The organism is Prevotella sp. E15-22 (assembly GCF_023204875.1).
Taxonomy (GTDB): domain Bacteria; phylum Bacteroidota; class Bacteroidia; order Bacteroidales; family Bacteroidaceae; genus Prevotella.
In genome coordinates this window covers 57,672-115,342 of sequence record NZ_CP096247.1, presented here as the reverse complement: position 1 = coordinate 115,342, position 57,671 = coordinate 57,672, and the positions used below count along the sequence as shown (strand labels likewise).

40 protein-coding genes and 1 tRNA gene (1 of these 41 only partly in view) are annotated in these 57,671 nt (G+C 51.4%); 22 read left to right on the top strand and 19 right to left on the bottom strand.

Going from position 1 to position 57,671, the window contains the following annotated elements; genetic code table 11:
- Positions 1-96: 96 nt before the first annotated feature.
- Positions 97-1,353, top strand: coding sequence for an MFS transporter (locus M1D30_RS00430; protein WP_248505085.1), 1,257 nt, complete (start codon positions 97-99; stop codon positions 1,351-1,353).
- On the opposite strand, the gene M1D30_RS00425 is transcribed toward M1D30_RS00430, so the two are convergent.
- The 9 genes from M1D30_RS00425 to M1D30_RS00385 form a co-directional block, all read right to left on the bottom strand.
- Positions 1,350-1,766: a hypothetical protein gene (locus M1D30_RS00425; RefSeq protein ID WP_248505083.1), complete on the bottom strand. Its 417-nt coding sequence runs from the start codon at positions 1,764-1,766 to the stop codon at positions 1,350-1,352. The two genes, M1D30_RS00430 and M1D30_RS00425, sit on opposite strands and share 4 nt — an antisense overlap.
- Before the next feature lie 5 nt (positions 1,767-1,771).
- Positions 1,772-2,260, bottom strand: a complete 489-nt coding sequence (locus tag M1D30_RS00420) for an RNA polymerase sigma factor (RefSeq protein WP_248505081.1) — start codon at positions 2,258-2,260, stop codon at positions 1,772-1,774.
- 3 nt (positions 2,261-2,263) lie between these two features.
- Complete coding sequence (locus M1D30_RS00415) at positions 2,264-2,710, bottom strand: hypothetical protein (protein ID WP_248505079.1); 447 nt, start codon at positions 2,708-2,710, stop codon at positions 2,264-2,266.
- A gap of 121 nt (positions 2,711-2,831) precedes the next feature.
- Complete coding sequence (locus M1D30_RS00410) at positions 2,832-3,788, bottom strand: phosphatase PAP2 family protein (protein ID WP_248505077.1); 957 nt, start codon at positions 3,786-3,788, stop codon at positions 2,832-2,834.
- Complete coding sequence (locus tag M1D30_RS00405) at positions 3,779-4,780, bottom strand: NAD(P)-dependent oxidoreductase (RefSeq protein ID WP_248505075.1); 1,002 nt, start codon at positions 4,778-4,780, stop codon at positions 3,779-3,781. Before M1D30_RS00405 ends, M1D30_RS00410 begins: the two co-directional genes overlap by 10 nt.
- 259 nt (positions 4,781-5,039) lie before the next feature.
- Positions 5,040-5,510, bottom strand: a complete 471-nt coding sequence (locus M1D30_RS00400; RefSeq protein ID WP_248505073.1) for a hypothetical protein — start codon at positions 5,508-5,510, stop codon at positions 5,040-5,042.
- A complete protein-coding gene (locus M1D30_RS00395; protein ID WP_248505071.1) occupies positions 5,507-5,968 on the bottom strand; it encodes a hypothetical protein in 462 nt (153 codons plus the stop codon). The genes M1D30_RS00400 and M1D30_RS00395 overlap by 4 nt, the downstream gene beginning before the upstream one ends.
- A gap of 869 nt (positions 5,969-6,837) precedes the next feature.
- Entirely contained in the window at positions 6,838-8,382 is a 1,545-nt protein-coding gene (locus M1D30_RS00390; protein ID WP_248505070.1) for a sodium:solute symporter, read from the bottom strand.
- 32 nt (positions 8,383-8,414) lie between these two features.
- Positions 8,415-9,503 (bottom strand): OprO/OprP family phosphate-selective porin, encoded by a 1,089-nt coding sequence (locus tag M1D30_RS00385; protein WP_248505068.1) that lies wholly within the window; start codon positions 9,501-9,503, stop codon positions 8,415-8,417.
- A gap of 134 nt (positions 9,504-9,637) precedes the next feature.
- Here M1D30_RS00385 and M1D30_RS00380 point away from each other — a divergent pair, with 134 nt between their 5' ends.
- Positions 9,638-10,912 carry a DUF2264 domain-containing protein gene (locus M1D30_RS00380; RefSeq protein ID WP_248505066.1) on the top strand — a complete coding sequence of 425 codons (1,275 nt, stop codon included), beginning with the start codon at positions 9,638-9,640 and terminating at the stop codon, positions 10,910-10,912.
- 77 nt (positions 10,913-10,989) lie between these two features.
- Here the strand turns inward: M1D30_RS00380 and M1D30_RS00375 are convergent, their stop codons facing one another.
- The 4 genes from M1D30_RS00375 to M1D30_RS00360 all read right to left on the bottom strand — a co-directional run bounded on the left by M1D30_RS00375 (position 10,990) and on the right by M1D30_RS00360 (position 18,194).
- Complete coding sequence (locus M1D30_RS00375) at positions 10,990-11,538, bottom strand: DUF3332 domain-containing protein (protein WP_248505064.1); 549 nt, start codon at positions 11,536-11,538, stop codon at positions 10,990-10,992.
- Between the two features lie 63 nt (positions 11,539-11,601).
- A complete protein-coding gene (locus M1D30_RS00370) occupies positions 11,602-14,829 on the bottom strand; it encodes a DEAD/DEAH box helicase (protein ID WP_248505062.1) in 3,228 nt (1,075 codons plus the stop codon).
- Positions 14,793-16,670 carry an AAA domain-containing protein gene (locus M1D30_RS00365; RefSeq protein ID WP_248505060.1) on the bottom strand — a complete coding sequence of 626 codons (1,878 nt, stop codon included), beginning with the start codon at positions 16,668-16,670 and terminating at the stop codon, positions 14,793-14,795. Before M1D30_RS00365 ends, M1D30_RS00370 begins: the two co-directional genes overlap by 37 nt.
- A gap of 6 nt (positions 16,671-16,676) precedes the next feature.
- Positions 16,677-18,194 carry a pseudouridine synthase gene (locus M1D30_RS00360; RefSeq protein ID WP_248505059.1) on the bottom strand — a complete coding sequence of 506 codons (1,518 nt, stop codon included), beginning with the start codon at positions 18,192-18,194 and terminating at the stop codon, positions 16,677-16,679.
- A 424-nt stretch (positions 18,195-18,618) separates the two neighbouring features.
- On the opposite strand from M1D30_RS00360, the gene M1D30_RS00355 reads away from it, so the two are divergent.
- The 14 genes from M1D30_RS00355 to M1D30_RS00290 all read left to right on the top strand — a co-directional run bounded on the left by M1D30_RS00355 (position 18,619) and on the right by M1D30_RS00290 (position 43,509).
- On the top strand, positions 18,619-19,956 hold the full coding sequence (locus tag M1D30_RS00355) for a DUF3575 domain-containing protein (RefSeq protein ID WP_248505057.1): 1,338 nt from the start codon (positions 18,619-18,621) through the stop codon (positions 19,954-19,956).
- Entirely contained in the window at positions 19,953-21,119 is a 1,167-nt protein-coding gene (locus M1D30_RS00350) for a hypothetical protein (protein ID WP_248505055.1), read from the top strand. The genes M1D30_RS00355 and M1D30_RS00350 overlap by 4 nt, the downstream gene beginning before the upstream one ends.
- A gap of 42 nt (positions 21,120-21,161) precedes the next feature.
- Positions 21,162-22,544, top strand: coding sequence for a fimbrillin family protein (locus tag M1D30_RS00345; protein WP_248505053.1), 1,383 nt, complete (start codon positions 21,162-21,164; stop codon positions 22,542-22,544).
- Entirely contained in the window at positions 22,528-23,745 is a 1,218-nt protein-coding gene (locus M1D30_RS00340; RefSeq protein ID WP_248505051.1) for a fimbrillin family protein, read from the top strand. The genes M1D30_RS00345 and M1D30_RS00340 overlap by 17 nt, the downstream gene beginning before the upstream one ends.
- A gap of 18 nt (positions 23,746-23,763) precedes the next feature.
- Complete coding sequence (locus M1D30_RS00335) at positions 23,764-26,103, top strand: fimbrillin family protein (RefSeq protein WP_248505049.1); 2,340 nt, start codon at positions 23,764-23,766, stop codon at positions 26,101-26,103.
- A gap of 70 nt (positions 26,104-26,173) precedes the next feature.
- Positions 26,174-28,417, top strand: coding sequence for a fimbrillin family protein (locus M1D30_RS00330; RefSeq protein ID WP_248505047.1), 2,244 nt, complete (start codon positions 26,174-26,176; stop codon positions 28,415-28,417).
- An 8-nt stretch (positions 28,418-28,425) separates the two neighbouring features.
- Positions 28,426-30,345, top strand: coding sequence for a fimbrillin family protein (locus M1D30_RS00325; RefSeq protein WP_248505044.1), 1,920 nt, complete (start codon positions 28,426-28,428; stop codon positions 30,343-30,345).
- A 12-nt stretch (positions 30,346-30,357) separates the two neighbouring features.
- Positions 30,358-32,184 (top strand): fimbrillin family protein, encoded by a 1,827-nt coding sequence (locus M1D30_RS00320; protein ID WP_248505042.1) that lies wholly within the window; start codon positions 30,358-30,360, stop codon positions 32,182-32,184.
- A gap of 57 nt (positions 32,185-32,241) precedes the next feature.
- A complete protein-coding gene (locus tag M1D30_RS00315; protein WP_248505040.1) occupies positions 32,242-33,423 on the top strand; it encodes a fimbrillin family protein in 1,182 nt (393 codons plus the stop codon).
- Positions 33,407-36,217 (top strand): fimbrillin family protein, encoded by a 2,811-nt coding sequence (locus M1D30_RS00310; protein ID WP_248505038.1) that lies wholly within the window; start codon positions 33,407-33,409, stop codon positions 36,215-36,217. Before M1D30_RS00315 ends, M1D30_RS00310 begins: the two co-directional genes overlap by 17 nt.
- Before the next feature lie 6 nt (positions 36,218-36,223).
- The gene (locus tag M1D30_RS00305; RefSeq protein WP_248505036.1) at positions 36,224-37,912 is read left to right on the top strand and encodes a hypothetical protein; all 1,689 of its coding nucleotides are present in this window, start codon (positions 36,224-36,226) and stop codon (positions 37,910-37,912) included.
- A gap of 2 nt (positions 37,913-37,914) precedes the next feature.
- Positions 37,915-40,512, top strand: coding sequence for a hypothetical protein (locus M1D30_RS00300; protein WP_248505034.1), 2,598 nt, complete (start codon positions 37,915-37,917; stop codon positions 40,510-40,512).
- 13 nt (positions 40,513-40,525) lie between these two features.
- Positions 40,526-41,569, top strand: coding sequence for a fimbrillin family protein (locus tag M1D30_RS00295; protein ID WP_248505032.1), 1,044 nt, complete (start codon positions 40,526-40,528; stop codon positions 41,567-41,569).
- Entirely contained in the window at positions 41,566-43,509 is a 1,944-nt protein-coding gene (locus M1D30_RS00290) for a fimbrillin family protein (protein ID WP_248505029.1), read from the top strand. Before M1D30_RS00295 ends, M1D30_RS00290 begins: the two co-directional genes overlap by 4 nt.
- 381 nt (positions 43,510-43,890) lie before the next feature.
- On the opposite strand, the gene gluQRS is transcribed toward M1D30_RS00290, so the two are convergent.
- Entirely contained in the window at positions 43,891-44,799 is a 909-nt protein-coding gene (gene gluQRS / locus M1D30_RS00285) for a tRNA glutamyl-Q(34) synthetase GluQRS (RefSeq protein ID WP_248505027.1), read from the bottom strand.
- Between the two features lie 112 nt (positions 44,800-44,911).
- Between gluQRS and M1D30_RS00280 the strand changes: the two genes are divergently transcribed.
- Positions 44,912-47,251, top strand: a complete 2,340-nt coding sequence (locus M1D30_RS00280; RefSeq protein WP_248505025.1) for a glycoside hydrolase family 3 C-terminal domain-containing protein — start codon at positions 44,912-44,914, stop codon at positions 47,249-47,251.
- Between the two features lie 27 nt (positions 47,252-47,278).
- Positions 47,279-48,235, top strand: a complete 957-nt coding sequence (locus tag M1D30_RS00275) for an alpha/beta hydrolase (protein ID WP_248505023.1) — start codon at positions 47,279-47,281, stop codon at positions 48,233-48,235.
- Positions 48,236-48,302: 67 nt separating this feature from the next.
- Here the strand turns inward: M1D30_RS00275 and M1D30_RS00270 are convergent.
- A tRNA-Leu gene (locus M1D30_RS00270) sits at positions 48,303-48,384 on the bottom strand.
- A 138-nt stretch (positions 48,385-48,522) separates the two neighbouring features.
- Here M1D30_RS00270 and M1D30_RS00265 point away from each other — a divergent pair.
- Positions 48,523-49,614, top strand: a complete 1,092-nt coding sequence (locus tag M1D30_RS00265) for a mannose-1-phosphate guanylyltransferase (protein ID WP_248505021.1) — start codon at positions 48,523-48,525, stop codon at positions 49,612-49,614.
- A gap of 103 nt (positions 49,615-49,717) precedes the next feature.
- Here M1D30_RS00265 and M1D30_RS00260 read toward each other — a convergent pair whose 3' ends face one another.
- Positions 49,718-50,113: an HIT family protein gene (locus M1D30_RS00260; RefSeq protein WP_248505019.1), complete on the bottom strand. Its 396-nt coding sequence runs from the start codon at positions 50,111-50,113 to the stop codon at positions 49,718-49,720.
- A gap of 21 nt (positions 50,114-50,134) precedes the next feature.
- Entirely contained in the window at positions 50,135-50,602 is a 468-nt protein-coding gene (greA, locus tag M1D30_RS00255) for a transcription elongation factor GreA (RefSeq protein WP_248505017.1), read from the bottom strand.
- A 219-nt stretch (positions 50,603-50,821) separates the two neighbouring features.
- On the opposite strand from greA, the gene M1D30_RS00250 reads away from it, so the two are divergent.
- Complete coding sequence (locus M1D30_RS00250) at positions 50,822-52,606, top strand: glycoside hydrolase family 43 protein (RefSeq protein WP_248505015.1); 1,785 nt, start codon at positions 50,822-50,824, stop codon at positions 52,604-52,606.
- A gap of 20 nt (positions 52,607-52,626) precedes the next feature.
- Here the strand turns inward: M1D30_RS00250 and M1D30_RS00245 are convergent, their stop codons facing one another.
- Complete coding sequence (locus M1D30_RS00245; protein ID WP_256466173.1) at positions 52,627-53,439, bottom strand: pyridoxamine kinase; 813 nt, start codon at positions 53,437-53,439, stop codon at positions 52,627-52,629.
- 28 nt (positions 53,440-53,467) lie between these two features.
- Positions 53,468-54,415, bottom strand: coding sequence for an aldo/keto reductase (locus M1D30_RS00240; RefSeq protein ID WP_248505013.1), 948 nt, complete (start codon positions 54,413-54,415; stop codon positions 53,468-53,470).
- A gap of 109 nt (positions 54,416-54,524) precedes the next feature.
- Here M1D30_RS00240 and M1D30_RS00235 point away from each other — a divergent pair, with 109 nt between their 5' ends.
- Together M1D30_RS00235 and M1D30_RS00230 are read left to right on the top strand one after the other, a co-directional pair.
- Positions 54,525-56,039 carry a GH3 auxin-responsive promoter family protein gene (locus M1D30_RS00235; protein WP_248505011.1) on the top strand — a complete coding sequence of 505 codons (1,515 nt, stop codon included), beginning with the start codon at positions 54,525-54,527 and terminating at the stop codon, positions 56,037-56,039.
- Between the two features lie 157 nt (positions 56,040-56,196).
- On the top strand, positions 56,197-57,671 hold the 5' portion of the coding sequence (locus tag M1D30_RS00230) for an Ig-like domain-containing protein (protein ID WP_248505008.1). 403 nt of this gene lie beyond the right edge of the window; only the first 1,475 of its 1,878 coding nucleotides appear in the window; it begins with the start codon at positions 56,197-56,199; its stop codon lies off the right edge, out of view.

Sequence of the window (57,671 nt, the reverse complement as noted above, 5' to 3'; positions counted from 1 at the left end):
TTGTTATCGCTGTTTTTGTTTGCGAGTGCAAAGGTACTACTTTTTTGCGAATAATGAATTACGAATTATGTTTTTTTTCGTAATTTTGCACCCAACATGACACAAGACAAACTTTGGAACCGCAACTACTGCAAGGTGATGGCAGCCAACTTCTCGTTGTTCTTCGCCTTCTATGTGCTGACACCACTGCTGCCACTCTACCTGAGTGAGCACTTCGGTGCTACCAAGGACGTGATAGGCCTGGTACTTTCTGGCTATACCATCACGGCGCTGGTGGTGCGCCCGTTCAGTGGCTATGTGGTCGACACCTTTCCTCGCAAGACTGTGCTGATGGTGTGCTTCTCGGCCTTCGCCATCTTCTTTGCTGGCTATCTGGCAGCCTCGTCGCTCCTTCTGTTCACCATCGTGAGAACACTGCATGGCGGGCCCTTCGGAGCACTGACAGTGGCCAACTCAACCGTGGCCATCGACGTACTGCCCAGCAGCAGACGAACGGAGGGCATCGGCTATTATGGATTGTCGAACAACCTGGCAATGGCCATCGCACCCACGGTGGGCATCTTCATCTATAAGTTCACTAACAGCTTTGAGTTGATCTTCTGGCTGGCGCTGGCTGTGGCCTGTGCCGGTTGGCTCACTGATGCCACGGTGAAGACCAAACAGCCGACATCCAATCGACAGAAGGACGACTGCAATGCTAAGAACAAGCCGCAGACCCTTTCATGGGACCGCTTCTTTCTGCTGCGTGGCTGGCTTCTGGGTCTGAACATGGTGGCCTTTGGCTTCAGCTTTGGTGTACTGAGCAACTATCTGGCTATCTATGGCAAGGAGGTGATGGGCATTACTGGCGGCACAGGTACCTACTTCATGCTGTGCAGTGTGGGACTGATCCTTTCGCGCCTGCAGGGAGGAAAGGCCTTGCGACAGGGACGTCTGACGTTTAATGCTGGTAGCGGCATGGTGATTTCTTTAGTGGGCTATACCTTATTTATACTGATGCCCACGCTCAACCAACTGTCATTGGTCAGTTATCAATGGTCCATTATCATTGGCTACTATGGCTCGGCACTGCTCATTGGCCTGGGTAATGGTCATATGTGGCCTGCCTTCCAGAACATGACCATCTGCGTGGCCAGCAACAACCAGCGAGGCACTGCCAACAGCACCATCCTCATCTCGTGGGACATCGGCATGGGACTGGGCATCCTTTTGGGTGGTGTCATCTCAGAGTTGATGAGCTATTCTGCCGCCTTCTGGACGGTTGTGCTGATCAACGCATCAGGTGTGGCCCTGTTCTTCATGGCCACCAAGAGTTTCTTCTTGAAGAGAAACCTGAACGCCTCAGTGCATTAACAGCACGTCATATCCATCTTTATCCGACTGCGCATCCGCTGAATATCCTGCACGTTGCCAATGATGCTGATGGTGCCTATCGTCATCAGCAGAGCAATGGCTGTGGCAACGATAAGGCGCGAGTTCTCGGCAACCCACAATAGGAACGCACTCTGTATGCTGAAGGTAAAGAGGGGCTCGGCAGGCGAAGAGAGGACAAGGGCAATGGCAAGGGCACCACTGATGATGCCCACGACGAATGCGGCCACCATCACCATCTTATAGCGACGGATGGTTGCCTCCTGATGCTGCTTGATAAACTCTACGGCATCCAGACGCTTGGTGAGCGCCGCCATGAAGTCGGCATTGTCTGTGAATTGCGGCTTCTGGGCGAAGAACAGTTCCTCAAGGGCTTTATCTTTTGTCATATCCATTGTCTTTATTTTCCATGATTCATTTTCAACTGCGCCTGCAACTTGTCGCGTCCTCGCGAGAGTTGCTTCTTGACGGCATCCTCCGAGGCTTCTGTGATGGCGGCTATCTCCTTGATGTTATAGCCAGTGAGATAGAACAAGGTGATGGCCGAGCGTTCCTTGGGTGGCAGGGTGCGCAAAGCCAGATAGAGGGATTGGTAGGCAAAACCTGAGTCGGATGTGGCATTACTGACAAGCAGGCGTGCCTCGTCAATACTCTCCGTGGAGCGCAGGCTGGCCTTATGATTAAGGAAGGTGTTGTGGGCAATCTTGAAGAGCCAAGAGCGAAAGCGCCCTTTGTCCTGATAGCCTGCCGACGAGAGGTAGGCCTTCACCAGCGTGTCCTGCGCCAGGTCGTCAGCCTCGCCTTTATTGCCACAACAGAGGGCGAGCAAGAAACTTCGAAGGGCCTCTTGCTCACGCTCCACATGTGCTATAAAAACTTCGCGAGTCACGAATCAAGCCTCTTCCAACAACTTCCTTTGCTCTGCTTCCATCTCTTTGACCAGCATCTTCTTTCCTACGATATAATTAAGAAGGAAAGCAGCACCGATGCCCAGGAGAACAGCTCCTGAAATATAAAGCATGACGAGGTCGTCAGTACACATGCCACCTTTATAATCCTGGAAGATGGCCGAACCAAGGAAACCAATGCCAAGGAATGCGCAGATACTTCCTGAGAGCAACTTCGATAGCAGTTTCTCTTTCAGCAGTTTCTTCTTAGGCGATATCTTGCTCATCAACTCCTCAATGTCCATATCGGGGTTCTTCTCGATGGCTGCCAACACAATCTGTGTGCGATTCTTCGATGCCTGCATACTCTGACGAACGCCCATCCATATGGCAAAGATGGGGAGTACGCATCCACATGCGATGGGTACTAAAATACCTGCTAAATGATCCATATCTTTTTTCTGTTTTTAATTGTTATACTTCTGTTCTTTCGACCACGGTCATTGATATAACAAGTCAGAAAGACAAAAGGTGACATCCATATCGCTATTTTTTGTCACAAGGTATTAACAACTAAAGACGGCAGGCGTTGTATGCCCACTTCAGACTAAAGTAGAAGAAGGTGCCGAAGAAGATACCTGCAATGGCATCAATAGCATAATGGGCCATGATATAGAACGTGCCGAAGAACAACAGGACAGCAAAGGGCAGGCAAATATAAAAGACCTTGCGGTTCTTACACTCCCACGCCAGCCACATCACCACCGTAGCGATGCCCACATGACTGCTGGGGAAGGCCGCCGTGGGGCGCTCACCTGCATCGTGAGTCATAATCAGAGCCTTGTACATCAAGCCATCCTCCCAACCAGGGATAGGCGTGATAAAGTCACGGTTGTGCACGTCAAACTGTATCTTGTTGAAATAGTCACCGATATTCGGAAAGATACCCTGCGCAATCTGGTCGACACCCACTGCCTTGAAATAGAACTGCGGACCAGCCACAGGCACAAAGATAAAAATGAGATAAAAGAGGAAGAACGAGGTCATAATGATGAAGACCGTACGTTCAAAATACTCGTAACGACAGAAGAAATAATAGATGGTGATGCCCACGAACAATGGGAAGTAGCAGACATAGCCCATGGACAGGAGTTCACTGAAGATGGGGTGCGAAAACACCTGACTGAACGACAGCGACGGCTGAAAGCCGAAGAGCGATTGCTCATAACCCGCGAACACATGGTCGAGGTTCATGAAGATGCGGTTCATCTCGTAGGTATCGGAATACCACCACGACAGCAACAGCAACTGACCCGTGACACGGAAGAGCATGGTGAGCTTACTGGGACAGAGACGATAGACGCCCCACAACGCCAGTGTCAATACCACCGCCTGTGCCCTGAGCATCAGCATGTCGCCAGGGTTGGTCAGTCTGACATAAGTTACTAAAATAAAAATCGTTGTAAACAGCGTATAGGCCATCGTTGCCCATTCCGCCGCCATCAGTCCGCGTTTAGTCTTTACAGCCATCCGTTCTCTTGATACCATTTAATGGTCAGGGGCACGCCCTGCTCCAGTGTGTACTTAGGTTCATAGCCCAACTCACGTCGGGCAGGTTCTATGTCGCAACGCCAGTTGCGCTGCTTCAGGATATGATACTTATCGTTGTTCAATGCCGATATCTTGCCTGTGAGGTGTCCCCACTTATCGCCCAGGAAGGTGATGATGCGCAACAGCCATATAGGCGCCGTAATGCGAATCCACCAAGGGTTGCCCAACTCCTTACGGATGAGGTTTGAGAAGGTGGCCGACTGATACACCTCGCCATCGCTGAGGAAGTACTTTCGTCCTGTCTGACCCTTCTCGCAAGCCAGAAAGACAGCCTGCACCACGTCGAGCACATAGACAAAGGTGATGTCCTGCTGTTTAAAGCCCACAGCAAAGTCAGAGTGCTGCTTAATACTCTTCGCCATCAGGAAATAGTCGCGCTCACGTGGACCATAGACACCTGTGGGGCGCAGGATGACATAAGGGAATTCCGACTCCTCTTCGAGCGAGTCAAGCCACTGCTCGGCCTCCAGCTTACTCTTGCCATACTCCGTGTTGGGGCGTGGGGTATCGTTCTCTCGAATCTCCTTATAGGGTTGCTTTTCGTGGATAGCGCCAAAGATGCTGAGCGAGCTCAAATAGACAAAGCGCTTCAAGGGCATCTTCAGACTAATCAGCGCACGCACCAGGTTCTTCGTTCCCTCCGTATTGATGCGATAGAAGTCGGCCGTATTCAGACATTTCGTCACGCCAGCGGCATGCACCACATAGTCAAACTGATGGTCCTTCAACTGCTCTTCCAACTGTACCTGGTTACTCAGGTTTAATTCAATGAAATGGATGCGCTCGTCCTGCAGGAAGTCCTTCTTGCTACTCCCTCTGACGGCCGCCCACGTCTCCATTCCCTGACGAAGAGCCTCCTCCACAATAAACGAGCCAATGAATCCACTGGCTCCCGTAATGAGTATTTTCATGGGTGCAAAGGTACGATATTTATTTTAAATAAACAAAAGAATGGCAAACAGATACGTTTGCCATTCTTTTTATTAAAAGATTCTCTTGGACTAGCCAAGAGCCTGCTTCATATGCTTATCGCACCACCACCATGCGACATCGCATGACGGATTCCCTTTTGACCTTGACTTCGCTCGTTCATAGACATGGAGATTTATACACCTTTAAGAAAAGAGTATTTGTTAGATTGTCCCGCTGACTTGTTCCTAATTAGAAGGACTAATAGTTTCCTGAGGGACGTACATATTTATATTCAAACAGCCAGTCATGGAAGTCTCTCTTTGTCACTACCTGCCTATCATAGAGTTTCTTCGCACGAATATCATCTATAGAATATTTTCTGGCTACACTATACTTAACAGCATAAATGTAGCAAGAATCAAACAGCTGCAATATACATGGATCCATGGTTATCATAGAGTCAGGTAAAACCAGGCTACCGGCAACGGCTAAATGAAATGCATCATCGAATACTCTTGTATCATATTGTGACATAGGGTGTGCATCTTCAATGGGCCAAAATTGCCAATCAACAAGAGTATCTGTCCTAGTTACTTTTATTAGTAAGGAGTCTTTTGTACAGTTCTTCACATAAATATTTATCTGCTTATCCATAATACAAGAGACTGATGTACTTAAAACCATTAATACAAATAACGATAGTCCTACTATTTTCTTTGTTCTTTTCATAATGATCTTCTTGACTTGCGAACAATACTTATCGTATCTGAAATGACAGGCTTATCACCACACAGGATAAAATTGGACGGGAAAAGTTTTATTACTCCCACATTACCCCAATGCAAAGGCATCTTGGCAGAGATTCTAATTTTCAACTGTTCCCTACCGCAAACAGAAAAGGAATGATTCTTGTCTATCAGATTGTCATTAAGATAAAAATACATTTTTAAGTCCGAATCAGAACTATAAGAATGTGACAACCTTAAAGAATCTGGAAAAACTACGAAGTTCCCGTCTATATCCATTTCAACCCAATCGCTTAAAGCTGAAGTACCATATATATCAACAACACCACAATCTTCTGATAAATTATACTTTGACCTGCCTTCAACAAGAAGAGGGTATGAAGCATCACAAGATAAGAGGTTTAGCAGTATTATTAAATATACTATAAGTTTTTTTTTCATCGCCAACATTTTTACCTTTTCATATGTTTGAATCAAATATATGTGCATGCAGATATTTTCTCATAAATGGTTGAAGTTTAATATCGTTGCAAATATACAACTAATTTTTGTTCGTTAGTCATCCATGACAAGTCTTTTATACTTAATTAACGAATAATCTTAACAATAGCGCCTCTGAGATTTAAAAATTCTGAGCCAAAAATTTTTTCTGTGCGTACAGGCGAAATATGAGAGAGTTCGTAAACGACTGAAAATGAGAGAGTTGCGAAATTAGCTCGAAAAGTGTAAAGATTTAGAACGCAATCGAATATTCGTTTAGGTTGTAACGGAGCCTGAGTTACACTGCAACGGAGCCTGTTTTGCATGGTAAAACAGCATGAGTTGCATCGTAAAACAGCCTCCGTTGCATCCTAAAATCGATAGGGGTCCTCCGAAAGGTCGTTTTTGCCCCATTTTTCCGTTCTAGTTTGCATTTTTTCAGAACCCTGTTTTTCGGCAGTATTTCTTTACAATGTACAATGAACAATGTACAATGAACAATGTACAATGAACAATGTACAATGAACAATGTACAATGAACAAACGCGAGGCGGACGTCGCGCTAGCCGAAAAAAACGCATCCTTGACCCTTTGATGGGTCAAGGATACCAAAACCCTGACGAAGGGCGGCCGCTGCCCGTAGTCGGTTGGAGCCCTCCCTGGAGAGGGAGGGGGCCGGGGGTGGGTTGCCTCGGCGCTTGCGACGCTTGCCACCGAAGGGACGCAAGAAACCCTTCTTAAAGGTAAGAAGGGGTTGGGGTTGTTTTTGAAAAGAGGATAAGGAGGGTTGGGTGGTTGTGAAAAAGAAAATTATGTTTGAAAGAATAGAGTTACTTCTTATAGCACAAGAAAATCTGATTCACATCCTTCTGTGGCAACTTTGGAGTGAGCAAGCTCACAAGGAACACCACAGGGAAGCCCCCAAGCATAGCAATGGCACCACAGTTGATGGGGTTGATGGGATTGCCAATGAGCATGTTGACCACTGTGAGGCCCACACCCCAGGCAAAGCAAGCCCAGACAGAGGCCGTGGTGACACCACGCCAATAGAGTCCCAACATGAACGGAGCCAGGAAGGCACCAGCCAGCGCACCCCATGAGATGCCCATGAGTTGGGCAATGAACGTGGGCGGATTGAGGGCGATGAGCAGTGAGATGGCGATGAAGAAAACGATGAGCACACGCATGATGACCACCTTGCGACGCTCGATCTTTTCGGCCACCACATCGTCAATGGCACCCTCCTCCACCTCGCCGTCGAGCGACTTCTTATCGCGATAGATAAGGTCGAGAGTCATCGTTGACGAAGAGGTGAGCACCAGCGAGGCCAGCGTCGACATAGAGGCACTCAGCACCAGCAGTACCACCAGGGCGATGAGCACATCGGGCAGGGTGACCAGCATGGCAGGCACGATAGAGTCGAAAGCAATCTTGCCATTGGCCCCAATCACAGGGTCGTAGAGTCGGCCGAAGCCACCCAGGAAATAACAGCCGCCAGCCACGATGAAGGCAAAGACGGTGGAGATGATAGTGCCACGCTTGATGGCGCTCTCGTCTGTGATGGAATAGAACTTACCCACCATCTGGGGCAAGCCCATGGTGCCCAGCGATGTCAGGACCACCACGCCCAATAAGCCCCAAGGGTCAGGACCAAACCACGAGGCAAAGACACCTTCCATGTTTGCGGCGACACTGTCGCCGCCTACAGGGGCATCGGCAGGCACGGCGGCCAACTTTGACACGGCCTCAACAAAGCCACCATTGTTCACCAACACAGCCACGATGACAGCCACGATGCCAAAGAGCATGATGATGCCCTGAATAAAGTCGTTCATGGCTGTGGCCTTATAGCCACCCAGGATAACGTAGACAGCAGTGAGGATGGCCATGATGACCACACAATACTCGTAAGGAATGCCAAAGCCCATCTCGAACAGTGTGGAGATGCCTTTATAGACACCTGCCGTATAGGGAATCAGAAAGACGAAGGCGATGACGGAAGCCACCACACGCAGTCCCTGACTCTGAAAACGCGTGCCGAAGAAGTCGGGCATGGTGCGACTCTCGATATGCTGGGTCATCAGCTTGGTACGCCGTCCCAGTAGTATCCATGCCAGGAGCGAGCCAATGACGGCATTACCCACACCTATCCAGGTGCTCGACAGGCCGTACTTCCAGCCAAACTGACCAGCATAGCCCACAAAGACCACGGCCGAGAAATAACTGGTGCCAAAGGCGAAGGCCGTGAGCCATGGGCCCACTGAACGGCCGCCCAGCACAAAACCATCCACACTGCTGGCCTGCTTGCGCGAGTAGAGTCCCACACCCACCATCACAACCAGGAATATTATCGTTAAAAGAACTTTTATGATCATAACGCTTCAACTTTCACTTTTTCAACTTTCAATTAAAAGGCCACCTGCACCTGCGCCTGCAGCCAGTTGTAATCCTTTGATGATATCTGTTCGCCACAGAGGCAGCGCGTATACTGCAGCTGCACACGGCATTTCTTATAGAACCAATACTGCAGTCCTAAGGTGAGGTTGGTCTGGTCCCAGCCTGCCACCTTGGTGTTGCGATCGAAGGTCTCGCCAGAGGCCACCACATCGAGGGCATCATAGACAGGGATGCACGTGGTGACATAGCCGCCACGACTGTTCACATCGCCATCCTTACCACCCAGCCACTCAGCACGGATGCTGGCAGGACGGGCCTCCTTGTATTGTCCTGGGCAGTAGGCGCTGGTCTTATACTCAGCACCCACGCTATAGCGATTGCGCTTGTAGTTCTGTCCCTTTCTGATGGTGTTCCAGGCGGCCGAGTCGACAGCATTGCCTGTGCCCAGATAGCCTGAGCCCACAACGCGCAGGCCGTCGATGGGACGGAGCTCCAGTTTCGCAATAAGATCTTTCTGATTGTTCTGGTCCTTGCGATTGATGCCCTGGCCACTCATCAGCGCCAGCTCATAGTGCAAGGTGTTTTTAAAGAGGTCGCCAAAGACCATCAGGCCCTGGTCGCGACCATAGTTCACACCATTCAACGGGTCAGGACCCTCGCCAGCCAGATAGAGCACGGCCTGCGAATAGACATCAATCAGTTCGAGTTGAGTGGGTGACATTGGGTTTTCCATGGTGTAGGAGTGCTTAAACTGTCCGAAGCGGACGGTCAGCGCGTTGTTCTTGGTCACGCGGTAGTCAGTATAGAATTCCTGCGGAACGCTCGAGAAGTCGTGCATAAAGAGGAACGACCATCGGTCTGTGATGCGGGCCTTGGCCCAGAGTAGTGTTCGTTTCAGGTTGTAGGAGTTGGTCTTCTGTCCACTGGGGTCTTGGTACGACCAGCCTGCTTGCGCATAGCCATTCAGTGTGATGCGACTGGTAAAGTCCTTCATCCAGTCGATGTCTGCATCCGACCTTTGTTGTCCCATTGCGGCAGTACTACTAAATACTGCCATCGCCACGGCCAGCGTTGCCGTCATCCATGTTTGTTTTTTCATACCGCGTAATACAATAGTTTTAGTTAAAATTTATGAAAATATCGATGCAAAGGTAGTGATTATTTTCATTCTAACAAAGAAATGGGTAACAATTTCGTAACTTTGCACCAACAAAACTAATCAAATCTATCAAAATGAAACGCATTTTACTACTTTTAATTACTTTTTGCGCACTTTCGGCCATGATGCCTGTAAATGCGAAAAAGAAAACCACCAAACAGCTGTCAGACCGCGAATACTGGTGCCAGGAGGCGTGGAAGATGGCTCAGCCCGTATTGGAGAACATGGCCAAGGGCGAGTTGCAGAAGAACATGAAGACGGAGTTCTCGCCCTCGTTCGACAGTCGCAACCGCAAGGTGGTTTATATGGAAACCTTCGGCCGACTGATGGCTGGCATCGCGCCCTGGCTGGCACTGCCCGAGGACAATACCGCTGAGGGACAGCAGCGCCGCCAACTGAAGGAATGGGCCCTGGCCTCGTATAAGAACAGCGTGGACCCAGAGAGTGCCGACTACCTGTGCTGGGGTGCGGCTGGTCAGAACCTGGTGGATGCCGCCTATATCGCTGAGTCGTTTATCCGTGGCTACGATGCCCTGTGGATGCCCCTGGACCAGGTGACCAAGGACCGCTATATCAACGAGTTCAAGAAGTTGCGCAGCATTGAGCCGCCCTACACCAACTGGCTCCTGTTCTCGAGCGTCATCGAGAGCTTCATTGCCAAGGCCGCTGGACTGAAAGAGTACGACGACTTCCGTGTGATGATGACCATCCGCAAGATGGAGGAATGGTATGTGGGCGACGGCTGGTATGCCGATGGTCCTCACTTCGCCTTCGACTACTATTCGAGCTATGTGTTCCACTCGATGTACCTGGAGACCCTGCAAAATATGATTGACGCCAAGGCCAACACACGACTGGAATACAAGAAATACTACGAGCGTGCCCTGAAGCGTGCGCAGAAACTCAGCATCGTGCTCGAGCGCTTCATCTCGCCTGAGGGCACCTTCCCTGTGTTCGGCCGCTCTATCCCCTATCGCATGGCTGCCCTACAGCCCCTGGCGCTGACGGCATGGTACCAGAAACTGCCCAAGGAACTGAGCAACGGACAGGTGCGCGCTGCCCTGACACAGACGATGCATCGCATGTACGACCAGCAGAAGAACTACAACGACGCAGGCTTCCTCACCATCGGCTTCTGCGGCCATCAGCCTGAGGTGGCCGACTGGTATACGAACAACGGCTCGCTGTATCTCACCTCGCTGTCGCTGATGCCCCTGGGACTGCCTGCCGACCACGACTTCTGGACCTGCAAGGCTGAGCCCTGGACACAGGTGAAGGCCTGGAACGGCCAGCCCTTCCCCAAGGACCACCGTTGGGCCGACGATATCCAGACCAAGGACCGCTGGTAAGAAAGAAAAGACCATAAAATAAGATGGAGGGCAAACTGTTTGCTCTCCATCTTTATTTGTTATGTTAATACGATAGCTTAGCGCATAGCGTAGCAGTTCTCGTTGTAAACAGCCTCGCGAACCTGCATCACGCCAGCCTCGTCGTTGCTCACGTTGAGCTTCTCGCCGTTCTGCAGAGTGGCCTGGATGGTGCCGTCGGCATTGAAACGGATGATCTCCTTGGTTACACCGTTCTGGGTCATTGACCAAGAGTCGTTATTGGCGTTATGGATGAAGAGGGTCTTCTCGCCAGTGGGCGACTTCACCTCGTAACCGTTCTTCAGGGTCTTGATGGCATAGTAGCGGCCGTCCTGTCCCATCACGGTCTTCACCTGGTTAGCAGCCAGAGGATTGCTACCTGTCCAGAACTCGATGGTGTTCAGAACTACAGCGTCAACAGTAAGGCAGATACCACCTACGATAGGCTGAAGAATCAGACCTACGATACCATTGACATACTTGTTACTGGTCATGTTGCACTGCCACTTCTCGTAACCGTTGAAGAGGCTGAATGAACCAATACACGAACTGCACAGGAAACTACCTGCCAGCAGCACACATGCTGCCTTTAAACTTACTTTTTTCATACTCTTTTAGTTTATTAAAAGGTTTAATTTGCGGACAAATTTACGCATTTTCCTGGAAAACGCCTACAGTTTTGTCGAAAAATTGTTGATTAGCTGACGTAATAGGGGGTTGTGGGACAATATGTGTGCGTTGCCCACCATCAGCATCTGCCTGCGGGCACGCGTCAAAGCCACGTTGAGCTTACGGTCTACCACCTGCCCTTGGTCGTCAACGAAGGTGCTGGCGGTGAGGAAGTCGAGCTGGAAAAGGCGGCTGACACCAAAGTCGTAGATAATCACATCGCGCTGCGAGCCCTGATAGCGCTCCACCGTGTCGATGCTGACACCCGGCACGGCATCGCGGATGGCTGCAATCTGCTTGCGATAGGTGACGATGATGCCCAGGGTCTTGTCTGGATTGAAACGGTCGCCATAGAAACGACGGATGCGCTGCGCCAGTGTGATGACCATCGAGGTGTCACCCTCGAAGAAGGCCATGCGACGGGTCTTCAGCATCTCATCAATAATATCCTGGGCAGGCAGGGTGTAGTTGAGTGTGGTCTCCTGCTGATGGGGCAGAGGCACTGGCGTGAGCCACGAGCCATAGAAATGCTGACCTGCAAACTGGGCCACCTCAGGATGCATGCGTCCCTGGTGGGTGAGGGTGCCAATGAACTGACTGCGCCCTTGCGCGCACTCCCAGTTATAAAGGCGCTGGAAGAGTGACTGGCGGCAGTCGGAAAGGCCGATGGCCTGCAGCAGGGGTTCTTCTACGCGTGTCTCCTCTGGGTTCTGCTGCACCACGGCAGGCAGTTGCTTGTGGTCGCCAATAAGTACGAAACGGTCTATCTGCTCATGACTCAGCAAGCCGATAAGTCCTGGCTCCAGCACCTGCGAGGCCTCGTCGACAATGGCCAGCGAGAAATGGCGGCCCGACAGCAGGAAGGGACGTGCCTGCATCATCGAGGTGGTGCCCACCAGGATGCGCTCGTCGTTGGCCAGTCCTGCTTCGTCGAGCATTGAGCGTATCTCGTCGACAGCCCTATTGGTGTAGGCCATCAGGAGGATGGAGGGCCGAGGAGTGTGGGATGAGGGGTGAGAGGACAGTTCTTCCTCGACAATGAAACGGAGGGCCATAGAGGTTTTGCCTGTGCCTGGAGGACCCACCAGGAGGAAGTAGTCGCGTGCCTGCTTCACCTTGAGCACGATGTCGTCGTAATGGGGATGATAAGCTCTTGTGAGGGTGAGCGAGGTATCGGCCTCAGGTGCACGCTGACCTAAGAGCAGGTCTTTCTGGCGCTGCTTGGCCAGGATGAACTGGTGCAGACTGCGGATATTACTGTTCGTACCCACATCGCTGCCACCATGCTCAACGGCCCACAGACGGTCGGATGCGCAGAAGATGTCTGGGTTCTGCTGTCCGTCGTTCAGCAGGATGATGACCTTGCCATCCTGGAAATCGTCAATAGAACCCTTATAGAGAATGCTCTTCCTGACATCGGGGGTGTCCGTATACTGATACAGATAGACCATATCGCCTGGACGGAAGTTCAGGGGTGAGGGGGTGGAGGTGAGAGGTGAGTGGACCTTCAGGGTGATACGGTCAAAGCCACCATCGGGGTCGGTCTTCTCTTGCTTCACAATGGTGAGGGGCATGATGATATTGCCCTGTTCCTGCTTCTCGCTGAGGGGCTGCAGCCACAGGTCGCTGCCACAGCCGCCAGCATGATGCAAGGTCTGCTCGCTGCTGCCCAACTTCTGGGCGCGCTGCTCGCGATAGACGAAGGTCATCATGCGCTCGTAGTAAGCGCGCTCAAGGGGAGTGAGCGAGGTGAGTTGGGCGTTGAGGGTATCTATATCGGGCTGGATATATTGATGGAAATAGCCATCGCGAGTCACATCACGATAGATGACATCGGCCGTGAGCAATGGCAGGATGCGACCAAAGCCATCGCGAGCGATGAGGAGTTCTGTGGCTACAATCTGATTTCTGAGTTTGATGGCTTCGCGAAACAGGGTGCGATAGTAGTTGACGGCCACCAAACCCTTATCTGGGGCATAGCGCGAATAGAGCAGGCGGGTGTCCACCTGACTGTCGCTCTTGTCGAAGTTATAGCGCAGGACGCCGTAGTAGAGCAGCAGCTGCACATAGTGGTTCTCCAACTGCAGGCCGTGGGCATCGTGACTCAGGTATTCTATCTTCTGGTTCTTGCCCGACTTCTGTTCTACCAGCAGTCCCATGTCGGCTGTCATCAGGTCGACACGTCCCTGCAGTCCCAGCTTCTCGCAAACGAAAGAGGGCTCGAGGAGATAGGAACGATAGGCTGGCGCCAGCAACTTGATGGCCTGACGGATGTTTTCCATCTGCTCGGCTGCCATCTGCTCGAACCGTTCCTGGTTGAAGTCGTCGCAGGCGGCAAAGCGGTCGGCCTGCTCGCGATAGGAGCGCTGGAGCGACTGCTGGAGGGTGGCTTCAGGATGGTGGATGATATCGTCGAGGGCCGTGCCTGCGAAGTTTCCCAATAACACAGCCTGCGTGTTGGGTTTGGGCTTCAGACGGTTCACAGTATAGAGCAACGGATGATGGCCATAGGCCGTGAAGCAGGCGGCCAGCGACGAGATGTCGAGCATGAAGTCGGGCTCGACAACGATGATGCCTGGGATGATAGAGGGGTGAGAGCTGAGGGGTGAGGGCTGAGAGGAGGACTGATGGCAGTCCAGAAGGTTGAGTTGCATGCCCTCGCGCAGTACCTTCTGCAGATAGGCAAAGTCGCGCCCACCCTCCGTATTTCCATAGTCAACAAGGATCTCGCCATCTTCTGTGTCGGCTGTTATCGTGGTGACATCGAACGAGCGCACGATACAACGGACATAGCGCTTATTGATGCTGAGCTGAGAGGGCTGGGGCTGCAGGTTAACAGGCAGCAGTTGCAGCAGACTGCCAGGCACATCCTCGTGGAAGACGGCAGAGATGAGCAGGGTGACGGCTCGCAGATCATAGTGCCAGTCGTCAAGAGAATAAGGGGAAATGGCATTGGACAAGGCGTGAGCAGAGCGTCGGCGGGCCTGTTGGATGGCCCATTTCTGGTGCGACTTTAGTCCATTATGCTTGCACACGAAGTCAATCTGCGAAAAGAGGTTTCCAAAAGTGCCACCCTGCGAGCGACAGCCCTCGGCAGCCGTCAGCGAGAGGACCTCGTGCAACTGTCGGAGATTCTGGGTTGAGGGCTCGTCTATGGCCAGCTCCTGAATGATATCGTATAGTTCCTTTGCCGTCATGTGGTTTGTTTCAGTGATTCTACATAGTCCCATAGCTTGCGATAGAACGGATGACGGGTCAGCGTCTGACGGTCGCCCAGGATGATGAGTTTCATGCGGGCACGGGTAATGGCAACGTTCATGCGGCGCAGGTCGCGAAGGAAGCCTATCTGTCCGTCGTCGTTAGAACGCACCAGCGAGATGATGATGATGTCGCGCTCCTGTCCCTGGAAGCCGTCGACGGTGTTGACGCTGATGCGTGTACGGAAGGGCTTCAGCCACTCCTTCTTGCGTATCTGTGAACGTAGATACTGCACCTGGGCACGATAGGGCGAGATGATGCCCACATCGAGGCGCTCATCGAGGATGCGCTGCTTGCCAATGAGTTCGAAGTAGGCCTGCAGCGAGAGGAGCGTGAGCTCGGCCTCGGTCTTGTTGACACGTCCGAACGACTCGCCCACAAACTCTTCCTTACCCTCGTACAACGAGGTGTCAATCCACGTCATGGGCAGGTCGAGGTCGAGGATGCTGCGATGCTGTACCTCTGGAGCGGCCACCATCTGGTTGTGATAGAACCAGTTGCTGGAGAAGCGCATGATGTCTTCGTGCATGCGATACTGGATGCGGAGCAGGGTGACCACCTCTGGCTTCTGCTCGGCAATACGCTCCATCAACGTGCGTCCCAGGCCACCCTTCATGGCTTCGTAGCACTTCACCGTGGGGGGCAACTGACAGTGGTCGCCAGCCAGGATGACGCGACCAGCACGGCGGATGGGGATCCAGCAGGCAGCCTCAAGGGCCTGAGCGGCCTCGTCGATGAAGAGGGTGCCAAACTTCATGCCGTCGAGCAGTCGGTTGGCGGAGCCCACCAGTGTGCAGGCAATGACACGCGCCTCGCCAAAGAGTTCGGCATTAATGCGTATCTCGAGCTCTGTGGCACGACTCTTCAGGCGGTCCATCTTCTGGTGCCAGTTGTCTGTGCGCTTGCGCTGACTGCGCAACTCACGTATGTTCTTGCGGATGGCCCACAGCTGGGGATAGTCGGGATGGGCCTCGAAACGGCGCTCATAGGTGAACGACAGCATCTTGTCGTCGACACGCACAGGATTACCTATACGCAGGACGTTAAGACCACGGTCAACGAGTTTTTCACTGATCCAGTCGACAGCCATATTACTCTGGGCGCACACCAGCACCTGACTCTCGCGACGGAGGGTCTCGTAGATGGCCTCAACAAGGGTGGTGGTCTTACCTGTGCCTGGAGGACCATGGACGATGGCCACATCCTTGGCGCGCAGCACCTCGTTGACAGCATGTTGCTGGGTGGCGTTCAGATAGGAAAAACCCATATCGGGAAACGAGAAGGTCTCAGCTTTCTGATGGGAATAGAAGAGGTCGCGCAGATAGGCCAGGCGCCCCTTGGCACGCATCGTGCGGTCGAGGGCGTCGAACATCAAGCGATAGGAGGTCTCGTCGAAGAAGAGTTGCACGCCCAGCAGACCGTCTGTGATCTGGAGGTCGGCCACGGAAAAGCTATCGGGCACGGCAATGACCATGCGGTCGCCATCGACATAGCTCACCGTGCCAGTGGCGGCAAAGAAGCGGATGGCCTGTTCGTGCTGGACAAAGAACTGCACAGGACGGCCAAACTCGAAATTATGGTCGGTATCATCATCGGACTGGCGAAACACCTCGACGCAGTATTGGTTCAGCGAGTTGAAATACGACTTGCCCACACGCAGGGGCATCCAGGCGTCGCCACGCTTCACGCGACGCAACATGCCAAGAGCCTCAGTTTGTTGCTGGAAAGCGCGTTTCTCTTCGTCGTACTCCATCTGGAGCAGGGTGCGCTGTCGCTGTAGTTCTAAGATGGGTGATGATATCTCTTTACTCATAATGCTTTAAAAGGGAGAAGGATAATGAAAAGTGAGTCGTTCGCCTGTCTCAGGGTCGTCGAACGACAGCTGCTCGGCATGCAGATACAGACGGTCGGCCTTTTCGCGGCCATAGAGGGGGTCGCCCTTGATGGGGTTATGAAGACCTTGCTCGTGGGCGCAATGCACACGCAACTGATGGGTGCGACCGGTATGGGGGATGAGTTGGACACGGCGATTTACCAAGGACTGATACGCTGTCAGGGCCGACTTGCCATGCTCTGCATCCACCACCTGACGGGGACGGTCCAGAGGGTCAGGGCGTAGGGGCAGGTCTATCGTTCCGCTGCCTTCCACATCGTGTTCTAACACAGCCACATAGCGCTTCTGAACCGTGCGCGCCAGGAACTGACGCTGCAGGTGATGATAGGCGTCAGGCGTCAAGGCCACCACCAGGAGGCCTGAGGTGTCCATATCCAGTCGGTGCACCATATAGACCTCTGGATACTGCTGCTTAAGGATGCCTTCAACAGAGGGGGCATCGCTGAGGCCAGGCACAGAGAGCAGTCCTGCTGGCTTATAGACAACGAGGAAGGTCGCTGCCTTGTGGATAATCGTGGGAAGAATCTTTTTTCCTGGCTTTTCTAAGGTCATCGGCAGCATCCACCCAAGGATGGGTTTGCACTTGCCGCGGCAGGCAGGATAGAACTGATTATGATGGCGGATTTCCATGCGAGGGGAACGACCCTGCCAGAACTCGGCCATGCTGAGTGGTCGCAGATGATGAAGGAAGGCATACTGCAACAGTTTAGGCGCGCAACACTCGCCAGAACCTGATGGGGGCACACCTTGTGGGGTGTCGACAAAGATATCGGTGAGCGAGCGGTATTGCCCTTGAGCATTGGCCATTAGGAAATGGTCGAAGAGCCAGCGTTGCAGGGCATCTGAACGCTGTTTGCGCTCCTGTTTCAGTTGCGTAAGCTCGTCGTCAAAGGGTTTTAAGCATGCCTCGGCCTGAGCCACCTGTTCGTTCCAACGGGTCTTGAGACGACGCAACTCGGCTTTCTGAAACTGACTCTCGCGAATCATCGCCTCGTCTTCGCCTGCTGTCTTACGCTGTGCATCGCGACGTTCTTTAGCTTGCTGCATCATCACTCTGTAGGCTTCCACCTCCATTGAGGCCTGTTGGCGCAGACGGGTGACATCCTGCTGAATACTGATACGCTGGGGGGTCGTCTCTACCTGCTTCACGCGCTGGTTGAGGGCTGAGATACGGGCTTCTTCTTGCTTGAAATAGCCATCAGGCTGCAGGTAGTCGAAAACGGCAGGCACGAACCATGGCCAGTCTTCACGACCACCTATCTGTCCGCTATAGGCTGCCAGGAAACCCAGCTGTTCTGAGGCGTCCTCACAGACCAGCACGCCAAACATTTTGCCACTAGCCACCTCGTCAGTCCAATCCTGACGTGTATTCAGGTAGGCACGCACCTCATCGGCCGCCAACAAACAAAGGGGATGGGGCTCATAGTCCAACGGATTGTTCATCCGCTGAGGCCAGGGTATCGAGGTGTGTAATGGGTGGAATGCCGTCATGCTGAGTGCAAAGTTACGAATTAGTGGGCATACTACAAAAGGAATAGGACGATTTCTTTAGGTTTGAACGTCAATGTGTCAAATAATCTTATACAAATAAAAGTGTACAAATATTCTATACAAATGAGCCAAAAAGGGACTGCCTGGAACAAATTTGTGGACTTTTTTACAACAGTTTCGTTAATAATTGTAAAATATACATTTATAATTATGTGTCATAAAAAAATGTTGTTAACTTTGCAAACGAATACAAAATAAAGATTCTATTGAATAACTTAAACTAAGAAATTTCAAAAGAAAAGTGCGACGACTAGACAAAGGTATACTACAAAATATCTTAGGTATCTTATGCATTTTATGGAGCCATTCATCGGCATTGGCTCAGAAACCCGACTCACTGCTATACAAACAGTTAGCAGATTACCCCTTTGTTTTTGTTTCCGACTCCATCGTCACCTCGCCACCTGTGATCACCGACTCGCTGTTCGACATGATTGCACGTGGTATTCGTTTTCAGGTGAATCGCACAGAGCTTCAGAAGGGCGACCCATTTATTACGCTTTACAACGACAGTCTGGTTCCCTGGCTCAAGGAGAACAACCTGATTCTGCGCGAGATATTCGTGAAGGGTGCCGCCTCGCCTGAAGGTCCTTACGACAACAACGTACGTTTGAGTCGTGAGCGTACCAAGCGACTCATAGAGTTTTTGAGCAGTAACCTGGACCAGCCCATTGCCGATCGTCCCACCAACTCGAAATTCGTGACGGAGGACTATGCCTATCTGGTGAAACTGATGGAACTGGCTGGCGATGCGGAATACAGAAAGGTGAAGGCTATCTGGGATGCTTGCAAGGGCAACGAGCGACTATGCAAGAAGAAGCTGATGGCACTGAATGGAGGTAAAACCTGGAAGCGCCTGTTGAAGGTGTACTTCCCCACCCTGCGTCAGAGTCGCGTGGTGCTGTGGTTTGTGGTCAGTCCGAAGCACATGCCCATACCCAAGTATCACTTCACGGCAAAGACCGAGATGCTGGCCATCCCTACCCTCCCCTCATTCTTGCCTGTGCCCACAACGCCTGACACCACAGCGGACAAGGCCTATGCACGCCGACACATGATTGCCGCAAGAACCAACCTGATACACGATTTCCTTTATGTGCCGCAGTTCGGTTTTGCGCCTGGCGGCAATATCCAGCTGGAATACTATCCGCTGTCTGGTCACTACACGTTTAATGCAGGATTCACATTCCATAACCATCGTCATTGGAACAGTCATAAGTTCTTCCAGGTGCGCGATGCTCAGTTAGAGGTGCGTCGCTACTTCAAGGGCGGCGGCGAGTTTCTGGGCACTTACCTGGGAGCCTATGCCGAGGGAACGAAATATGGCATCGGCTTCAGCGCCACGAAAGGCTGGGAAGGCGAAGGCGGCGGTGCTGGCTTGAGCATTGGCCACACATGTAAGCTCAACAAGAAGGGTAGCTTAAGACTGGAACTGAGCATGAGCGTTGGTGCGTTCGTAACGGTTTACGACCCCTATGTATGGGGTAACCCCATCAATGGCGCCATCGACGGACTCTACTACTACGACTATCACGGCAGTACCAGTAAGTTTAAGGAGCGTAACCACCGCTTTATGTGGTTTGGTCCTACCAATGCTGGTATTCACCTGACATACGACATCATCTATAGAAAGAAGAAGGAGGTGACACGATGAAACGCTTACACATTATATATATAATAGCATTGGTGCTGAGTATGACCTCGTGTATTGAGCCACCTTTGCACCTGCCTGGACAGGACCTGGAGGTGATTCCGCCACAGGTCGAGACCGACTTGACCATCATCTGGGACCACGAAGTGGACCTGCAGAATGACTGGTACTATGGCTGGGACCTGCAGGATGACTCTATCTGGGGCAGCATCGGCTATCCCACTCCCACACGCTATGAGGTGCGCCGATATTTCAAGGGCGACGACATGTTTGCGAAGCACGACAATGTGGATGCGTTTACAACGAACACCACAAGATTCCGCCGCTACTTCCAGTTTGGCTACTACGACATGTTGTTCTATAGTGACATCGACTCGAAAGACGGTACGCAGGTGCTGGTAATGAACGAGACGCTCGACTCAATCACGGCCACTACAACAGGTACACGTGGCATCTCGCGAAGCATCCTGGATATGAGTCGCTCAAATAGTAATGACTCGACAGGAGCCATCGGCCTGCTCAACCAGCCTGAGATTTTCTATGGTGCCTATCCAGAGAACATCTACATCTCGCACGACCTGAGCGACTATGAGTACGACCCCGTTGAAAACATCTACATCAAACACCTTGAGGCGAAGCTGCGCCCACTGGTGTATATCTACCTGGTGCAGTTCATTCTCTATAACAACGAGGATGGCAAGATTAAGGGCATAAATGGTAATGCAGCTCTTTCGTCAATGGCCAGCGGCACGAACGTGAACACGGGTCATACAAGTTACAAGCCGGCCTTGGTATACTTCAACACCCGCATGAAGAAAGACCTGATGGTGGAGGGGAAGCACTGCGATGTGATTGGCGGCAAGCTCACCACCTTCGGACTCTGTGACAACGAGCCGTTTACTCGCTCAGGAGCCCTCTATGCAGGAACGCGCAGCAACCTAAAGAACTACTTGTATTACGACCTGGTGTGGAACAACAACTTGGTGAAGACCTATGAGTTTGATGTAACCGACCAGTGTCTGGCACAGGCTCACGGCGGCGTCCTCACCGTATGGATCGACTGCTCAAAGCTGACACCACCCGACCCCAACCAGACGGGCAGCGGAAGTCTGTTCATTCCCACCGTGGAGGACTATGACGAAGTATTCTGGGAGGTAGAGATTTAAACAAGAAAATAGTAATAACAACATAATCAACATTTACTACAAATGAAAAAAACAGTATTTTTAGCACTCGCTACTGTGGCACTGGCCAGCTGTAGCAGTGATGAGCTAATCAGCAATTCGTCTGCTGATGAAGCAGGCAGCAAGGCACCCATTGCCTTCAGCGTAGAGAAGCAGAATATCACACGCGCTGAGCAGTCACTTGAAAGCACGAAGCACTACAACTTCGGTGTATGGGCCTACAAGGTGAAAGGTGATAACAATCAGTTGGTGATGGGTAACTACCTGGTGGGTTATTCTGATGACAATGGCTTAGGCTATGCCAACGATGGTGCCACCACATGGGCAACTGCAGCGGGTACTCTTGACGACCACAAGTCACCCTGGTTCTATGAGAAACTGGGTACTGACGAGTACGGAAATACAGACGCAACAAAGGGTTATGTCAAGACCGAGAGCGACTTTATGTCTGCCAACAAGAACCAGTACCTGCGTTACTGGGACTTGGCTTTCGACAACACCTACTTCTATGCTTATGCACCTTACCGTAGTGCAGACGTGACCTTTGACTACACGACAAAGAAGATCACCGTTGATCAGGCTGCACAGACCGCTGCCTACGACAATCCCACCCTTCACGAGTTTATGTATGCTGGCGCAACAGCCAAGAACGCTGACCTGAAGGATGTGACGCTGAAGTTCAAGCACCTGGGTGCTCAGGTGAACCTGCGCTTCTATGAGGATGTGCGTGGCTATAAGGTACAGATTATCGACGTTGTTTCTGAGAAGGACAACTCAGGTATTCAGGCAACACCTGCAACCGTGAAAGAGAGCGGTACCCCCGTCACTAAGACTTACACCAAGGCGGACTATTACACCAGCTGTGGTGCCACTATCGACTTCAGCACCATTACCACTCCCTCAGCTTCTGTTAACCACACGGGCGCTGCAACAACGCAGGATAACCTGACGTTCGTGATTCCAGGAAAGGACAATCATCTGACTGACTTCAAGTCAAAGAGAGACGTCGACTACAGCATCATTCCTGAGAAGGTTTCTACTGGTACACAGAATTTCGCAGAGTCTCCCACTGTGTATTACCCTGTGGCTCAGCCCGAAAGCAGCGAGGTTGGTTTCACCTTCCACGTGTCATACAAGCTGATTGCTGAGGATAATGGCGAGGAGATCACCGTTAAGAATGCACGCGTATATGTGCCTGCAAAGAGCGGTTCTGACTTCATCGCTGCTTGGCAGCCTAACACCAAGTACACCTATACATTCAAGATTACAGAGAACTCAACAGGTTCAACAGATCCCACCAATCCTAACATCGACGAACCAGATGTTCCTGCTAACCCCACTGTATACCCTATCGTATTCGACGGTGCTACCATCGAAGATTATACTCCTAATGCACAAGATTATTAATAACTATACCCAAGCATGCTGGTGGATTGGTGCACTTCTGTGTGCCAATCTCACTGCATGTTCTTCTGACTCAACGATTCAAGAGGAGGATGTCTATGACAACCACACACCAATGGCGTTTGGTTCCTCTCTCTCATCGTCTGAGCCAGCTTTCACCCGTGGTGTCACATCGTTAGAGGCCGACTTTAAGGTGGGCACCTGGAAAAACTTCAATCAATCTGGCGAGCAACAGGTGATGGATGGCTACAAGGTAGACTATACCGCCGATGCCACCCCCTATCGCTGGAACTACAATGGCGTAAACGGACAGGTGCTTCGCTACTGGGATCTTTCGGCCTATCCTTATGAGTTCCGTGCCGTGTCTCCTTACTTCAAAGGCGCCACCATCCTGAACACGGGCATCAACCTGGACCTTTCTGACCGTCCATTCCTGTCACAGACCTATCTGAACGAGGTGTATAACATAACCAACCAACAGGGAGAACCCTGTGTAATAGCCCAGGTCTGCCGTCGGAAGAACGGTGCAGTCTATGAAGACCGTGACGAAATAAAGAATGTGGAGATTAACACCAATGAAAAGGCAAATGCAGTACGTGAAGTGCATATGCCCTTTCATCATCTGATAACGAAAGTGGGATTCCGCATCTTCATTGACGACCCCCAACCTTCATCGCCCAACTATCGTGTAGCGTTGAAAAGCGTGAAGATATCTGTTGTCAACGCTGACAACAACTTTGTGATTAGCAGTAAGTCATATACTGCCACAAACCAACAGGGACTGGACCATGGCACCTTCGCGGACAACACCACTGCCACAGGCGAGTACACCATGCTGCAGCATGGTGAATATGTGGGAAAGAACCTGCGCGAAAACCTGAATCGCGAAACGGCTCTCGACCTCTGTCCGTTATATCTTCAGCAGATACCCCAAAAGGATGTGCAAATCCACGTAGAGGTAGAGATGCAGACCGACCACCTAACCAATGGAGTGGTGGATGCCTCTAACGCGTTTACCTATGACAGTGTGCTCAGTCTGGACAAGACCAGCACCACAGGTGACCGCTTTACCTGGGAGCCCGACACCCGCTATGTGTATTTCCTTCATATCCCCAACCTGCACAAGCATACCATCTTCCTCGATACCTGCGAGATTCTTCCATGGGACGAGGTAAAGTCATCAGATATTTCCATCGAATTATAACAAAAATAGAATATAAAAATGAAAAAGATTTTCAAGTACACTCTGCCTGTGGTTGCCCTCTGTGCCACCCTGGCATCATGTTCTGACGAGACCACAGGAGTTGGTATCGAGAATTACAACAATGGAAAGGAGCTTATTGCACTTTCTGGTAATGACAATGGCGTAACACGTGCTGCCCTGACCCGTGGTGGATTCAGTGCTGAGACCAAGGTAGAAATGCGCATCAAGGCTATCAACAAAAATGACGCGAGCGCAAAGGCTCGTTACGCAGAGGCCACTGCTACAGCTTCTGCTGCAACTGGCAGCGATCTTTCTAATCTTTCTTATAAGTCAGGTCTGGAGCGCTATTGGGACGACGCCTTTGGTCGTGAGTCTCAGTTGACCATCTATGCTTTCGCTATCCCTGGTCAGACATCAGCTAAACTTCCTGAGTGGAGCAAGACCGGCTGGAAACCTGTTGATTCGCAGACCAACCCTAACTGGTTCACCTCTACTGCTGATGACACACAGGTAAGTTGGTCTGTTGCTACTGAGCAGACTTCAGAAACGATGACTGCTCAGGACCTTACTTACAGTAACAATATCAGTGAAAATGGTAAGGGAGGACGCTACAGCAACGAATATGATGCTGCAAATAGTAAGTGGAAAACCAAAGATTTCCTAGACGGACAGTTGGTTTGGATTGCCAAAGAAGCAGGCTCTACCACAGGTAAATTCGATAAGGGTCACTTGGTCTTCAATCACGCTTTGTCTTGGATTGAGATCAACCTGAAGGAAGGTGACGGATTCAATAACTCTGCTAACACCGACTTCACTTGGACAAAGAGTCAAGCATCAGCAACCCAGAACATCACACTGGTAGGATTTAACACCACCGGTACCTTTGATGTCGCAAAAGGTGAATGGTCTAATCAGACACAGACCAACATCACTCAGATGGTTGAGAAAACCAGTACTCCCGAAGGAAAGACCACTCGTCAGCTCTATGCCTACGTGTTGCCCGGTACCAACCTCTATAGCACAACAACAAATGTCGTAGAGTTCGAGATCGACAATGCCAAGTACTATGTTTCTGGTCAGAAGATTGCAGAGGCTATTCGTAATTATTATACAACCGGTGCTGGTAAGAATGATGCAAAGGCAGCATCTTATCGGAGTTTCACCACCATCGAGGCTGGCAAGCATTATGTTATCAACCTCAGCGTATCAAAGAAGAGCGTCGACCGCATCACTGCAGCCATCATTGACTGGGAAACTGTTAACTCTGAGGATGCTGTTGCCGAGAATACCTATCCCGAATTTACGTTGGCCGATCGCGGTACTAAACTCACTGATACCAACAAGAATCAGTTCGCCCTCTATCGTGCAGCAAAGACCGCTTCCGACTACATCACTGGCGCAACAGAAGCGAACTATGACTGGAAATCAGGTTATGGTGTTGCTGCTACTAAGCAGTATGACAACACCAATAGTCTTTGGAAGACAACCGATTGGTTCTGGGAGAACAACCTGACCTACTATCACTTCCGCGCTGCTGGTTATACTGAAAACAGTTCTGAAACAGGTGTTACAATCAGCCAAGACGCAACAAATGGTGATTACTTCGCTATTAAGTCTGGTGCCCTTTCTAACTCTGACTATAAGGACTATGTTTGGGGTGCTCCCTTCAAAGCAGCAGCATCTGATAAGTTGACTTATTCTACAACTGACGGTTTTGATAATGCCAGCGGTACCACTCATCAGATTTCTCAAGCCATCGGTACTACAGCCAGCACCATCAACATGCTGCTGTTCCACATGACCAGTCAGATTACGGTAAATGTCAGAACCACTACTGATGCTAGCAAGGTAACGCTGAAGGACGGAACCAATACTGAGTTACCAATCACCAAGGTTGAGATTCTCAACTTCCTGCCAGACGGCAAGGTGCTGATGGGTAATGGTCTGGTATCTACTACCTCAACTACCAGAACTCCTGCTGCAGCTATGACATACGGTACATTTGCAGCTGCTACTGGTACAGACCCCGACCGTATAAACGACTACACCTATGGTATCGTTCCTCAGTCTCTGGCCTATGATGGTGGCACCATCGGTCTGCGTATCACTACTCCCGATGGTAACCAGTATGTTGTGAAAGACCTAAGCACTTGCACCGCAACTGTATCTTCTAATAATATCGCAAATCCATATACTCAAGTTCCCGGCGGCAACTACACCATCAATGCATGGTATCCAGGCTTTAAGTACAACTACACCATCACCATCAAGAAGACAGGTGTTGAGCGTATCACAGCTGCCGTTGTTGGTTGGGAAACCGTAACTGGTGACCTTGGTACCATCGATTTGGAGAACTAATATTTGTATCATACCAAAGTAACAATGCTTGGTATGCACTATACAAACAAAAGATTCATAAAACAACAAGATGCTTAAAAAGGCGGAAAAATATATAGCACTCGCACTGAGTTGCATGCTCACAGCAGCATGCAACTCAGACGATGCGCTGTCTATTCCCGACAATCAGGGTAAAACCCCTATAGAACTGACAGCGGGTGTGTTGAACGACAGTCCTGCCATTCATCGTGCCGTGACACGCTCGGTGACAACCACCAACGAGAATGCTGCCAAGCCGTTCGCCTCAGGTACCAGTGTTTATCTGGTATTAAAGAGTGAAAAGGACAACGCCGGCGCAGTTTACACACGTACCATAGGCTATCTGCAGGGCACCTCAGCAGCAAAAGCCAATGCCGTGCACTTTGCCAGCGATTTCGGACGTTTCTGGGAGGATAGCTATTCGCGCAACTCTCAGCTGTCGGCCTATGCTGCCTGTGTACCTGGCTATTATTTAGAGGAGTCTGTCAACGAAACACTGGAAGGCACCCCCAATGGGACGAAAGATGCAACGACTTGGGCCATCGCTGATTCCTATCAATACGATAACATTTGGGACAGGGATAATGGCGCCACCACCCTGACGTGGCCATTGCGTAAAAAGGGAGTTAGCAATCAGAATCAAGATAACTTTATCGCCAGTCAGGACCTCTGCTTCAGCAACAATGTGGCGAAGTTAAGCGAAACTGACGACAAACGCGTGATGTTCAGTTCTGAGCACAAAAAATTCGGTAGCGGAAAACTGGTCTTTTACCACGCACTGACCCGCATCACCTTTAAAATAAAGAAAGGTGAGGGTTTTACAGACAAAGATGCGTTTGCCTTTACCGAGGCAAACGAGAACATTGTGCTCAAGGGTTTCAACACCAGCGGCACTTTTAACATCACCGAAGGCGAGTTCCAGACAACGCCAGGCACTGAGACCATCAGTCAACTGGCAGTGACCGAGGATAATCGCAGTACCAATGGCACCTATGCCTATGTGCTGGACGGACTTATGGTGCCTGGTACAGACCTAAGTAGCATTGATGCTGACGAGATTTACTTCACCATCGATTACAACCTCTATCATATGAGTAAGTCGATGCTGATGACGGCATTGGCTGGCAAAACACTGAGCGACGGCACAACACCGGCCCTTGACGGCAACAAGATGCGCCCCGGTGTGCATTACGAGTTTACCATGAGTGTGGGCAAAAAGAAAATGGACAACTTTACGGCTGCCGTCGTTGACTGGGAAACGGTGGAAGCCGACGAGATGGAACCCACCAACGCCCGCATCCTGGTGTCTCTGCTTGAGAACAACAACAAGAAGACCGGAGAGGCCGACTTCGACCTGTTCAGGGCCAGCAACATCTCGGATACCATCGACGATGCATTCGAGAGTTATGAGTGGAACACAGGCTACAGTCTTACCGACAGTAAAGCACAGCTGGTGGAGGCATCGCAGAACTCAGGTATCTATGCCGCACAGGACGCCTCGGCCACAAACACCGCCTGGTATTGGCCCGACAACAAGACGTTCTACCACTTCCGCACAGTAATGCCTAAGACGGATGACAGCTGGAAGGTAAATGCTGACAGTGAACATGGCGACTATGTCACATTGAGGGCGGATTTCGGTGATACTTATAAAGACGTATGCTGGGGCGCACCCTTTGCATCAACATCAGGTAAGTTGACCTATGACCACGATGTGAACGGCTTTGATGCCAGCAGCACCAGTCATCAGATTTTCAAGGCTATCGGTCCTACCGAGGGTTCCATCACCATGGTATTGTTCCACATGATGAGCGATGTCAACATCAAGTTGACTACCACCGAAGACGACGATAAGGTAGACCTGACTAATGCCAAGATGGAATTGAGTAATATCCACGCCACAGGTAAGGTACTGATGGGTAATGGACTCGTAATTCCCGACAATGGTACTGCGACCGTGAACAACGAGAAGACGACAGGCAACAACCAAACTCCATGGCACTACGGCTTCATTCCACAGTCGCTCGACGATGTGATGCTCACCATCACCACGGCCGACAACAACCAGTATATCGTAACGATGAAGGATGTTGTGGCCACAACAGTTGGAAATAACCTTATTGCCAATCCATACCCTCAAAATGGCAACGGGAAATACGTCATTAATCGTTGGTTACCCAACTACAAGTACACCTACACTTTCAAACTCACCAAGGCCGGCATTGCCAAGCTCTCTGCAACACTGGCCAACTGGGAAGACGTGGAGGCTGGCGATGACAATGTTCAAATCAGATAAGAAAGAGAATGAGACTTAAACATTATTTATATATCACGACTCTGGTGTTGCTCACTGCTTGCAACAATAGCGACGAGCTGACCGACGGCACACCTCGTGCCAACGATGCCATCCAGTTGTCTGCCGGCATTGTGAAAGGCAGTCATGCTGTGATGACGCGTGCTGCCGGCGATACCTATCAGGCATTGACCAAGGGAACAGCCATCGCCCTGCAGGTGAGCGGCACATGGACAGGACACACGCAAGAGGAAGTGGTGAAAACCACAACGGCAGAAGCCGAACTATCGACAAACACAAGCAATGGTCTGTCGCTCACACCCGTCCTCTATTGGGACGACTATGGTATGGCCGACCCTGCTAATGCCACAACCGGCCGTACCACCGGTCTTACCATCTATGGTGCAGCCGTTAATGGTCTGACAACGGTGCCGGCGATTTCCGACTATACCGCACTGGTGTGGGATGTCAATGCCGACCAAACCACTGGTTGGAGCGAGAAAGATCTGCTGATATCAAATAATGTAAAAGCTGATAATACTTATAAGTTTGATGCACGTGGCACTGGCAAGCAATTGGAGTTTCGCCATGCCTTGAGTAAGGTGACCGTAAGCCTCAAGGCTGGAGAGGGATTTGCTGATAGCAAGTTTGTCAATGATCCCACGGTGACGCTGCTCGACTGGGCACATACTAACGGCACGGTAAACGTGACTGATGGTACCGTCACATTAGGTAACAATACGGGCGTCACCATGTATCAGGCTGCCACTGCCGCCACCGGTTACAACGTGACCAAAGAAGCACTGGTGATGCCAGGCAGCGCTTTCATAAAAGGTGCTGACATCATCAGAATCAATGCCGACGACAACATCTACTATGTGTCTTCCGAAAAGATTCGTGCGGTTATCAATGCTGCAGACCATGATACTGATGACCTCACCAAGGCGGGCAAGAACTATATCATCAAGGTGACGGTCAACAAGACCGACATTCAGGTATCTGCCACCGTGGTGGACTGGACAACCGTAGAGGCAGCAGAGGAACATCCCAAGATTCTCGTGAACAATGCCTATGGCGACAAGGGAAAGAGTTTCGACAAAGCCTTCGATTTCTATCGCAGTACATCGCTCAACAATGGCTATTCTAAGGATGCCGAGATGAGCTATGCAACTGCCACAGGCTGGACGATGACGCCTCAGCTCTATTGGCCCGACCACCTGACGCACTATCAGTTCCGTGGTGTATGGCCTACGACAGCAAAGGTTGTTGATGGCGAAGATGCAACCATGGACATGCAGATTATTAAGGTCAATAATGTGGCTTATCAAGAAGGAACATTCCCTTCTGACCTGCTGATTGCTCGTCCGGAGATTGCCGAGGATGCAGTATGCACCAACAAGGAACCAGGTCACACCACCACCAAACTCTTTGAGGGTGGTATCTGCGCCACCGAAGGTAACATCAACCTGAACTTCCGCTATATGATGGCACAGGTGGAAGTGAACCTCATCACGGCATCATCAGGTGATAATCAAGTGAATCTGACAGGAGCCAAGGTGGAACTGGTAAATGTGAAAAATACTGGAGACGTGACACTGGGCACACGCGAGGTTGTTCCTACGGGTGTGGCAGGCGAATATGTACTTGACGAAGATGCCAACGATGCCAACAAACGTCTGAGTGCCATCGTGCCTCAGGATTTGAGTGACATGAAGTTCCGCATCACCATCACAAACGGAACAGATGAGACCGATGTCTATTACGCTGACGTGGCTTCGATTGTGGATCAAACCTCTAATGAGAAGATCACCGCATGGAAGTCGGGCGAGCACTATGTTTATGCGCTGAACCTGCAGAAAACAAAGCTCAAGGTCTCAGCCACACTGACTGATTGGAAAAAGGTAAATGCCAGTGAGAATGTTTGGTTCTAAGCAACAATGCACATGATGAAGAAAAGAAACATATTATATATTGGTATAGCGCTGATGCTGACAGGATGTGCCAGCGATGAAAACATGAACGACACCCTGTCGGGCAATGGGAAGACACCCCTGCTGTTGGAAACCAGTCTGAACTCACAGCGCCTCGTGACAAGAGCAGTCAACGGCAGCTTTGCTGATGATGACCAGCTGCTGGTATATATCCGTCATACCACAGGAGGCGAGAAAGGCACCTATACCACTGTGGTTACAGACCAAGCTCCGAAACTTGTTACATTCAAGGCTTCTGTACCGCCCGTACTCTATTGGGATGATTTCAGTAACTCAAGTGCTAAGACCACGGATCTGCGCACAGAGGGCCATGCACTGCAGACCTATTATGGCTATTGCTATAATGGTGGAGCACCTACAACCACTTTGGAAGAAACGACTGGCAAACTGGGTTGGACCATCAGTAAAGAGCAGACATCTGCCGAGGTTGTGCAGCATGCCGACCTACTGTGGTCGGCCGAACAGGCTGCCGTAACCTATAAGCACGCAAAGACCCAACTTGGTAAACTGACAGTACCATTCACCCACGCCATGAGTGAGGTGACGGTCACCATCAAGACAGATAAAACCTTTGGTACGACACCGATGAAAGACACCCAGTTGATGCTGAACCAGATGCTGACAGTGTCAGAGGTGAATGCGCCGGAAGGAACAATCACCAGTACGACAGCAGCGAACATCCAGATGTATGGCGAACCTTACACATCGGGCGCCACTCGTACCTTCACCGCTATTGTGGCCCCCGGCACACCGCTCAACGTGGGCGACAAACTACTAAACATTGTTGACGTGGAGGGCAATAACTACACACTTACCATCACCGATGATATGCTGAAGGCTACGGCATGGGCCAAAGAGGGCTATGATGCTAATCAGACCGCTATCGCGACTCAGTCGGGCGTCAATTATCATCTTGATGTAAACGTCAGCAAAACCGCAATAACGGTGGAAGCCTCTCTGAAAGACTGGACCACGGTGACTGCCGAGGGCAATGGCGACATCGCCTTTGATCATGACATTGTCAACGTGACTGTTGAAGATGCCGGTAAAGCCTTTAAGGATGGGGCTTCATTCCGCCTGTTCTGGAAGAAGGCTTCTTCCACCAATGAATACGCATTGGCCACCACTTCCACTCTTAACTCTGGCGAGTGGACTAACTCTCCTGCCATCTACTGGCCCAACGGCACGGACCAGTTCTTCTTCCGTGCACTGAGTGGTAACGAAAACAATCTCGAGGTAAAACAGAATGAGGATGTCCTTTGGGGAACCACTGCCAAGCATAACAACATTGATGCTGGTGCGGCCATCGCACCCCGTACGGGTAATGTGCCCCTGATTTTTGAGCATGCCATGAGTAAGGTCGTTTTCAAGCTGGAGACCACCACCGGTGCCGATGCCGTGGATTTTGAAAAAGCTACGATTGCCGTCAGCAACCTTATTACCGCTGGTACTATCTACATGGAGGATGGAGCCATCACGGGTATTACTTCTGCAACCGATGCTATCAGCAGACTGGGTAAGGACGAAACAGTCATCGTGCTGCCGCAGGCCATCACCAACGATGCTTTCATCACTGTCACCCTGGCCGATGGCACAAAGTATAAGTTGCAGTTGAACCTGTGCAAAGACAAAGATAATGCAGGCATTACCACCTGGGTACGTGGCAAGAGTTATACCTACACCATCACATTAAAAAAAGAAGAGATTCAGTTCCGTGCTTTAGTGAAGGACTGGATAGAAGAGACTGGTAGCGGTAATGCCACGCTCGATTGGGACTAGAGATGTGCGGCGTTGCCGCAAGTTGAGAAGTGAGAATTGAAAATTGAGAGTTTAGACGTGAAATTCTGGATTAACATATATATCATCATGGCCTTGGTATTGTCAGGATGTACTGCCGAACAGGAGACATTTGACGAAGGACTACAGCAGATAGAGCGCATGCCTGTGCTCTTCTCCGCCGGTAATACCGAGGCAACCGTTACCCGTGCAACCGCATCCTATATGCCTAAGAACAGTCGCTTTGTCTGTTCCATGTTCTTCCATGCTGGTGCTAACGATACCAACGAATCTAAGTTTAGCGCTCCAGTATCCGATGTCAACATGACCACGGCCTGGCTGAAGATCAGCAACACCACGGGTAATGCCGTCTATTGGAATCAGACATACTCAGAAGTCAAAAAAGACAGTTTGGATGACTATGGTTTCGACATGAACTCCAAGTGTTTCTATTGGCAGAACCGCTTGAACCATATCTTCCTGGCGCTGACAGACAATCATGATCTTGATGGGAGCATTAGCAATGGTTCCCTGAAAATCTATCCGGATGTCACCGATAAATATAAGGACCAGTATATGCTGGCCTACGACCTGACAAGAGGCCAGAAGACATCAATGTCAGAGCAGCCAGACCCCATCCTCGCTTTAGAGACAGCACGTCCTTCGGGCGGCACCCCTGAGGCCAACCGCGTAAAACTGTTCTTTAAGCATCAGTTTGCACAGATACAGGTCAACCTGAAAAGCTCGTTGGACGAATCGGCGGTCATCAAGGACGAATGGATTGAAAGTGTAGAACTGCTGGGCGTGGCCGAGACGGGTTATGTGCCCTACTGCATCCTGCCAGACGGCACGCTGCCTGCTGTCACCTCCCTTCCCATCAATGTTGACGCCGATAAGTATCAGAAAACCATAAAAGACAATCCTTATGGTTCCTCTTTCAACATGTTCCAGCGCTCAACACCCGTAGGCGGCTATCTTAGGTCGTTCGAGTGTATCGCCTTCGGCACCCTGCAGGGCATCCGCATCACTTGGAGAGAGTCTGATGCCACCGATGCTGTCAAGCACGTGGCCACCTATAAAGGCGTGAAGAACCTGACGCTGAAGAGTGGCACCAAGTACATCTACAACATGGAGTTGCGTCGTAGTCTGATAGCAGAGGTCACTGCCAAGATCAAGCCTTGGGAGATGGACACATCGAGCTATTCGACTAATGGCACGATTAAAGATGATGATCAGAACTAAGAAAGACATGAAAAGAAACTATCTATATAAACTATCACAGCTGGTGCTCATGGCGACCTTCATCCTTGGGATGACAGGTTGTAATGAAACCCTTGACAGTCTTTTCTCTGAGGATATCTCCGAGGGCGAGGAAGTGATGTTCACCACCTCGCTGCCCAGTGCCCCTGCCACACGTGGTACTGCTCAAGAGGATTATGAGAAAGAGATGAATGCATATCAGGCCGTCAACAAGGCTTATGAGTTTACAATTGACATGTATCAGAAAGATGGCAACAGTGATAAACTCATAGGCACTAGCACCTATTGCCCTGCACCAACTGTAACCACAGACGAAGAAGGAGATACTGTATCGATCAAATATGATGGCATTGGTTCTCTAAAAAGCGATAAACCATTATATTGGCCCAGCACCACCGTGCCCTATGCCTTTAAGGCTGTGGCAGGCACAGATGACATCTCACCTATTCAGAACACCCCGAAAGACTGGCTACAGCAAGACCGTCTGGAGGGCTATGGCTATGTGCAGTTGTGGGACGCAGACAACGACAAACCCACAGACGACCTAGATGCCCTGAATTATCACACAGCCAAGGATTGGAAGAAACTGAACTATAATTCCAAGATGGTGAGCGACAATAACGACTTAAAGAAGATACCACTCTATCTGCAGCACAAACGTTCACTCATCAGCATCATCCTGAAGGCAGGCGAGGGTGTGAGTCGTAAGGCCCTGGCCTTTGACGTGGCCGAGAACGACTTGAGTGCCAACATCTATTCATATACCGATGGCGCCGCTAAGCCATTGGAGATTACGCCATTGGCCAAGGAAGAAAAGATTCATTACGATAAAGATAAGAACGGTGGAATTGAGGATAATGTGAGTACCACGCGCTATGATGCCATTGTGCAGCCCTACGACTATTCCGCCAAGCCCTCTACCGACCTCATTGCCAAGATTAGTCTTTCTGGTCAGCATTACTCATTCAAAGCAGAGAACGATTCAAAATTCAATGCCTCTGAAAATCCCAGCAATGCTAAATACAACCTGGAGCCTGGCAAGCATCTGGTCATCACCGTCACCCTGAGTCGTGACAGTCGTAAGATTCTGATGTCGGCCTATGTCGAGGATTGGACAGAAGAGGTGACCAATACCATCTGTGACGATTATGGTAATGCAGGCGAGCCCATCAAGATCAGTAATCGTGACGAGCTCATCGAATTCCTGAAATCAGACGAGAAGAACAAAGCAGGAAATGTGGCGCTGCTTACAGCTAATATTAACCTGGAGGAAACATCTGCCAACTATTCAGAAGATTGGTCAGTCTATAACGCTAGCTCCCTGAACTGTACGCTGAACCTGGGTGGCAAGTCGATTATCAGTAGCCATCGCTTTCTCTCAACCCTTGAGGATGCTGCCACCCTGCAGAACGGCACCATCCAGATTGGTGGTGTTGTTGATGCCGCTGTAGCTAAAACCAACAAGGGCGCCATCGAGGATGTCCGCGTGACGACAAAAGATGCAACGGCCCATGCCACTGCCGCAGGTGTGGTGGTCAACAACACTGGCACCATCTCGAAATGTCATTCCGCCTTGAGAGTGTCAGATGGTACTGTCGATTACGTGGGTGGTATTGCCGCTACTTCCCTTTCCGCAGAAAGTAAGATTGCCATCATCGATGGTTGCACCGTGACCAATCGTGTGGATGGTGGCAAACAGAAGGGTGGCGGCATCGTTGGTATGGCCAATGGCTACATCAACAACAACACCTTTGAATATGGCATCACCCTGAATCAGGACAAGACGCAATTCAAGAATATCGTGGGCGAAAGAAACAACAATCATGCCACCTTCAATGTTGAGAACAACGCCTGGCCAACAGTTGATGATAATTCCTTTGGTGAGAACCGTCCTAACACCAATGCCTTTGAGAATCCCTACTCAGGCATCATCGATTGTAAGGATGAGTTGGAAGCCTCAACAGGCCATCCATACAACGATGATAAAAAGCGTTATCGCCTGGCAAAGGATATCACCGTTCAGGAAACCACTGGCGACGTGAAATACGAACTGGATGGTAACGGCAAGACCATCACCACCAAGGCCATGATCTTTGATGAGGTCACAGGTATCATACACAACTTAACGGTTGATGTAATTGCCGATTTGACAGCCACTCAGGATGCGACACAAGCTACAGATGGTATCGCACCTTTGGCCTTTGCTGTTCACGGCGATGGTGCCGAGATCAGTAATATCAAGGTGAAGACCCTCAACAATACGGTCATCAAAGCCTCGAACCCAGCAGGTGTGGTGGTATGGGCTTACGACAATGCCACTGTCAAGAACTGCGAAGTACTGGTGAATCTCTATGCCAATGTGAGTACATCTGTCACGCAGGGACGTAAGTTTACAGGTGGTATTGTCTCTACAGCATCAAAGACTACAGTTACCCAATGCATCATCCATTCTGGCAGTAAGTTTGATGGCACTGGCGCTTCGGTCATCTATTGCGGTGGTATCGTGGGTGGTATAGAGAACAAATCAAATTCAAATAACACACCAGAACTGACCATCACCGACTGTACCAGCTTCATCATCTTGACACAGGATGAAAAGCACGGAGGAATCTTAGGCAGTGCTAATGTGGGCGCAAGTAATGTGACTGCCACCTCAAAGACCTGTCAGGGCAACTGGTGGCAGGACAACTGCAATGGTGTGGGCACACCAACAGGTAGTGATGAGTCGCTGATTGGTAAGCGCAATGCCATCACCCCAATGGAAAAGGATTTTTAAGCGAATATGATGAAGAAAATAAAAAGATATATCCCACTGGCTTTGGGTTTCATGCTCTTAACGGCATGCAACTCGCAGGATGAGGTGCTATCCTCCGAAGATGATAGCAACATCATTCATGTGGGCGGCGTGAGTACCAGCGATATGGTCACCACGGCTGTCGCAACGCGTGCCGACGTAGCCATCCAAACTCCCAATTGGCTGAAAGATAACTTGAGTGCAAAAGGTATGACCATCTACTATTATCAGGATGCCGATGCCAAGCAAGAGGCCAAGCTGAAACTTGCAAACGATCTTTATAGCTTGACGAACAGCAACGACAAGCACGCTAAGTGGTTGGGCAACGGTGCCCATTTCTTCGAGGGCGTTTTTATCCCTGAAGACTTGGAGGACAGTAAGACGCGTAACTACAATGCCTTAAGTCAGTATACCGCTGTTCCCCCCTCTACCAAGATTGCCGCTACCGTTGGTCGTATCACCATTCCCCTGCAGCATCGTCTGGCGCGTGTGGTGGCCTATGTATTGATAGACAAGACCATGAATGCCACCCTGAAGGGTTTTGATACAGAGAACGACAAGAACAACGAGAACGTGGAGAACACCATGCTGCGTTTCTGTAATGTCCGGACCCTTGATCATGTCGAGAATGGAAAGCCTGTCTGGAAAAAGGAACGCAAAGCCATCCCACATTATCTGGGTCAGGAAGAGGTGACACTGTATCAGGAGAATAAAACAGGCAAACTCATCTTCCCCATTGACGAGAACTACGAGGATGCCAAAAACGACACACAGGGCAACTACACCAGTCTGAACTATGGCAAGTGTCCCTACTACGACCTCATTGTCCGTCCCACCTATACAGAGAACAAGGAGAAACCCAATGTGATGTTCGATGAGACAGAACAGACTGCCAATTACAATAACAACATTGACTTCGAACTCACGCTGAGCAACGACCTGGAGTACGAGAAGTCCTTTACCTTCGACCTCAACGCCAACGACGAAACAGTAGTCTATCTGCGTGTTAATCCTGAGCGCATCGACTATAACAGTGCTGGCTCGCGCTTGTGGAAGGAAACCGTTTATCCAGATGACTATTATGGCGTGAACAACCAGAACGGCAACAACTTGTCAGTAGCAGGTAGCAGTTGGCAGCGTGCCTACACCAACAGTACCCTAAGCGCTGGCGTCACCGATGGTCATTTCTATGATGCCGACAGCGAGAACAATTCAGTGCAGTATGTGAGCGATGCCAGATGGATATACATGCTCCTGCAGGCTTATCAGGGTGGCGCGCATCATGGTGACTACTTCATTCTGCAGAAGGATATCACCATTGATACAGATACTTGTCATTTCCCTAAAGACTTTACCTTCACCGGCCACCTCGACGCCCTCGACCACAAGATTACCATCACAGGCAAACGAGCTTATCTGTTCGATGGCTTGAATGGCGAGTATACCACTACCCAGGAGACTGACAAGAACGCCACATGGGAGGCGAATGTCCATCTGGAGGGCACTACATGGGTTCCCACCTTGGGCTGGCGTGCTGAGGTGGTCAACACCATCATCACTGGTGCAAAGCTGTTTAAGGATAAGGATAACATCTCTGGCTACGTGAATAACTGTAAGTATATCAACGGCACAGATACTACGTATTATAGTCATACCCCCAAACTTCCAACCTATTAAGAATGATGAAGTTTAAACATATCATATATCTATTCGCAGCCATGGTGCTGACAGCCTGCACAGCCGACGACGATATGTTGCTCAACGACGAGCAACAGTCGCTGATGGGCCGTGCCGTGAACTTCAGTGCTACCATGGCCGACCCCTTCGCCACGCGTGCCACCTATCACCATGACGGTTCCTTCAACGAGGGCGACCAGATGCGCATCTTCCGTCAGTATGCTGAACAAGGTTCCAGCACCACATTCGAGGATGCCACCATCTTTCGCACCTATTATCTGAAGATGAACTATGCTGCTGGCACCTCCGTGTCGCTCAACGACGACTGGGTGCCCATGCCAGGTAAGTTGAAGTCGGATGCAAAAGGAAGCACAGCCGATCAGGACAAGGGCGACTCGCTGACATGGGAGAACGGTCGTATCGTGCGCTTCCGTGCCTGGGGACGCAGTAACCTGGCTGGTGTGCTGAATGCAAACAGCAAGGGCAGTTACTATCCTGACTATACCGTGTCCGACTGGGTCACCGTGTCTGGACCCACCAAGAGCATCCCCCTCACCATGCGCCATATCACCTGTCGTATCGGTTTGACCTGCAAGGCAGGCAATGAGTTTGGCAGTGCCACCATCTGTACAGACCTGGAGGACTATCGCCGCCAGGACAATGCCGACACCAAAGCGAATGATGAGGCAGAGAGCAACAAGAGCAAGGAGCAGGCCCAAAAAGAGCTCGACTCTGTGCTGGCCGTCTATAACAAAATGTGTATGCCTGCTGGTGTCGATGACGAGACCTTCCTCCTGACGGCTATGACCAAGGAACGTTATGACACCACCCAATACTTCAACGTCTTCGAGAAATCTGTCAAAGGCATCGTGAAGATAGGCGAGATGGGTGCTGATGCCATCCGTACGGACGTGCAGCGCCCAGTGTTCAATCATAACGACGGTCGCCTCTATATGATGTCGATTCCCTTTGATATGAGCGACAAGCAGAAGGGTCACGAGTTGGTGCTGCCTGCCTGCACCCGTTTCAAGGTGTGGCTCTACGATGTGAACAACGGCGACAGACACGCCACCGATGGCTCTACAGGCAGCGAGAGCAACTATCACATCTTCGCGCTGAGTGACATCAAGAAGGGTGAGAAGGCCGCATATCCCAATGGCTTGACGCTGAAGGCCGGCTATAGCTATCTGTTCAACGTGGGCTATCACTACGACAAACTCACCATCACGCCTGTCGACCAGTTCTCGTGGGACGAGCAGGACCAGAAAGAACAAAACGGCCAGAACGAGGCGCAAGCCAAAGAAAAACTCGACTTCGACTGGTGGACCACGGCCTATCGCGAGGCTGCCAAAACAGCTCTTAAAGGTGGTGCCTTCCTGCCTTCGTTCAGCATCAAGAACCAGACGGAGTTTCGCACATTTATCCATCTTGTCAACGGCACAGCTGCTACAAGGATGAATGGACTGAAACGTGGTGAGGTGCGTCTTGGCGAGAAGAACGACACCATCAAGGATGAAGACGGCTTCGAGACCTATTGGTGGATACTGGACAACGGCGACCAGATTACGATGGAAGAGGCCGAGGCAATGGGTTATGTGTTCTATCCCCATTTCTATCCCACCGTCTCAACCCAGAAGGCCTATGTCATCGAGGACTATGTCACTGGTCCCATGGACTTCTACGATACCGACTTTGACAACCGCTATGAGGTGAACCTGACGAACGACCTCGATCTCTACGACTGGGAGTTGCCCAGCATCGGCGAGAAGGAGAAGTACCCCTTCAGAGGCTACTTCAAAGGCAACGGACATACGCTCACCAATCTGAACATGACGAAGAAGTACCTCTTCGACCACGTGAAGGATGGTGCCATCACCAACCTGCGCATAGAGAGTACCCACGATGTCAGTCTGCTCAACACAGCCGTATCCAGTGGCAAATCGGGCTGGGGCTGTTATATCGCAGGCATCTCGCTGCTATGCAACAGTAGCGAGTGCGCCATTGCCAACAGTCTGACGGGCGCCAGCTATGTGGTTGGCTGCATCCACGTGGGCAATGCCAGTGGTGCACTGGTGGGCAAGGCCGACAACCTCACCATGCAGGGCTGCATGCAGGCTGCCGCTGGCATTCCTCAAAACACAGGCGCACTGCTGGGCGCCTATGCAGGCACCACCAAATTCTTTGCCCCTCAGTCGAGGAACAACGTGACGTGGGGTTCGTTCATGTGCAACTACTACGACATAGAAAAGTCGCCCAAGACCAATGCCGTGGGCAACATCACCGACAGCTATCCCTATCAGCAGTATATCCGTGGCAGGAAGTCGCACATCCTGAAAGCCAAGAACGACTATCTGATTGGCAACAATGTGGACTACTACACGCTGCCTGACAATATGAAGCCAGAGATGTACGGCTTGGCCCCCTGGAAGGCCATGAACTATGCCATCTGGAAGTACAACAGCTCTACTATTGGCACCAAGTACCCCTGTCAGATGCACTATCAGTCGTCAACGGTTGGCTACACCCACCTCTACCCCACACTGGAAGCAGGTGTGCCTGCAGTAGAGGACAGTTGGAACCCACTGATACAGAACAACTAAATCACGCAAGTCAATGAATATCAACAAGATACTTTTCTTTGGAATGGCCATACTACTGACTGCCTGTACTGCCGATGATGCAGAGCAGGCGCAGCAGTCGTCTGGCATCCTGTCGTTCTCGACCTCTATCGACCACTTCGAGGGCGAGGACGTTACGCGTACCAACTTCGAGGGCAATGCCTTCGAGGATGGCGACAAGATTAAGCTGAAGATTATCTGCCCCTTCTCAGCGCATACTGAGTTTGGCGAGACCACCTATGGCAACAGCTTTGACGCCTTCTGGCTTTTGAAATGGAACACTAATCAGTGGGCAACGATCGTGGCAAATGATGGCTATGATATCAACGGCGACTACACATCATCAAACTCGCCCAATATCTACGATCGCTACGAAGCCCAGCAGACACCCTATGTCTATACAGCCCAGACCTGGAGCGAGGAGCAGATCTTTATCGCTGGCAACGGCACGCGTGTGGAGCAATACAGTAACGTGTTCCATGCCAACCAGACCAAGGAGGCCAACTATAAGGCCAGCGACCTGATGTGGGCACAGACCATCCAGCAGACGGGCTCGTACAACGTGCATCTGAGTTTTAAGCATGTGATGGCGGCCCTGCTCGTTACTGTTAATGACAGTACTAATATTGGTATCACTGACAATGCCGTGCTCACCCTCGAGGGCATGCCCGATATCGATCAGGCAGAGGTGATCGTGGGCGACTATTATGCTGCCAAGAGTAAGGTGAACTCCAACAGCTATGGCTACCAGAGCAAGCACAGTTGCACCCAGGCTCAAAACGGCACTGTGATAGGTGTGGCTGTGGTGGACGACAACCAGAACAAGTCATATACGAAGGTCATCAGCGACATCTCGCAGGATGGCATCTATACGGCCTACAATGCTGGCAGCAAGACCTATCGACTGATTGTGCCTCCCTGCACACTTTCAAAGAATCCCACCTTCTGGCTGCGCGATGGCGAGAAGCGCTACAGCATGCAGTTGAACCAGACCACCTTCGAAGCAGGCAAACTCTATAAAGTAAAGATGACGATATGATGAAACGACATAAGATACTGTTCCTGGCCCTGACGGCCCTCCTTGCTGCCTGCAGCACTGACGAGGAAGTGTTCTCTGCGAACGATGAAGTCCTGGAGATGAAAGGCATACAGGTGGCCATCGCTGGCGAGGAGGCCCTCATCACGCGTGCTGCTACCATCGACCCCCTGAAGGTCAGCGTGGGGCGCACTAAGTTCGTGGACGACGACGAGATTGTATTCACCACCATCAAGCGTACGAAGAGTCCGCTGGATGCTTTCACCTATAGCAACATCCATTATCAGTATAATGGCACAAACTGGGAGCGCACGCCTAACGGCACCAACGACGATCCAGAGAAGATCTACTGGACCGATGGTCATAGCAATCACACCTTCATTGCCTATAACCTGCCTAAAGGCTATCAGTGGGAGACGGAGACGAATTCTGTGGGCAACAGTACCTACGACACCTATGCTGGCGAGTTGGGCAAAGGCAAAGATGTTATCGTTTACTCGCGCAATGAGGACATCGAGAAGGAGGATCCGCTGATTCTCTTCAGCGACACCACGAAGGCCGACAATGGCGGCTTGACCACCACCGTCTATTTCACCCATGCCTTGAGTAATGTGCGCGCCATTGTGAACATCAAGGACTTCGCTGCCAGTGCCACAGCTGTGGATACGTTGGTCAAGGTCAGCAACATGGTGCTCTATAATCAGCCCTGCAAATACACATGGGGTGGCAACAAGAAGGATGATGTCACAGCGCTCGATTTCAATAACGAGCAGCAGGTCTGCAAGAATATCACCCTTTGGTGTGCCAAGCCTGAAGGCGAGGGAAAGGCGCAGAGTAAGACGTTTACGTTTTATGGTCTGACCACGCCTCAGAACGCCACGTTCCATGGTCTTTCAAACAACAAAGAGCCGTTGAAGTTCTCGTTCGAGGTGGAATATCCTGATGCGATGGATCCCACCCAGACCGTCAAAAAGACCTATCAGGGCGAGTTTGGCGATACGGTCCACTTCAATCCTGGCGTGTGCACCACACTGAACATCTCGCTGAACCACCAGAACGAACGGATGTACGTGGATGTGACGTATAGCGACTGGAACTTCGTGGCTACGCCCGACCTGGGTGCCTTGCGCAAGAAGTCGACCTTCATGGATATCAACAGCGCTGTGACCATCCACAGCGATGCCAATGCCAACGTCGACGATGCCACATGGCTCTATCTGAAGGAGGGAAAACTCCTGGATATCTATGGCAACGAAGGCACAAGAGAAAACCCTTATCGCATCACGTCGGCCTCACAACTGTTGTCGTTTGCCAAGGAGGTGAAAGCTGGCGAGAGCTTTTCTGGTAAGTTCGTCCGACTGGATGCCGACATCACCATGCAGAGCAGCACAGCGAAGACGAATGTGGAGAGTGAGACATCTAATGTAAACCCTGTCGCATGGATAGGCATTGGCGAGGATGGCAAGTCGTTCGACGGCACCTTCCTTGGTGGCGACCGCTATATCAACCGACTCTATGGCAGTCCGCTATTCGTCAGTCTGGGCGAGCATGCCTGCATCGAGCAGTTGCACATCACCTCTATCGGCACCATCGCTGGCAGTGGCGCCTTGGCCAACACGAACGATGGCACCATTGGTGGCTGTAAGGTTATCGACGATGTGAACACCACGGATGGCGCACTGGTGGGAACGAACTACGGCCTCATCTATGCCTCCTACTGCACTGGCGAGACGGGCACCACCACCCTTATTGGCAGCAACAGTGGTCAGGTCGTCGGCTGCTATCAGTCCACCGACCTTACAGCCTTGGATGAAGCGAGTCTTGAGGCGAAGGTGAAGACGCTGAATAACGAATTGGGCGACTTATACAAAAACAATACGTCGCTCACCCAGTATGAGTACATCTATTCGCCAGGAAACTATCCTTCAGTGAAGAAGAAATAATCGCCTTGTTAAGTTTTATTGCCAAAAAACAGGGTTCTGAAAAAATGCAAACTAGAACGCAAAAAAGGGGCTTTTGGCCCCTTTTTTCATACCCCTATCGATTTCACCATGCAACGGAGGCTGTTTTACGATGCAACTCATGCTGTTTTACCATGCAAAACAGCCTCCGTTGCAGTGTAACTCAGGCTCCGTTACAACCTAAACGAATATTCGATTGCGTTCTAAATCTTTACACTTTTCGAGTCAATTTCGCAACTCTCTCATTTTCAGCATTTTACGAACATGCTCATATTTCGCCTGTACGCACAGAAAAAATTTTTGGCTCAGAATTTTTAAATCTCAGAGGCGCTATTGTAAAATGTTTTCGTTTCTTCACTCTGTTTAAAGCGTGGGCAGGTCGCTTTCCTTAACTGGCGGAAGAACGGTAGGGATGCGATTCCACGAGAAGGTGGGGAGGAGTTCTTCTGGGGTGATGGGAGCTGGCGAAGACTGCAGGCCGGCAAGGTGGGCCAGCAGACCAATGATCTCTGGGGCCGTGTGGTGCTGACGAAGCGCACCCATGTCGAGACCGCCATCGCGCTTGGACAGTCGCTGTCCCTGCTCGTTGCATAACAAGGGCAGGTGGATGAACTGTGGCGGCGTGAAACCAAGACACTGCGCCACGTACATCTGCTGTGGCGACGAGAGCAGTAGGTCGCAGCCACGCACCACCTCTGTGACACCCATCAGGGCATCGTCGATGACCACCACCAGCTGGTAGGCCCAGGCCCCATCCTTTCGGCGGATGATGAAGTCGCCCACATGATGGGCCAGGTTGACCGACTGCGTACCATAGTGCCCATCGACAAAGGTGATGTCCCTATCGGGCACGATGAGACGCGTGGCGGCAGGCTTGTTGGGCTGCTCCTTCAAGTGACGGCAGGTGCCAGGATAGACCACGCGTCCATCACTCTCGTGAGGCGCCTGCGTGGCCAGTAGGTCGGCACGTGTGCAATAGCAGGGATAGGTGATGCCCTGCGCCCTGAGCATCTCAAAGTAATGCTCGTAGATCTCTGAGCGCTCACTCTGATAGACGGGCTTGCCGTCCCACGTCAGTCCCAGCCATTCGAGGTCGTCCATCAGTTGGTCGGCAAAGCATTGGCGCGAACGCCCTGGGTCGATATCCTCGATGCGCAAGAGCCACTGTCCGCCCTTGCTCTTGGCCGACAGCCACGACAACAGCGCACTGAACACATTGCCCAGATGCATACGGCCTGTTGGCGAGGGTGCGAAACGTCCTGTTGGTGTCATCTTCATATGAAAAACGGATGCAAAGGTAGTAAAAAACGGCAAATTCCTTTTGGTTTTCTCACCTTTTTATTACCTTTGCAGGCGAATCGACTATAAATATCGACTAACAAGGATGAAGAAACTTCTTATGACGATGCAATTGGCTGCCGTATTACTGACGGCCTGCACCAGCAACAACGATATGGAACAGCAGATTGATGAGCTATACAACAGCATGACGCAGGAGGAGCGCATTGCCCAACTGTGCAGCATGTATATGGACGACCTCTTCGACGACGAGGGGCAGTTGGACACCACCAAGTGTCGCCAACTGATTCCCAACGGCATGGGTCATTTCTCGCAATATGCCAGTCAGAAGCCACGCGAGCCGGAGGACCTGCGCAACCGTGTGGCCCAACTTCAGACGTGGCTCAAAGAAAAAACTCCTCACGGCATACCAGCCCTTTTTCACGAGGAGGTACTTTCAGGCATCAATACCCGTGGTGCCACCATCTATCCCCAGCAGATTGGTCAGGCCTGCTCGTTCAACCCTGAGTTGGCCGAATTGAAGACCCAGCAGACAGCCACCGCCATGCGAAAGATGGGCGGCATACTGTCGTTGTCGCCTATGGTCGACGTCTGCCGCACCCCGTCGTTCAACCGTCTGGAGGAATCGTATGGCGAGGATGGCTATCTCTCGGCCGTCATGGGCACAGCCTTTGTGATGGGTCTGCAACAGGGCGACCTGAAGAAGGGCGTGGGTGCCTGCTCGAAGCACTACCTGGGCTATGGCGGTGGTGGCAATGCCAGCGAGAAAGAACTGATGGAAGAGATCCTGATGCCCCACGAGACGATGATACGCTGGGCTGGCAGTAAGGCCGTGATGCCTGGCTATCACGCCATGAACGGCAAGGCCGTCACCTGTGTGGCCGACAGCACCATCCTTCAGGATATCCTTCGCAACTACCTCGGCTTCGATGGCATGGTGGTGAGCGACTATACTGCCATCGACCAGATTCCAGGCATGGACAGTCCCATCGAAAAGGCTGCCGCTGCTATCAATGCTGGCAATGATGTGGACTTCCCCCACGGCGATAACTACAAGCACCTACAGGCAGGACTGGACCAGGGACTGGTGAAGCCTGAGGCCTTTGAACGTGCCGTGAAGGATGTGCTGAGGTATAAGTATCGCGCAGGAATGATGGACAAGGATGCCTATCTCTATAGCACGGAACCCATCGTGCTCGACACTCCAGAGGAGCGCCAGACGGCCTACGACATTGCCACCCAGAGTGTGGTGTTGCTGAGGAACGACGGCACCCTGCCCCTGGACGAGGGTAAATCGCCCGAAAAGGTCTTTATCACTGGGCCTAACGCCAACACCATGTGGGCCATGTGTGGCGACTACTCGTTCCCTGCCATGAGCTATTTCTGGAAAAAGGTGACGGAAGACCTGGACCACCCGCATGTGGTCACCCTACTCGAGGGCATGAAAGACCGCAAACCCAGTCATATGACCATCACCTATTCGCGTGGTTGCGACTGGACCGATACGATTGAGACCGACTTCAAGAAAGGTGGCGACATCAGAGCGTGGGAGTATGACATCCTGCACCGTAAGGTGGATGCTGGCGAGAAGGCCGACAAGCAGGAAGCTCTCAGAATGGCCAAGGAGGCCGACGTGATCATTGCCTGCATGGGCGAGAACGTGATGCTGTGTGGCGAGAACCGCGACCGTCAGGGACTGCGTCTGCCTGGACAGCAGGAGCAATACGTCAACGACCTGCTGAAAACGGGCAAGCCAGTTATTCTGGTGGTCTTTGGCGGCCGTGCCCAGGTAGTGGGCGACCTGGCCGAGCGCTGCTCAGCTTTCGTTCAGGCATGGTATCCTGGCGAGGAGGGCGGTCATGCCGTGGCCGACATCCTCTATGGCTATGTGGCACCATCGGCCAAGCTCTCTGTCAGTTACCCCAATACGGAGGTCTACGAGCCGCTGTGCTATAACTACAGCGCCGAGCAGGACCCACGCGTGCAGTGGCCCTTCGGCTTTGGCATGACCTACACCACTTTTGAATATAGTAACCTGAAGATAGAGAAGGAGTCGGCCACCGATGGCGATGGCGTCACCCTGTCGTTCCAGGTGAAGAACACAGGCGAGATGGATGCCGACGAGATTGCCCAGATTTACCTCTCGCCCACCAGCAACGACCAGCCGCTGCGCCCCATCCAGTTGCAGGGCTTTGCACGTGTCAGTCTGAAGCACGGCGAGACCAAGACCGTCACTGCCAAACTCCATGCCGAGCAGTTTGGCTACTACGACCAGCGCCAGTGGCACATCGACCCAGGCACCTTCGTTGTGAAGATTGGTGCCTCGTCGGCAGACATCCGACTGAAAGAGCAGGTGACCCTGACAGGCAAACCTGTGAAGAAACCCCTACGAGAGTATTATTTCTCAAATATTCGTATTAACTAACAAAAACCTTAAAAAATCAAACAAACGATGAAAAAAGCATTAATGTCGTTTATCATGCCGTGCCTCGCTGCAGTAGCAATGGCACAGCCCGCTGGAGGCTTTGGTGGCTTCCAGATGCAACAAGTGAAACTGGAAACTAGCCAGGAGTGGAAAGACGTGAACTATGCAGGCGACGACCAAGCCTATCACACCTGCGACATCTACCTGCCTAAGAAAGAGGCTGCCAGCTATCCTGTCGTTATCCACATCTATGGTAGCGCCTGGTTCAGCAACAGCAGTAAGGGTGCTGCCGACCTGGGCACCATCGTTAAGTCTCTGCTCAACGCAGGCTATGCCGTGGTTTGTCCTAACCACCGTTCAAGTGCCGACGCCAAGTGGCCTGCTCAGATCCATGATATCCGTGCCGTCATCCGCTTTGTGCGTGGCGAGGCCAAGAAGTATAAGTTCGACCCCTCGTTCGTAGCCACCAGCGGCTTCTCAAGTGGTGGTCACCTGTCATCAGTAGCAGCCACCACCAGTGGCATCAAGCAGACCAAGGTGGGTACTGTTGACATCGACCTCGAGGGCAACCTGGGCAACTACACCAAGGAGAGCAGTGCTGTGAACGCTGCCTGCGACTGGTCTGGTCCTGTTGACCTAACAGCCATGGACTGTGGCGAAGGTATGAAGATGGGCGAGAACAGTCCTGAGGACGTGCTGCTGAACTCAAAGCTGAGCAAGGAACCCGATAAGTACAAGAGCCTCAGCGCCACCTATTATGTTAACAAGAAGAATCCTCCCATCATCATCTTCCATGGCGAGAAGGATAACGTGGTGCCCTGCTGCCAGGGTAAGATGTTCTTTGAGAAGTTACAGGATGCTGGTGTGAAGACCGAGGCAACCTTCGTTCCTGAGGGCGGCCATGGCATGGGTATGTATAGCGAGGAGAACCTGCAAAAGATGGTGAACTTCCTCAATGCTGCCAGAACAGCCAAGAAGAAATAACAAGCTCGATAACAACAAAAAAAGTGCTGCAATCATTTGATTTGCAGCACTTTGCTTTTTAAGCTTGTACCCAGACCCGGGGTCGAACCGGGACGGGTTGCCCCACTGGTGTTTGAGACCAGCGCGTCTACCGATTCCGCCATCTGGGCTCGAAAAGCGGGTGCAAAGATACGAAGAATTTTTGAAACATGCAAAAGTTTCTCATAAAAATCTTCAAAATTACTTGGAATTGTCAGTAATGTTTTGTATCTTAGCACCCTGAAAGTGAACAACTAGAAATCTGATATATGGAATTATCAACCCGTAATTACTGTATTATCTTGGCCGGCGGCCGAGGTAAGAGACTATGGCCAACAAGTAGGATGGAGCGCCCCAAACAGTTTATCGATTTCTTTGGGACAGGACGCACACAGTTGCAGTCAACCTTCGACCGCATGGCCACTATACTGCCAAAAGAAAACATCTTTATCTGTACCAGTCTGGAATACGACCACTGGGTGCGCGAGCAACTGCCCGAGTTGTCCGAGAACCGCATACTCACAGAGCCCGTCATCCGCAACACAGCCCCCTCGGTGGCTTGGGGTGGTGTGTGCATCCATCGCGAGTGTGCCGATGCGCGCATCGTTGTGGTGCCCTCCGACCAGGTGATTGTACGTGAGGATGCCTTCCGCAAGAACGTGCTCGACGGTCTCAACTTTGTGGGCAACCACGACATCATGCTGACCATGGGCATCAAGCCCTCACGCCCTGAGCCAGGCTACGGCTATATCCAGATGGGCGAGACCACTGAGTTTGAGGGCATCACCAAGGTGCAATCGTTCACAGAGAAGCCAGAGCGCGAGTTTGCCACGATGTTCATGCAGAGCGGAGAGTTCCTGTGGAACACAGGTATGTTCCTCTGTAATGCGCAACACCTGCACGACTTCTTCATGGAGGTTATCAAGGACATGCCCTATCGCATGGCCAACCTGCTCACCATGGAGTCGGCAGAGGAGCGCAGACAGTATGTCAAGGACTACTATCCAGCCTACCCCAACCTGTCGATGGACAAGGCAGCACTCGAGATGACAGACAATGTCTATGTGATGCAGTGCGACTTTGGCTGGGCCGACCTGGGCACGTGGCATGCCGCCTATGAGTGTATGCAGAAGCAGGATGACGACAATGTGGTCATCGACTCGCAGGTGATGATGGAAGACTGCAAGGGCAACATCATCAAACTGCCCAAGGGGCACGTGGGTGTGATCAACGGTTTGGAAGGCTATATCGTGGCCGAGGAAGGCGACGTCCTGTTAATATGCAAAAAGAGCGACTCATCGTCGCTCATTCGCAAGTATGTCAACGAGGTTGGCATACGTTTTGGGGAGAAATATATTTAAAGATGAAAGATGAGAGATGAAAGATATGATTAGTTTTTGCCATTAGGTCTAATCATATCTTTCATTTTTCATCTCTCATTTTTCATCTCTCATTTTTCATCTCTTATCTACAAAATTCCGCAAGAATTTTGTCTGCTATCTGCTGCATTTCCTCGTTGGGGAGATGCAGCTTTTCTTTTCTGAAGTCCACATCACCCTCACTGTTCATCGGAATCAGATGAATATGTGCGTGAGGCACCTCAAGACCCAGCACCACCTGTGCCACCTTCTTGCAGGGGAACGCCTTCTTCAGGGCCACAGCCACCTGCTTGGCAAAGAGCTGGAACTCAGCCAGCTCGTCGTCGTTCATATCGAAGATGTAGTCCACCTCGCGACGGGGAATGACCAACGTGTGACCTTTGGCCACGGGATTGATGTCAAGGAAGGCATAGAACTTATCGTTCTCTGCACACTTGTAACTGGGAATCTCGCCAGCAGCAATCTTACTGAAAATATCCATAGCGCTTGCTTTTATCAGGATTTATCCAACAGTGATCTTCTCGATGCGAAGCTTGATGGTGCCACGAGGAATCTTGACCTCAACCTCGTCGCCCACCTTGTGGTTCAGCAGACCCTGGGCAATAGGTGTCTGGATCGAGATCTTTCCCTCGCGCAGGTTAGCCTCGCTCTCGCTCACGATGGTATAGGTCATGCGAGCCTTGTTGGCCAGGTTGGTCATCTCAACCTTCGACAGGATCTGTACAGAGTCAGTGCTCAAACGTGACGTATCAACTATCTTGGCCTCGCTGATAGCAACCTTCAGCTGGTTAATCTTCGATTCCAGATGAGCCTGAGCCTCCTTGGCAGCCTCGTACTCACTATTCTCACTCAGGTCGCCCTTGTCGCGTGCCTCTGCGATGGCGGCCGATGCCTTGGGGCGCTCAACACCCTCTAAATGTTTCAGTTCGGCTATGAGTTTATCATAGCCCTCTTGTGACATGTAAGCCATATCTTTCAAAAAATTAAAATTAATATTCTTAGTTATTTTCCTTGGTCGCAAAAAAGAAAGAATCCCGACCATTCTCTCAGAGTCGGAATCCTCGTTATCACTATAATTGCTCTTTTCTACGTACTTAGACGCTGCAAAGATAACCCTTTTTTCCGAATCGGCCAAACTTTTTGTGGAAAATATTTCGTTATTCTCACGGCTTCTTCGTATCTTTGCAGCATGAAACTAACTACTATTATCGACATGAAACACCTATTGGCAATCACCATGGCACTGCTCACATTTACTGCAGTAAGTGCACAAACAGAACAGGCTAACACACCACTTACGGCCACCAGTAAAAAGCGCGTTGCCGTGCACGACCCATCGGTGGTGTATAACTCCAAAAGCAAACGCTATTATATCTTTGGTTCGCACAAGGCCGGTGCCTTTACCTCCGACCTGATGAACTGGACCCAGGCCAACCCCAAATGGAAGGTGGGAAACAACACCAACGCATCTAACCGTACTGCTTTTGTGACCCCTGCCGTCACAAAGGTGAAGAAGGGCGGCGAGGAGGTGGACTTCCCCGCCTTTAATGCCATGGACTGGGCTGCCCGAACCGATAGCGAATATAATATTGACGGCAACATGTGGGCACCCGATGTCATCTGGAACCCCACGATGAACAAATGGTGTATGTATCTGAGTATCAACGGCGATGCCTGGCATTCCAGCATCATCCTGCTCACGGCCGACAACATCACAGGCCCTTATCTGTATCAAGGTCCTGTGGTTATCAGTGGCTTCGACAATGGCAACCATAGCTTTAAAGACACCGATGTAGAGTTGGTGTTGGGCCCACTCAACACCCTACCCTCGCGCTATAACAGTCCCTGGGCCCACACCTCTAAACCCAGTCTGCCCAACAACATCGACCCCTGCGTGTTCTACGACGAAGAAGGTAAGCTGTGGATAGCCTACGGCTCGTGGTCGGGCGGCATCTTCATGCTCGAACTAGACGAGGAGACAGGCTTGCGCGACTACGACGTGACCTATTCCACCAGCAATGGCGACCCCTATTTCGGCAAGCGCATCGCCGGCGGCTACTACGTCTCTGGCGAAGGTCCTTATATTGAGCATATCGGCAACTACTACTATCTCTTTATGAGTTACGGCTATTTCTCGCCAGACGGTGGCTACGAGATGCGCGTCTTCCGTTCTACCAAGCCCGACGGCCCTTATAAGGATGCCACCAGCAGGTCGGCCATCTTCTCGTCGTATGTGATGAACTATGGCACAGGCAATAGCGACACGCGTGGCATGAAGATGATGGGTGCCTACAACAACTGGGGCACGCAGACAGTGGGCGAGTGTGCGCAGGGTCATAACTCCATCATCGCCGCCCCCGATGGCCGCACCTATCTGGTTTATCACACCAAGTTCAACAACGGCACCATTGCCCACGAGGTGCGCGTACATCAGGTGTTCCAAAACAAAAATGGCTGGCTGGTGGTGGCCCCATTCGAATATAACGGCGAGACCGTCACCGACGAGCAGATTGCCAGCACGCAGCCATTCACCACAGAGATGCTAACAGGCACCTACAGTGTGCTGATACATAAATACAAGATGGATTATAAAAACATGGAGGAGGTGACACCCATCAGCATCACCTTTTCTGCCGATGGCAAGGTGACAGGCGACAAGACTGGCACCTGGAGCATCGACGAAGGTACAGGCTATATTAAGGTATCACTGGGAGGCACAGCCTATAACGGCGTGGTGTTTACTGAGAAGATGGACGGCACCAACACACCCGTTATCAGCATCACGGCCATCTCCAACTCAGGCGTCAGCCTCTGGGCCTACAACACTACAACGTCGCTGACGGGCATTCACAGTGTTGAGAACAGTCAAAGTCAGAAAGACACCTGGCACCGTCTCGACGGACGCCGCCTCAGCAGTAAGCCCACCACAAAGGGACTCTACATTCAAAACGGGAAAAAGATACTGGTCCGCTAAAGCGACAGACCAAAGACGGACTACAGCAAGTCCAGACAACGCTCAATGAATATGCCGCAGCAGCGATCATCCACATCGCGGTTGCGGTATATCATTTCTCGCACCACGTCCATGGCCTGACGCGTGCTGGCCGACAGCGACTCCTGCTTCATCAGATGACCGATGAGTACAGCCGAGAAGATGTCGCCTGTGCCATGGAAGATGCCAGGAATCTCGTCGTAGTCGTGGAAGAAATACTTGCCTGTGGCGGCATCGTAGCCACACACCTGGTTCTTGTTGTCGATGAAGCAACTGGTGATCAGCACCGAAGTAGGGCCTAACTTCACCAACTTATCCAGCAACTCGCAAGCCTCGCGACGCGTCATTCCATCCTTTTGGAAAGGCACATCAGCCAGATAGCAAGCCTCCGTATAGTTAGGGAATATCAGATGAGCCACACCCACCATCTCGCGCATCAGCTTCACCTGCGCATCACCAATACCGTTATACAGTCGACCGCCGTCGCCCATCACTGGGTCGACAAAGATGGTACAACCCTGTTCTGACTGCTCGCGACAGAACTGCGCCACCAGGCGCGACTGCTCCTCGCTGAACATCAGTCCAGTGCAGATGGCATCAAAACGGAAGCCCAGCTTTTTCCATACGGGCAGCGTCTTCCGCATATACTCCGTGGTATCCTGCTGGGCAAAATCGCCATAGTCCAGCGTGTTAGATACCAGTGCTGTGGGCAGGTTAAAGGCAGGGATACCCATATACGAGAGGATAGGCAGCATGGCCGCCATGCCCACCTTGCCATATCCTGCAACATCGTTTACTAAAAGAACCTTTTTCAACTATCAACTATGAATTATGAACTATCAACTATGAATTAACACACATCAGATTTTTCTGCAACTGCTCCGTGCTACTGGCACCCACCAGTACAGAGGTCACGCCGCGCTGCTTGAGAATCCACTCCAAGGCCATCTGCGACAGCGGTTTTCCCTGTGCCAGCGCCTCAGCGTTATATTGGCGAAGCTGGGTTAGCAGTTCGTCGGTCAGCATGCTCTCCTTCAGAAACTTCCCTTTCGACATACGTGAATCCGCAGGAATACCATTCAGGTAGCGGTCGGTCAGCAAACCCTGTGCCAAGGGCGAGAACGAGATAAAGCCGATGCCCTTCTCGGCACAGAAGTCAAGAACGCCCGTGTCCATGGGCTCACGGTTCAGCATGTTCAGCTTGCCCTGATAGATCAGCAGGGGCACATCATGCTCGCGCAGGTATTTCTCGGCCACCTTCGTAGCCTCCAGTGGCCAGCGTGAGATGCCCACATAGAGCGCCTTACCACTGCGCACCGTGTCGACCAGTGCCTGCAAGGTTTCCTCCAGGGGCGTCTCTGGGTCGTAGCGGTGACTATAGAAGAGGTCCACATAGTCCAGGTGCATGCGCTTCAAACTCTGATCGAGCGAGGCCATCAGATATTTCCTCGAGCCCCAGTTGCCGTAAGGTCCTGCCCACATGTCGTAGCCAGCCTTGGTGGCGATGAACAACTCGTCGCGATAGGGACGGAAGTCCTCGTCCATCAGTCGGCCCAACGTTTCCTCGGCCGACCCATAAGGCGGTCCGTAGTTGTTGGCCAGGTCGAAATGCACCACACCATGGTCAAAGGCATAGCGGGCAATGGCCTTGGCACGGTCGTAGGAGTCGTCTCCGCCGAAGTTATGCCAGAATCCCAACGACACCTTGGGCAGCAAAACGCCCGAGTGTCCGCACCTCTCATATTTCATTCCGCTATCATAGCGCAATGCGTCAGCAACATAATTCTCCATAAGCCTTGGATTTTGGCTGCAAAGATACAAAAAAAAATTAAAAACCTGCGGGTATTCCAAAAGTTTACAGTAACTTTGCAGTCTCTATACCATATAAATAAAGAGAAAAATGAGTCTGACAGGATTAGTAAGACCGCTGTTTGCCAATAGATGGCGGGAACTGGAAAAACATATCAACGAGGGCGAGCAACTACAACGCCAGGTGCTGGCCCATTTGGTGCAGAAAGCTCAGGACACAGAATACGGACGCAAGCATCTGTTCAGCACCACAAAGAGTTACGAGGACTTTGTGCGCAACAACCCCGTGAATACTTATGAAGAACTGAAAGGCGACATCGACCGCATGCGCCAGGGCGAGAGCGATGTGCTGTGGCCAGGCCGCGTGAAGTGGTATGCCAAGTCGAGCGGCACCACCAACGACAAGTCGAAGTTCATTCCCGTCTCGCCCGACGGACTGAAGCGCGTTCACTATAAGGGTGGTGCCGATGTGGTGACCCTTTATCTGAGAAACAACCCTCAGAGTAGGATGTTCGATGGCAAGGGCCTCATCCTGGGTGGCAGTCATGCACCCAACTACAACCTGCCAGGCTCGTTGGTGGGCGACCTCAGTGCCATCCTCATCGAGAACATCAACCCCTTGGTGAACATGGTGCGCGTGCCCTCTAAGAAGACGGCCCTGCTGAGCGATTTCGAGATTAAGCGCGACCGCATTGCACGCGAGGCCTTGAACAAGAATGTGACCAACATTAGTGGTGTGCCCTCATGGATGCTCTCTGTGCTGAATCGCGTCATGGAGATATCTGGCAAGACCCACCTCGAGGAGGTATGGCCCAATCTGGAGGTGTTCTTCCATGGCGGCGTGGCCTTCACCCCCTATCGCGAGCAGTACGAAAAACTCATCACCAGTGCCAAGATGCACTATATGGAGACCTATAATGCCAGCGAGGGCTTCTTCGGCATTCAGGACGACCCTGCCGACAAGTCGATGCTGCTGATGCTCGACTACGACGTCTTCTACGAGTTCCAGGAGATGGGCACCGACAATATCGTGCCCCTGTGGGGTGTCGAGGCTGGCAAGAACTACGCCATGCTCATCTCCACCTCGTGTGGTCTGTGGCGCTATATGCTGGGCGACACGGTGAAGTTCACATCCACCAACCCCTATAAGTTCATCATCTCTGGTCGCACCAAGAGCTTCATCAACGCCTTTGGCGAGGAACTCATCGTCGACAATGCCGAGCAGGGATTGAAGTATGCCTGCGAGTTGACAGGCGCCCAGGTGCTGGAGTATACCGCTGCGCCTGTCTTCATGGACCAGAACGCCAAGTGTCGCCACCAGTGGCTCATCGAGTTCTCGAAGGCCCCTGAGAGCATAGAGCAGTTTGCCGACATCCTGGACCGCAGACTCCAGGAGCTGAACAGCGACTACGAGGCCAAGCGCTATAAGGACATCACCCTGCAGCACCTTGAGATTATCCCTGCCCGCGAAGGTCTGTTCAACGACTGGCTGAAGGCCAAGGGCAAACTGGGCGGCCAGCACAAGGTGCCCCGTCTGAGTAATAGTCGTGAGCACCTGGAAGAGTTGCTAAAGATGAATGGACCCACCCCCAACCCCTCCCTGTAAGGAGGGGAGTTGATGGAACCATTTCTTGATAATAATTTGTATGATGTTTAAGAGAAAAGAAAATATCGTAAGACATATTAAAAAACTATTCGCTCCCCTCCTTATAGGGAGGGGTTGGGGGTGGGTCTTTTTACTCGTTCTTGCCTCCTGCGCCCGCATGGGCAGTCCTGACGGCGGCTGGTACGACGACACGCCACCACGCGTTGTCAGTTCCTCACCTGCCAACCAGGGTGTCAACGTGAAGGCGAAGAAGATTACCATCAACTTCAGCGAGTATATCAAGTTGGACGACCCCCAGAACAAGGTGGTCATCTCGCCGCCACAACTGGAGATGCCTGAGATCAAGGCTGCTGGCGACAGGATTATCGTGGAGTTGAAAGACTCGCTCAAGGCTAACACCACCTATACCGTTGACTTTGGTGATGCCATCAGCGACAACAACGAGGGCAACCCTTTGGGCAACTACACCTTCAGCTTCTCAACAGGCGACCATATCGACACACTCGAGGTGAGCGGCTACTGCCTGAACGCGAAGGACCTGGAGCCTATCAAGGGACTGATGGTGGGACTCTATAGTAACTTTGAGGACTCGCTCTTCCACAAGGAGCCCATGATGCGCGTATCGCGCACCAACGGCAGCGGCCATTTCACCATCAAGGGTGTGGCTCCTGGCGCCTATCGCTGCTTTGCCCTGCAGGACAACGACGGCGACCTGGTGTTTGGTCAGAAGAGCGAGATCATCGCCTTTAACAACGACAGCATCAAACCCTCATGGAAGTTGGACGCCCGTCCTGACACCATCTGGCTTGACTCGCTCCATATCAAGGACATCGTCCCCATTCGCTACACGCACTTCCTGCCCGACGACATCACCCTGATGTGCTTCCAGGAGCCGCAGACCGACCGCTATCTGCTGAAGACCGAGCGCAACACGCCTGAGCGTCTGGGCATGTACTTCACCTATGGATCCGACTCGCTGCCACGTCTGCGTGGACTGAACTTCGACGAGAGGAACGCCTTTATCCTAGAGGCCTCGCAGAAGAACGACACACTGACCTACTGGCTGGCCGACACCACGCTGGTGAACAAAGACACACTGGAGATTGAGGCCACCTATCTGATGACCGACACGCTGGGTGCCCTGGTCAGTCATACAGACACCATCGCCTTCACGGCCAAGACATCCTACGCCAAGCGCATGAAGGCCAAGCAGAAGGAGTTTGAGGATTGGCAGAAGGAACAGGAGCGCAAGAAAAAGCACAAGGAGCCCTACGACTCTATCATGCCGGCAGAGCCTCTCATCATGAAGTTCTCTACCAACAACCTCCTGGACCCCAACCAGCGCCTCTACATAGAGACACCACAGCCACTGAGTAGCTGCGACACCACGGCCATCCACGTCTCTGTCCTGGCCGACAGTGTTTGGAACGACTATCCCCACAGTTTCCGACAGGTGGGCATCCGTCGCTACGAGGTGGTGGCCGACTGGGTCATGGGACAGGAATATCAGGTGGAGATTGACTCCGCTGCCTTCCAGAGCATCTACGGCCTGACCACGCACCCCATCAAACAAAAGATCAAGGTGCGCACAGAGGATGAGTTCAGCTCACTTCTCATGGAACTGAGTGGTGT

Excerpts from the sequence above, each read along its gene's own strand:
- M1D30_RS00430 (WP_248505085.1), top strand. The coding sequence starts at position 97 with ATGACACAAGACAAACTTTGGAACCGCAACTACTGCAAGGTGATGGCA.
- M1D30_RS00425 (WP_248505083.1), bottom strand. The coding sequence starts at position 1,766 with ATGGATATGACAAAAGATAAAGCCCTTGAGGAACTGTTCTTCGCCCAG.
- M1D30_RS00415 (WP_248505079.1), bottom strand. The coding sequence starts at position 2,710 with ATGGATCATTTAGCAGGTATTTTAGTACCCATCGCATGTGGATGCGTA.
- M1D30_RS00410 (WP_248505077.1), bottom strand. The coding sequence starts at position 3,788 with ATGGCTGTAAAGACTAAACGCGGACTGATGGCGGCGGAATGGGCAACG.
- M1D30_RS00405 (WP_248505075.1), bottom strand. The coding sequence starts at position 4,780 with ATGAAAATACTCATTACGGGAGCCAGTGGATTCATTGGCTCGTTTATT.
- M1D30_RS00400 (WP_248505073.1), bottom strand. The coding sequence starts at position 5,510 with ATGAAAAGAACAAAGAAAATAGTAGGACTATCGTTATTTGTATTAATG.
- M1D30_RS00395 (WP_248505071.1), bottom strand. The coding sequence starts at position 5,968 with ATGAAAAAAAAACTTATAGTATATTTAATAATACTGCTAAACCTCTTA.
- M1D30_RS00390 (WP_248505070.1), bottom strand. The coding sequence starts at position 8,382 with ATGATCATAAAAGTTCTTTTAACGATAATATTCCTGGTTGTGATGGTG.
- M1D30_RS00385 (WP_248505068.1), bottom strand. The coding sequence starts at position 9,503 with ATGAAAAAACAAACATGGATGACGGCAACGCTGGCCGTGGCGATGGCA.
- M1D30_RS00380 (WP_248505066.1), top strand. The coding sequence starts at position 9,638 with ATGAAACGCATTTTACTACTTTTAATTACTTTTTGCGCACTTTCGGCC.
- M1D30_RS00375 (WP_248505064.1), bottom strand. The coding sequence starts at position 11,538 with ATGAAAAAAGTAAGTTTAAAGGCAGCATGTGTGCTGCTGGCAGGTAGT.
- M1D30_RS00370 (WP_248505062.1), bottom strand. The coding sequence starts at position 14,829 with ATGGGACTATGTAGAATCACTGAAACAAACCACATGACGGCAAAGGAA.
- M1D30_RS00365 (WP_248505060.1), bottom strand. The coding sequence starts at position 16,670 with ATGAGTAAAGAGATATCATCACCCATCTTAGAACTACAGCGACAGCGC.
- M1D30_RS00360 (WP_248505059.1), bottom strand. The coding sequence starts at position 18,194 with ATGAACAATCCGTTGGACTATGAGCCCCATCCCCTTTGTTTGTTGGCG.
- M1D30_RS00350 (WP_248505055.1), top strand. The coding sequence starts at position 19,953 with ATGAAACGCTTACACATTATATATATAATAGCATTGGTGCTGAGTATG.
- M1D30_RS00345 (WP_248505053.1), top strand. The coding sequence starts at position 21,162 with ATGAAAAAAACAGTATTTTTAGCACTCGCTACTGTGGCACTGGCCAGC.
- M1D30_RS00340 (WP_248505051.1), top strand. The coding sequence starts at position 22,528 with ATGCACAAGATTATTAATAACTATACCCAAGCATGCTGGTGGATTGGT.
- M1D30_RS00335 (WP_248505049.1), top strand. The coding sequence starts at position 23,764 with ATGAAAAAGATTTTCAAGTACACTCTGCCTGTGGTTGCCCTCTGTGCC.
- M1D30_RS00330 (WP_248505047.1), top strand. The coding sequence starts at position 26,174 with ATGCTTAAAAAGGCGGAAAAATATATAGCACTCGCACTGAGTTGCATG.
- M1D30_RS00325 (WP_248505044.1), top strand. The coding sequence starts at position 28,426 with ATGAGACTTAAACATTATTTATATATCACGACTCTGGTGTTGCTCACT.
- M1D30_RS00320 (WP_248505042.1), top strand. The coding sequence starts at position 30,358 with ATGATGAAGAAAAGAAACATATTATATATTGGTATAGCGCTGATGCTG.
- M1D30_RS00310 (WP_248505038.1), top strand. The coding sequence starts at position 33,407 with ATGATGATCAGAACTAAGAAAGACATGAAAAGAAACTATCTATATAAA.
- M1D30_RS00305 (WP_248505036.1), top strand. The coding sequence starts at position 36,224 with ATGATGAAGAAAATAAAAAGATATATCCCACTGGCTTTGGGTTTCATG.
- M1D30_RS00300 (WP_248505034.1), top strand. The coding sequence starts at position 37,915 with ATGATGAAGTTTAAACATATCATATATCTATTCGCAGCCATGGTGCTG.
- M1D30_RS00295 (WP_248505032.1), top strand. The coding sequence starts at position 40,526 with ATGAATATCAACAAGATACTTTTCTTTGGAATGGCCATACTACTGACT.
- M1D30_RS00290 (WP_248505029.1), top strand. The coding sequence starts at position 41,566 with ATGATGAAACGACATAAGATACTGTTCCTGGCCCTGACGGCCCTCCTT.
- gluQRS (WP_248505027.1), bottom strand. The coding sequence starts at position 44,799 with ATGACACCAACAGGACGTTTCGCACCCTCGCCAACAGGCCGTATGCAT.
- M1D30_RS00280 (WP_248505025.1), top strand. The coding sequence starts at position 44,912 with ATGAAGAAACTTCTTATGACGATGCAATTGGCTGCCGTATTACTGACG.
- M1D30_RS00275 (WP_248505023.1), top strand. The coding sequence starts at position 47,279 with ATGAAAAAAGCATTAATGTCGTTTATCATGCCGTGCCTCGCTGCAGTA.
- M1D30_RS00265 (WP_248505021.1), top strand. The coding sequence starts at position 48,523 with ATGGAATTATCAACCCGTAATTACTGTATTATCTTGGCCGGCGGCCGA.
- M1D30_RS00260 (WP_248505019.1), bottom strand. The coding sequence starts at position 50,113 with ATGGATATTTTCAGTAAGATTGCTGCTGGCGAGATTCCCAGTTACAAG.
- greA (WP_248505017.1), bottom strand. The coding sequence starts at position 50,602 with ATGGCTTACATGTCACAAGAGGGCTATGATAAACTCATAGCCGAACTG.
- M1D30_RS00250 (WP_248505015.1), top strand. The coding sequence starts at position 50,822 with ATGAAACTAACTACTATTATCGACATGAAACACCTATTGGCAATCACC.
- M1D30_RS00240 (WP_248505013.1), bottom strand. The coding sequence starts at position 54,415 with ATGGAGAATTATGTTGCTGACGCATTGCGCTATGATAGCGGAATGAAA.
- M1D30_RS00235 (WP_248505011.1), top strand. The coding sequence starts at position 54,525 with ATGAGTCTGACAGGATTAGTAAGACCGCTGTTTGCCAATAGATGGCGG.